This window comes from Thermopolyspora sp. NPDC052614 (assembly GCF_040678635.1).
Taxonomy (GTDB): domain Bacteria; phylum Actinomycetota; class Actinomycetes; order Streptosporangiales; family Streptosporangiaceae; genus Thermopolyspora.
In genome coordinates this window covers 214,564-272,234 of the sequence record NZ_JBFATZ010000005.1, presented here as the reverse complement: position 1 = coordinate 272,234, position 57,671 = coordinate 214,564, and the positions used below count along the sequence as shown (strand labels likewise).

46 protein-coding genes (1 of these 46 running past the window's edge) are annotated in these 57,671 nt (G+C 72.2%); 29 read left to right on the top strand and 17 right to left on the bottom strand.

What is annotated here, in order from left to right:
- The 19 genes in view from AB0K60_RS13315 to AB0K60_RS13225 are tightly spaced (at most 33 nt apart) and all read left to right on the top strand, a layout consistent with a single transcriptional unit that may run on beyond the window.
- Positions 1-693 carry the 3' portion of a phage tail sheath subtilisin-like domain-containing protein gene (locus tag AB0K60_RS13315; protein ID WP_364052769.1) on the top strand. 1,272 nt of this gene lie to the left of the window's left edge, so the window shows 693 of its 1,965 coding nt (coding positions 1,273-1,965); its start codon lies beyond the left edge, outside the window; it ends in the stop codon at positions 691-693.
- 1 nt (position 694) lies between these two features.
- Positions 695-1,147: a phage tail protein gene (locus AB0K60_RS13310; protein WP_364052766.1), complete on the top strand. Its 453-nt coding sequence runs from the start codon at positions 695-697 to the stop codon at positions 1,145-1,147.
- A gap of 7 nt (positions 1,148-1,154) precedes the next feature.
- On the top strand, positions 1,155-2,693 hold the full coding sequence (locus AB0K60_RS13305) for a hypothetical protein (RefSeq protein WP_364052763.1): 1,539 nt from the start codon (positions 1,155-1,157) through the stop codon (positions 2,691-2,693).
- A gap of 3 nt (positions 2,694-2,696) precedes the next feature.
- Positions 2,697-3,155: a phage tail protein gene (locus tag AB0K60_RS13300; RefSeq protein ID WP_364052760.1), complete on the top strand. Its 459-nt coding sequence runs from the start codon at positions 2,697-2,699 to the stop codon at positions 3,153-3,155.
- On the top strand, positions 3,148-3,867 hold the full coding sequence (locus tag AB0K60_RS13295) for a hypothetical protein (protein ID WP_364052757.1): 720 nt from the start codon (positions 3,148-3,150) through the stop codon (positions 3,865-3,867). Before AB0K60_RS13300 ends, AB0K60_RS13295 begins: the two co-directional genes overlap by 8 nt.
- Positions 3,864-4,034, top strand: a complete 171-nt coding sequence (locus AB0K60_RS13290) for a hypothetical protein (protein ID WP_364052754.1) — start codon at positions 3,864-3,866, stop codon at positions 4,032-4,034. The genes AB0K60_RS13295 and AB0K60_RS13290 overlap by 4 nt, the downstream gene beginning before the upstream one ends.
- Before the next feature lies 1 nt (position 4,035).
- On the top strand, positions 4,036-5,133 hold the full coding sequence (locus AB0K60_RS13285; protein ID WP_364052751.1) for a hypothetical protein: 1,098 nt from the start codon (positions 4,036-4,038) through the stop codon (positions 5,131-5,133).
- Positions 5,130-5,837: a phage baseplate assembly protein V gene (locus AB0K60_RS13280; RefSeq protein WP_364052748.1), complete on the top strand. Its 708-nt coding sequence runs from the start codon at positions 5,130-5,132 to the stop codon at positions 5,835-5,837. The genes AB0K60_RS13285 and AB0K60_RS13280 overlap by 4 nt, the downstream gene beginning before the upstream one ends.
- The gene (locus AB0K60_RS13275; protein WP_364052745.1) at positions 5,834-7,468 is read left to right on the top strand and encodes a hypothetical protein; all 1,635 of its coding nucleotides are present in this window, start codon (positions 5,834-5,836) and stop codon (positions 7,466-7,468) included. Before AB0K60_RS13280 ends, AB0K60_RS13275 begins: the two co-directional genes overlap by 4 nt.
- Positions 7,465-7,890 (top strand): GPW/gp25 family protein, encoded by a 426-nt coding sequence (locus AB0K60_RS13270; protein ID WP_364052742.1) that lies wholly within the window; start codon positions 7,465-7,467, stop codon positions 7,888-7,890. The genes AB0K60_RS13275 and AB0K60_RS13270 overlap by 4 nt, the downstream gene beginning before the upstream one ends.
- A gap of 3 nt (positions 7,891-7,893) precedes the next feature.
- The gene (locus tag AB0K60_RS13265) at positions 7,894-10,239 is read left to right on the top strand and encodes a baseplate J/gp47 family protein (protein ID WP_364052739.1); all 2,346 of its coding nucleotides are present in this window, start codon (positions 7,894-7,896) and stop codon (positions 10,237-10,239) included.
- A complete protein-coding gene (locus AB0K60_RS13260) occupies positions 10,239-12,590 on the top strand; it encodes a phage tail protein (RefSeq protein WP_364052736.1) in 2,352 nt (783 codons plus the stop codon). Before AB0K60_RS13265 ends, AB0K60_RS13260 begins: the two co-directional genes overlap by 1 nt.
- Entirely contained in the window at positions 12,587-13,600 is a 1,014-nt protein-coding gene (locus tag AB0K60_RS13255; protein WP_364052733.1) for a hypothetical protein, read from the top strand. Before AB0K60_RS13260 ends, AB0K60_RS13255 begins: the two co-directional genes overlap by 4 nt.
- On the top strand, positions 13,597-14,868 hold the full coding sequence (locus AB0K60_RS13250) for a hypothetical protein (protein WP_364052730.1): 1,272 nt from the start codon (positions 13,597-13,599) through the stop codon (positions 14,866-14,868). The genes AB0K60_RS13255 and AB0K60_RS13250 overlap by 4 nt, the downstream gene beginning before the upstream one ends.
- Before the next feature lie 21 nt (positions 14,869-14,889).
- Positions 14,890-16,032, top strand: a complete 1,143-nt coding sequence (locus tag AB0K60_RS13245) for an IPT/TIG domain-containing protein (protein ID WP_364052727.1) — start codon at positions 14,890-14,892, stop codon at positions 16,030-16,032.
- 33 nt (positions 16,033-16,065) lie between these two features.
- Positions 16,066-17,895 carry a hypothetical protein gene (locus tag AB0K60_RS13240; RefSeq protein WP_364052724.1) on the top strand — a complete coding sequence of 610 codons (1,830 nt, stop codon included), beginning with the start codon at positions 16,066-16,068 and terminating at the stop codon, positions 17,893-17,895.
- 11 nt (positions 17,896-17,906) lie between these two features.
- Entirely contained in the window at positions 17,907-19,838 is a 1,932-nt protein-coding gene (locus AB0K60_RS13235) for a hypothetical protein (protein ID WP_364052721.1), read from the top strand.
- An 11-nt stretch (positions 19,839-19,849) separates the two neighbouring features.
- On the top strand, positions 19,850-21,973 hold the full coding sequence (locus AB0K60_RS13230; RefSeq protein WP_364052718.1) for an ATP-binding protein: 2,124 nt from the start codon (positions 19,850-19,852) through the stop codon (positions 21,971-21,973).
- Positions 21,966-24,818, top strand: coding sequence for a DUF4157 domain-containing protein (locus AB0K60_RS13225; RefSeq protein ID WP_364052715.1), 2,853 nt, complete (start codon positions 21,966-21,968; stop codon positions 24,816-24,818). Before AB0K60_RS13230 ends, AB0K60_RS13225 begins: the two co-directional genes overlap by 8 nt.
- A 37-nt stretch (positions 24,819-24,855) precedes the next feature.
- Here AB0K60_RS13225 and AB0K60_RS13220 read toward each other — a convergent pair whose 3' ends face one another.
- The 5 genes from AB0K60_RS13220 to AB0K60_RS13200 form a co-directional block, all read right to left on the bottom strand.
- Positions 24,856-27,096, bottom strand: a complete 2,241-nt coding sequence (locus AB0K60_RS13220) for a DNA/RNA non-specific endonuclease (RefSeq protein ID WP_364052712.1) — start codon at positions 27,094-27,096, stop codon at positions 24,856-24,858.
- 181 nt (positions 27,097-27,277) lie between these two features.
- On the bottom strand, positions 27,278-27,532 hold the full coding sequence (locus AB0K60_RS13215) for a hypothetical protein (RefSeq protein WP_364052709.1): 255 nt from the start codon (positions 27,530-27,532) through the stop codon (positions 27,278-27,280).
- Positions 27,533-27,557: 25 nt separating this feature from the next.
- Entirely contained in the window at positions 27,558-28,883 is a 1,326-nt protein-coding gene (locus AB0K60_RS13210) for a S8 family serine peptidase (RefSeq protein WP_364052706.1), read from the bottom strand.
- A gap of 30 nt (positions 28,884-28,913) precedes the next feature.
- On the bottom strand, positions 28,914-29,309 hold the full coding sequence (locus AB0K60_RS13205; RefSeq protein WP_364052703.1) for a hypothetical protein: 396 nt from the start codon (positions 29,307-29,309) through the stop codon (positions 28,914-28,916).
- 269 nt (positions 29,310-29,578) lie between these two features.
- On the bottom strand, positions 29,579-31,240 hold the full coding sequence (locus tag AB0K60_RS13200; RefSeq protein WP_364052700.1) for a long-chain fatty acid--CoA ligase: 1,662 nt from the start codon (positions 31,238-31,240) through the stop codon (positions 29,579-29,581).
- Between the two features lie 600 nt (positions 31,241-31,840).
- Here AB0K60_RS13200 and AB0K60_RS13195 point away from each other — a divergent pair.
- A complete protein-coding gene (locus AB0K60_RS13195) occupies positions 31,841-33,751 on the top strand; it encodes a helix-turn-helix domain-containing protein (RefSeq protein WP_364052697.1) in 1,911 nt (636 codons plus the stop codon).
- A 96-nt stretch (positions 33,752-33,847) separates the two neighbouring features.
- Here the strand turns inward: AB0K60_RS13195 and AB0K60_RS13190 are convergent, their stop codons facing one another.
- The 5 genes from AB0K60_RS13190 to AB0K60_RS13170 are packed head-to-tail and all read right to left on the bottom strand — an operon-like array spanning position 33,848 to position 38,486.
- The gene (locus AB0K60_RS13190) at positions 33,848-34,855 is read right to left on the bottom strand and encodes a branched-chain amino acid ABC transporter permease (protein WP_364052694.1); all 1,008 of its coding nucleotides are present in this window, start codon (positions 34,853-34,855) and stop codon (positions 33,848-33,850) included.
- Positions 34,852-35,715 carry a branched-chain amino acid ABC transporter permease gene (locus tag AB0K60_RS13185; protein WP_364052691.1) on the bottom strand — a complete coding sequence of 288 codons (864 nt, stop codon included), beginning with the start codon at positions 35,713-35,715 and terminating at the stop codon, positions 34,852-34,854. Before AB0K60_RS13185 ends, AB0K60_RS13190 begins: the two co-directional genes overlap by 4 nt.
- A gap of 9 nt (positions 35,716-35,724) precedes the next feature.
- Entirely contained in the window at positions 35,725-36,963 is a 1,239-nt protein-coding gene (locus AB0K60_RS13180; protein ID WP_364052688.1) for an ABC transporter substrate-binding protein, read from the bottom strand.
- A 25-nt stretch (positions 36,964-36,988) separates the two neighbouring features.
- Positions 36,989-37,702, bottom strand: a complete 714-nt coding sequence (locus tag AB0K60_RS13175; RefSeq protein WP_364052685.1) for an ABC transporter ATP-binding protein — start codon at positions 37,700-37,702, stop codon at positions 36,989-36,991.
- A complete protein-coding gene (locus AB0K60_RS13170) occupies positions 37,689-38,486 on the bottom strand; it encodes an ABC transporter ATP-binding protein (protein ID WP_364052682.1) in 798 nt (265 codons plus the stop codon). Before AB0K60_RS13170 ends, AB0K60_RS13175 begins: the two co-directional genes overlap by 14 nt.
- 316 nt (positions 38,487-38,802) lie before the next feature.
- Here AB0K60_RS13170 and AB0K60_RS13165 point away from each other — a divergent pair, with 316 nt between their 5' ends.
- Complete coding sequence (locus AB0K60_RS13165; RefSeq protein WP_364052679.1) at positions 38,803-40,185, top strand: tannase/feruloyl esterase family alpha/beta hydrolase; 1,383 nt, start codon at positions 38,803-38,805, stop codon at positions 40,183-40,185.
- Between the two features lie 43 nt (positions 40,186-40,228).
- Here AB0K60_RS13165 and AB0K60_RS13160 read toward each other — a convergent pair whose 3' ends face one another.
- On the bottom strand, positions 40,229-40,942 hold the full coding sequence (locus AB0K60_RS13160) for a TetR/AcrR family transcriptional regulator (RefSeq protein ID WP_364052676.1): 714 nt from the start codon (positions 40,940-40,942) through the stop codon (positions 40,229-40,231).
- Between the two features lie 363 nt (positions 40,943-41,305).
- Between AB0K60_RS13160 and AB0K60_RS13155 the strand changes: the two genes are divergently transcribed.
- Positions 41,306-42,955 (top strand): protein kinase, encoded by a 1,650-nt coding sequence (locus tag AB0K60_RS13155; RefSeq protein ID WP_364052673.1) that lies wholly within the window; start codon positions 41,306-41,308, stop codon positions 42,953-42,955.
- Positions 42,956-43,045: 90 nt separating this feature from the next.
- Positions 43,046-44,578, top strand: coding sequence for an AMP-binding protein (locus AB0K60_RS13150; RefSeq protein WP_364052670.1), 1,533 nt, complete (start codon positions 43,046-43,048; stop codon positions 44,576-44,578).
- A gap of 34 nt (positions 44,579-44,612) precedes the next feature.
- Here AB0K60_RS13150 and AB0K60_RS13145 read toward each other — a convergent pair whose 3' ends face one another.
- The 3 genes from AB0K60_RS13145 to AB0K60_RS13135 all read right to left on the bottom strand — a co-directional run bounded on the left by AB0K60_RS13145 (position 44,613) and on the right by AB0K60_RS13135 (position 47,693).
- Complete coding sequence (locus tag AB0K60_RS13145) at positions 44,613-45,644, bottom strand: ABC transporter ATP-binding protein (protein WP_364052667.1); 1,032 nt, start codon at positions 45,642-45,644, stop codon at positions 44,613-44,615.
- Between the two features lie 55 nt (positions 45,645-45,699).
- Positions 45,700-46,461: an ABC transporter permease gene (locus AB0K60_RS13140; protein ID WP_364053475.1), complete on the bottom strand. Its 762-nt coding sequence runs from the start codon at positions 46,459-46,461 to the stop codon at positions 45,700-45,702.
- 464 nt (positions 46,462-46,925) lie between these two features.
- Positions 46,926-47,693 (bottom strand): hypothetical protein, encoded by a 768-nt coding sequence (locus AB0K60_RS13135; protein WP_364052664.1) that lies wholly within the window; start codon positions 47,691-47,693, stop codon positions 46,926-46,928.
- 265 nt (positions 47,694-47,958) lie between these two features.
- On the opposite strand from AB0K60_RS13135, the gene AB0K60_RS13130 reads away from it, so the two are divergent.
- The 6 genes from AB0K60_RS13130 to AB0K60_RS13105 all read left to right on the top strand — a co-directional run bounded on the left by AB0K60_RS13130 (position 47,959) and on the right by AB0K60_RS13105 (position 53,394).
- Positions 47,959-48,432: a lamin tail domain-containing protein gene (locus tag AB0K60_RS13130; RefSeq protein WP_364052661.1), complete on the top strand. Its 474-nt coding sequence runs from the start codon at positions 47,959-47,961 to the stop codon at positions 48,430-48,432.
- 196 nt (positions 48,433-48,628) lie between these two features.
- Positions 48,629-49,117 (top strand): hypothetical protein, encoded by a 489-nt coding sequence (locus tag AB0K60_RS13125; protein WP_364052658.1) that lies wholly within the window; start codon positions 48,629-48,631, stop codon positions 49,115-49,117.
- Positions 49,118-49,584: 467 nt separating this feature from the next.
- Positions 49,585-50,619: a hypothetical protein gene (locus AB0K60_RS13120; RefSeq protein ID WP_364052655.1), complete on the top strand. Its 1,035-nt coding sequence runs from the start codon at positions 49,585-49,587 to the stop codon at positions 50,617-50,619.
- A 75-nt stretch (positions 50,620-50,694) separates the two neighbouring features.
- Positions 50,695-50,922, top strand: coding sequence for a FeoA family protein (locus tag AB0K60_RS13115; protein WP_364052652.1), 228 nt, complete (start codon positions 50,695-50,697; stop codon positions 50,920-50,922).
- On the top strand, positions 50,915-53,083 hold the full coding sequence (gene feoB / locus AB0K60_RS13110; RefSeq protein ID WP_364052649.1) for a ferrous iron transport protein B: 2,169 nt from the start codon (positions 50,915-50,917) through the stop codon (positions 53,081-53,083). The genes AB0K60_RS13115 and feoB overlap by 8 nt, the downstream gene beginning before the upstream one ends.
- Positions 53,080-53,394 (top strand): FeoC-like transcriptional regulator, encoded by a 315-nt coding sequence (locus tag AB0K60_RS13105; RefSeq protein WP_364052646.1) that lies wholly within the window; start codon positions 53,080-53,082, stop codon positions 53,392-53,394. The genes feoB and AB0K60_RS13105 overlap by 4 nt, the downstream gene beginning before the upstream one ends.
- A gap of 128 nt (positions 53,395-53,522) precedes the next feature.
- On the opposite strand, the gene AB0K60_RS13100 is transcribed toward AB0K60_RS13105, so the two are convergent.
- The 3 genes from AB0K60_RS13100 to AB0K60_RS13090 all read right to left on the bottom strand — a co-directional run.
- The gene (locus AB0K60_RS13100; protein ID WP_364052643.1) at positions 53,523-55,316 is read right to left on the bottom strand and encodes a hypothetical protein; all 1,794 of its coding nucleotides are present in this window, start codon (positions 55,314-55,316) and stop codon (positions 53,523-53,525) included.
- A gap of 373 nt (positions 55,317-55,689) precedes the next feature.
- Positions 55,690-56,628: a hypothetical protein gene (locus tag AB0K60_RS13095; RefSeq protein WP_364052640.1), complete on the bottom strand. Its 939-nt coding sequence runs from the start codon at positions 56,626-56,628 to the stop codon at positions 55,690-55,692.
- Between the two features lie 423 nt (positions 56,629-57,051).
- Positions 57,052-57,671: hypothetical protein (locus AB0K60_RS13090; protein ID WP_364052637.1), on the bottom strand; the 620-nt coding region annotated here is incomplete at its 5' end.

Here is a 57,671-nt window from a genome sequence, read left to right as displayed (position 1 = left end):
GTGCTCGACTCCGGCGAGGACATGACGATCGCGCAGGTGCGGGAGATGCGCGCGGCCGTGGACTCCACCCGCGCGGCCTTCTACTACCCCTGGGTGACCGTGCTCGACCCGGTGACCCAGCAGGAGATCCAGTTGCCGCCCAGCGGGTTCGTCACCGGGATCTACGCACGCAACGACATCCAGCGCGCCGTCTACAAGGCTCCCGCGAACGAGGTCGTCACGCTCGCCATCGGGTTCGAGAAGACGCTGAACAAGGCGCAGCAGGACGTGCTGAACCCCGAGGGGATCAATTGCTTCCGCTCCTTCCCCGGCCGCGGCCACCGGCTGTGGGGCGCCAGGACCGCGAGCTCCGACCCCGAGTGGAAGTACGTCAACGTGCGCCGCTACTTCGCCTACCTGGAGCATTCGATCGACCGGGGCACCCAGTGGGCGGTGTTCGAGCCCAACGGGGAGGCGCTGTGGGTGAACGTCCGCCGCACCATCGAGGACTTCCTCTTCAACGAGTGGCAGATGGGCGCCCTGCTCGGTGACCGCCCGGAGAAGGCGTTCTTCGTCAGGTGCGACCGCACCACGATGACCCAGAACGACCTGGACAACGGCCGTCTGGTGTGCCTGATCGGCGTGGCGCCGCTGCGTCCCGCCGAGTACGTGATCTTCCGCATCGGTCAGTGGACCTCGGACCGCAGGAGCTGACATGGCCGTCCAGCGCGAACGCCCCTACGTGCAGTTCAACTTCGTCGTCAACCTGAACGACGGCAACGAGCGGGTTCCCGTCGGCGGCTTCCAGGAGGTCAGCAACGTCGGCATGGAGGTGACAGTCGCGGAGTACCGCAACGGCAACTCCAGGGAGAACAGCGTCCAGAAGATCACCGGGCTGAACAAGGCCACCGACGTCACCATGAAACGCGGCGTCATCGGCTCGCTCAACCTCTACGAGTGGCTGCACGCCATCCGCAACGGCGATCAGGCCGCGTACAAGGACGTGACCATCGAACTCTGGGACGAGAGCCACGGCCAGGCCGTGCAGACCTGGCGGCTCAAGCGGGCCAGAATCATCAAGCACGTCAGCGGCCCGTTCAACGCCAAGGGCACCGACGTGGCCATGGAGGAACTGACCCTGGCGTACGAACGCCTGGAGATGGAGTGACGCCGCCGTGGCCACCGTCCAGCGCCGACTGCCGGGGATCGTCTTCGAGCCGTGGTCCCCGCCGCCGGACGACGTCCTCCCTCGCATGGACATCGCCGGTTTCGTCGGCTTCGCCGAGACAGGGCCGATCGGTACGCCGGTGGCCGTGCCGGACCCGGCCCGGTTCACGGAGGTCTTCGGCGGCCCCGTGACGCTCTTCCGCGACGTGGCGTCGGGGGAGCGGGTGACGGGGTACCTGGCGGCGGCGGTCGAGACCTTCTTCCGCAACGGCGGGCGCCGCTGCTGGGTGGTCCGGGTCGCGGGAGCCGGGGAGCCCGCGCCCGCGAGCCCGCCCGGCCCGGAGCCGGTACGCGAGCGGCTCGCCGCGTTCGAGGCCGCCCTCTTCCTCGACCCGGACCTGGCCGACGTCGGAACCGCCACGCTGCTCGCCACCGCCGATCACCTGCGGGACCAGAGCGAACGCCCCCGGCCGCTGACCGGGGCGCACGCCCTGCTCGGGATCGACGAGGTCACCCTGGTCGCCGTGCCCGACGCCGCGCAGACCCCCTGGCGGCGGGCGCACCCGAAACCGCCGCCGCCTCCCGCTCCGCCGCCGTCCGCGCCCGAGCCCGAGCCGGACGACTGCGCCCACGACCGCGGGCCCGGCTTCCACGACCTCGCCCCGGCGCCGCGGCCCTCGCCCGCGATCCCGCCGGGGGCGCCTGCCTCCGGGGTGGCCGACGCCTCGCAGGCCGTACCGGATGAGGGCTGGACCCGTGACCCCGGCGCCACGGCCGATGCGTTGCTCGCGGTCCAGGCCGCGGTCGTGCGGATGTGCGCCGCCCGCGGCGACATGCTGGCCGTGCTCGCCGCCCCGTACGGCGCGGGCGCCGACGAGGCGGCCGCGCACGCCGCCCGGCTCCGGGCCGCGCTCGGCGACGAGCGAACCCTTGGCTTCGGCGCGCTGTACCACCCGTGGACCATGACCGGCGGCGGCGACACGGTCCCCCCGGACGGCGCGGCGGCCGGGGTCCTGGCGAACACCGCCGCGACCCGCGGCTGCTGGACGGCCCCGGCGAACAGTCCCCTGGCCGGCGTGGTGGCGCTGCGGCCCGCGCTCGACCCGCGGACGTACCTGAGACTCCAGGACGGCCGGGTGAACACCGTCCGGCGCGAGCCGCGCGGCTTCCTCTGGCTGTCGGCGGCCACGTTGTCGGCGGACCCGGACCTCGGCCGCCTGGGGACGCGCCGCCTGCTCTCCCTGCTGCGCAGGATCGCCCACCGGCACAGCACCTGGTCGTTCGCCTTCGAGCCGAACGACCAGGTGCTGTGCCGGGCCGTGCGGCGGCGATTCGAGGAGATCCTCGCCCGCCTCCTCGCCGGGGGAGCCTTCGCCGGCGCGACCCCGGACGAGGCGTACCAGGTCACGGTGGGCGGCGGCCCGGCCAGGCTGGGGGAGAACCGGCTGACCGTGGAACTCCGGGTGGCCCCGTCGGCGCCGCTGCGGTTCCTGACCGTGCGGCTCGTCAACGCGGGCGACGCCACCCTGGTCGCGGAGGTGGGGTGAGCCGTGGCCCTGCCGTTCATCGCGTTCAACTTCTCCGTCGAGATCACCCCGGACGGCGCGGCCGAGCCGCTGTGCGGCGCCTCCTTCTCCGAGTGCGACGGGCTGGAGATGACGCTTGACGTGAAGACCATCCGAGAGGGCGGCAACAACGGCGTCCAGATCCGGCTCGCCGGACCCGCCGGATACGGCCAGCTCAGCCTCAAACGCGGCATGACCTCGGGTTTCGACCTGTGGGAGTGGTTCGAGAGCGTGATACGCGACCCGGGGCTCCGCGCCACCGGCGAGGTCGTGATGCACGCCGCGGACGGCCAGGCCGAGCGGGCCAGGTTCGTCCTCACCCGATGCGTGCCGCTCAAGATCAAGGCGCCCGCGCTCAACGCCAGGGAGGGCCTGGTCGCGATCGAGGAGATGCAACTCGGCTACGAGTCGCTGCGGATACGCCCGGGAGGCGGCGGTGGGTGAGCAGGTGGGGCTGGCCAAGGCCCTGTTGATCGAACTGGACGCCGCGTTCAGGAACCCGGCCCCCGAGGGCGCCCGGGTCGAGGTCCAGTTCAACCCCGAGACGCTGAAGGTGTCCTATGCCAACAGGCAGGGCGATCAGAAGAGCGCGGGCGACCAGCGCGGGAACTCGCCGCGCCAGGTGATCGGCGCGGGGGCGAGCAAGCTGACGCTGAGCCTGTGGTTCGACGTCAACGCCCCGGGTGCGGGCGGCGCCAGGGACGTGCGGGAGCTCACCCAGCGGGTGGGCTATTTCATGCGGCCCAAGTCCCCCTCCGGCCGCGCGGGCAGGGGCGGGCGCGACCAGCCCAAACCGCCGGGGGTGCGGTTCTCCTGGGGAACCTTCACCTTCGACGGGCTGATGGACTCCCTTGAGGAGACCCTCGACTACTTCTCGCCCGACGGCAGGCCGCTGCGCTCGGTCCTCAGCCTGGGCCTGTCCGGCCAACTGGAGATCGTGCCCCCGTCGGGCGGCGGCGCCGTTCCGGAGGCGTCGGCCGGGCCCACCCCCGGCACCCGGCCCCTGGTCCAGGCCGCCGAGGGAGCCTCGCTGCAGAGCCTGGCCGCCGCCGCGGGCGGCGACTGGCAGGCCATCGCGGCGGCCAACGGCATCGAGAATCCGCGGCTGCTCACCGCGGGCCTGCTCATCGACCTCGACCCGGGGAGGACGTCGTGACGGTCGTCATCAACGAGATGGACATGGTGCCGGGTGAGCCCGGCCCGGAATTCGCGTCCGCCGCGGCGGCTCCGGCCGCCGAGCCGTCCCCGGCGAGGATCGAGCGGCTGGTGGAACGGCTGAACCGGGTCCGGCACGCCCGCGACGAGCGACTGCGGGCGTACTGACATGACCGTCGGCATGCCCGCGCGGATCGACACGCCGCCCCGTGTCGTCCCCGCCCGCCCGGCGTTCGCGGTGGGCGGACGCGACGACCCGTCGCTGGCGCAGGGCCTCATGGCGCTGCGCATTCAGGAGAACACCGACGGCCTGTACGCCTGCGAGGCGACCTTCGGCAACTGGGGCGCCAAGGACGGGGACACCACCTTCCTCTACTTCGACCGCCGGGTGTTCGACTTCGGCCGGGAGCTCACGATCCGGCTCTCCGACGAGACGATCTTCCGGGGCCGGATCAGCGGGCTGGAGGCGGGGTTCCCCGAGGGCGGCGGGCCGAGGCTGACCGTGCTGGCCGAGGACCGCTTCCAGGACCTGCGGATGACCCGGCGGAGCCGCACGTTCGCCGACGTCACCGACGCCGACGTGGTCACCCGGGTCGCCGCCGACCACGGCCTCACCCCCGACGTGCGGATCACCGGGCCGACCCATCGCGTGCTGGCCCAGGTGAACCAGAGCGACCTGGCCTTCCTGCGCGACCGCGCCCGGGCCGTCGACGCCGAGCTGTGGATGGACGGCTCCACGCTGACCGCCCGCTCCCGCACCGGCCGGGGCGGCGCCGGGCCGCTGCGCCTCGGGTACGGCAACGAACTGCGCGAATTCACCGTGCTCGCCGATCTCGCGGGGCAGCGCACCTCGGTCACGGTGAGCGGCTGGGACGTGGCCGCCAAGCGCGCCATCGCCGAAACCGCCGACGACGGCGCCCTGGGCGGCGAGCTCGGCGCGGGCCGGAGCGGGGCGAGCCTGCTCGCCGCCGCGTTCGGCGTGCGGCCCGAGCGGGTCGTGCACAGCGTCCCGTTCACCGGCCAGGAGGCGCGCAGCCGGGCCGAGACCCTGTACCGGCGGATCGCCCGCCGCTTCCTGACCGCCCACGGCGTCGCCCAGACCGTCCCCGGGCTGCGCGTCGGCGCCCGGATGCGCCTGGAACACCTGGGCGAGTTGTTCTCCGGCGACTACCACGTCACCGAGGTCATCCACCTGTTCGACGACGAGCAGGGCCTGCGTACCGAGTTCTTCGCCGAACGGGCGGGCCTGGGAGGTGCCGGCGGATGAATCCACACGAGTCAACGATGGAGCAGGCGTTCCTGGCCGAGCGGCTGGACCGCTGGTACGGCGTCTACCCGGCGCTCGTCGGCGACGTGCGCGACCCCGACGGCCAGGGCCGGGTCAAGGTGGGCCTGCCGTGGTCTCCCGACGCGGGCGGCTCCGCGTACGAGGCGTGGGCCCGGGTCGCCACGCTGATGGCCGGCGACGGGCGCGGCACCTGGTTCGTGCCCGAGGTCGGCGACGAGGTCCTGATCGCCTTCGAGGCCGGCGACCCGCGCCGCCCGTACGTCGTCGGCGCGCTCTGGAACGGAGCGGACCGCCCGCCGGAGCGCATGGACGGGGCAGGGCGCAACGACGTCCGCGTGATCAGGTCCCGCAGCGGCCACCAGATCCGGCTGGACGACACCGCGGGGGGCGAGACGCTGGTGATACGCACACCGGGCGGACAGGTGATCACCATGCGGGACTCGCCGCCGTCGGTGGAGGTCGCCGACGCCGCCGGCACCTCGGTCAAACTCGAAGCCTCCGGCGTGACCGTCACCACCTCGGCCAAGGTCGCCGTGGTGGCGAGCACCGCGGAGATCTCCGCCGGGACGCTCACCGTCAACGCGGCCATGTCCCGGTTCAGCGGGGTCGTCCAGGCCGACACCGTGATCACCAACTCGGTGGTCAGCTCGGCGTACACCCCCGGCGCGGGGAACATCTGGTGAGCGTCGCCGGGACCGGGCGCGCGGCCGTGCGGTGGGTGACCGGGAACCCGCTGTGGGCCGCCGCCACAGACGCCGCCGATGCCGCCACGGACGCCGACGCCGCGACCGCCGAGCTGCGCCGCCCGGCCCTGCTGAGATTCGACTCGGACACGTTCATGGACGACCTGGCCGCGCTGCTCGCCGCCGACCCGGCCGCCCTCGCCGCGCACCGCGCCGTGCCGGTCGGCTTCCGCGCCGCGCCGCCGGGCGCACCCGACGGCTACCGGCCCTCGCCCGGCCGGCTCAAGCTGTACCAGCCGTTCCACGGCGACTTCAACCTGGTCGCCGCGTCGCTGGTGTGCGGGCTCATCGGCCTCCCCGACCACACCGTACGGCCCGGCGAGGGCGAGCAGGTGGGGTTCGTGCTGCGCCGGGCGGACCGTACCGGCGAACTCGCGTGGGCGCACGACCCGACGGGACGGGGGCGTCGCTGGGCGCCGGTGCCGATGGGGATGGAATCGGCCGTCATCGACGGGGAGGAGATCTTCCCGATGTTCCCCGTCGGTTACCGGGACGCCGACACCGGGGCGCCGCGGAGGCTGCACGTGGGACTGGTCCCCACCTCCAGCAGGGAGACGTTCCGCGCGGCCGCACGCGCCGAGGCGTTCCCGCTGGAGGGAAGCCCGCCGCGGGGCGGCCGGGCCGACGACGATCCCCGCTGGAACGCCTTCGACCTCGGCGTCGTCGGGCCGCTCGCCGACCTGCGGTCGCTTCCGGCAAGGGTCCGTCAGCCGGGCCTGGAAGAAGACGCGTCGGCCCATCTGCTGCTGGACTTCGCCGACCTGCTCCGGCGGCACATCCCGCGGGTATGGGAGGCGCTGCGCACGGGCACCCCGCCGTCGCGCCGCGGCGAGGCCGCCCTGTACCGGGCACTGCTGTCCCCGGCCGAGCCGGGGACCGGGCAGAGCTGGCGGGAGGCGCTGCTGTCGGCGGCGGCGCAGTGGGCGGCGATCACGGGGGAGACGACGGAGCCGGTGGCGCTGCGGGTCAATCTCCGCCGGTCGACGATCACCGTGCGGATCGCCGAGGAGGGCGACCCGCCCGGGGCCCCCTCGCTTCAGGGGCTGATCCGCGGGGCGATCGCCGACCCCGTGCCGCCCGACGGCGTGCCGGACGGCGTGGACGTACCCAAGATCGAGCCGACCGGCGGGGCCGTCTACCGCATCCGCTGCGTTTACCGGCGGCCGAAGTGCGCGCCGTTCCCGACCGATGTGGTCAGCCTGCCGACCGAGGACTTCGCGATCGCCCCGGTGTTCGACCCGGACGCCCCCGCGCGGCAGATCAGGATCGCGATGCCGGTCGACACGGGAATCAGGGACCTGCGCAAGTTCCGGAAGAACGTCGGTTTCGTGCTCTCCAACCAGCTGCGCGGCCAGATGAACCGGATCACCGACCTGAAGAAGGCCCTCGACGGCGAACTCGGCGAGGAGGAGTCCTGGAATCTGGGCGTGATCTGCCAGTTCTCCATCCCCATCATCACGATCTGCGCGCTGATCGTATTGATGATCTTCCTGTCGCTGCTGAACATCGTCTTCTTCTGGCGGGCGTTCTTCCGGATCTGCCTGCCCGTCCCGGTGAGGTCACGGTCATGAGGGACGCCACCATGATGGGCGACACGGGCGCGGTGCTCGGCCGGGGCGTCGGCTTCCCCCCGCGGATCGGGCGCGACGGGAGGCTGGCCTGGTCCGTCGGCGAGCCGAACATCCGCGAGGCCATCCAGATCGTGCTGATGACCCGGCCGGGGGAACGGCCGGCGCTGCCCGGCTTCGGCGGGGGACTGGACGAGCTGCTGTTCGCGCCCAACACCGTGGCCACCCGGCACGAGATCGCCGGGCGCATCCGCACCGCGATCACCGACTGGGAGCCGAGGGTGACCGTGCACTCCGTACGCGTCGATCCGGACCCGGCCGACCCGGACGCGGCGGTGGCGACGGTGACCTATCAACTGGTCGCGACCGGCGACGTCTCGGCGCTGACCATGTCGATCGCGCTCGCCGGCACGGGACGGGGGTGACACATGCCGATCAAGGTTCCGGCCATCGACGAGCGCAGGTACGCCGACCTGCTCGCCGAGGCGATCGCGCGCATCCCGGTGCACAACCCGGAGTGGACCAACTTCAACCGCAGCGATCCCGGGATCACCATCATCGAGCTGTTCGCGTTCCTGACCGAGAGCATGCTCTATCGGGCCAACCGGATCCCGGAACGCAACCGGCGCAAGTTCCTGTCCCTGCTGGGCCTGCCGCTGCGGCCGGCGGCCTGCGCCAGAGGCGTGGTGACCGTCGATTACCGGCAGGGACCCCTGGCGACCCGGACGTTCGACGCCGGCCTGGAGGTCCTGGCCGGACAGGTGCCGTTCCGCACCGAGCTCGGCCTCGACGTGCTGCCGGTCGAGGGGCGGCTTTACGCCAAGCGGCCGGTCGAGCTCACCGACGAGCTGCGGACGGCGTACCGGAGGCTGTACGCCTCGTTCCTGCTCGCCGACGACACGCGGGGCGGGCCGCCCGCGCGGCTGCAGCCGTACGAGACGGTGCTGATCGACGGGACCGACCCTCGCGGGGTGGACCTCGCCGCCGACACCGCCGACGGGGCGCTCTGGCTGGCGCTGCTGGCGAGACGGACGGAGACGGCCGGGCTCGACGAGATACGCGAGGAACTGGCCGGGCGCACCCTCAACCTCGGCGTCGTCCCCGTCGTCACCGAGGCCGACGTGGTCCTCCCGCCCGCGGGGACGGGGAATACCGCGGGAACCGCCCACCTGCGGTACGCCTTCCCGGTCGTGCCGCCCGGCGGCGTGCTGCCCGCCGACCCCCGGCAGCGGGTCGCCAGGTACGCGGCCGTCACCGCACGCGCCGAGGTGAACGTGCTGCTGGAGCCCAGCGTGGTGCAGATCGCGTTGCCCGGCGCGGCCGGTCTCGCCACCTGGACCGGCCTCGACCCGCTGGAGGAGGGCGTCAACGGGTTCCCGCCCGCCCTCGACGACCCGGCGCTCGCCGCCCGGCTGGTGACCTGGCTGCGGATCGGGGCCACGTCGGCCGGGCAGGGCCGCCTGCTGTGGGCCGGGATCAACGCCACCACCGTCAGCCAGCGCTCCCGCGTCCGCGACGAGGTGCTGCCGGACGGGACCGGCCTCCCCGACCAGACCGTCCAACTGGCCAAGGCGCCGGTCATCCCCGGCTCGGTCCGGCTGACCGTGGTCACCGGGCAGGCCGGTGCGCCGCCCCGGGCCGAGGTGTGGCAGGAGACCGACGACCTGCTGGCCGCCGGGGCCGAGGTCCCCGTGCCCGACCTGCGGCTGCCCCCCGGCGCCCCGCAGCCGCCTGCGGCCCCCGACAAGGTGTACACGCTCGACGCCGAGGCGGGCGTGATCCGCTTCGGCGACGGGCTGCGCGGAAGACGACCGCCGGCGGGGGCCGAGCTGCGCGCCGACTACGACCACGGGGTGGGCCGCGCCGGCAACGTCGGGCCGCGCACGATCACCGGCGCCCCCGCGCTTCCCCCGGGATACGCGGTGACCAACCCCGTCCGCACCTGGGGCGGCGCGGACGCGGAGACCGTGGCGGAGGGCGAACGCCAGGTGGCCCGACACCTCCAGCACCGGGACCGGCTGGTGACCGCGGCCGACTTCGACACGATCGCCAGGCGCGCCCCCGGCGTCGATCTCGCCCGCGTCGACGTGCTCCCCGCGTACGATCCGCGGCTGAGCCCGGACGTCCCGGGCAACGCCCCCGGCGCGGTCACGCTGCTGATCGTCCCCCGGCACGACCTCGCCCAGCCGGACGCCCCGAGCCCCGACCGGTACACGCTCAACGCCGTCTGCCGCTACCTGGACGAGCGGCGGCTGGTGACGACCGAGCTGCTCCTTCGCGGGCCCGAGTACGTGCCGATCTGGATCTCGGTGGGCGTGGACGTGACGGCCGGGCAGAGCGTGGCCGTCGTCCAGGCCCGGGTGGCGGCCGAGCTGCGCCGCGTCCTGTCCCCGCTGCCCCTCGCCCACCAGCCCGGCGCCGCCGGACCCCCTGCCGCCTCTTTCACGGGAGCCCCCGACGCGTACGCACCCCCCGCGGCCCCGTACGCCCACGCGGGCGGCGGCTGGCCGCTGCGTACCCCGGTGTCGGCGGCGGAGCTGACCGCGTTCGCCACCCGGGTGGACGGCGTCCGCCTGGTCCGGTCGCTGCTGCTGGCCGCCGGGGGCGACGCCGCCACCGACTCCGTCGAGATGACCGGGCTGCGACTGCCACGCGTCGCCGGAATCGCCGTGACGCCCGGTGACCCGCTGCCCCTTGAGCAGTTGCGCGGCGCGGCCCCGCCGGAGGGCCCGGTGCCCGTGGTGCCGGTGCCGGTCGTGCCGGAGGGCTGCTGATGGACGTCAACGGGACAAGGTCTCACCTGCTGCTCGGCGAGGACGACTGGGGACGCTGCGACGGCTCCCTCGCCCCGCCGGAGGAGCCCGCGGCCGCGCCGCCCGCCGACGTCCTCGTGCCGCTGGCGGAGGCGTGGGCCGACGGGCGGGACGTCGAGGTCGTGTACGACCGGCGCGGCGCGGAGCTCACGCTGCGGCCCCGGCCGTTCATCTTCCCCTCACCGCCGGGCACGCCGCCTCTCGACCCGGCGGTACGCCGGGGTGCCGCACGCGACCGGTACGGCAACTGGTACTGGGTGGACACGGTGCCCACGCGGCTTCTGGTCCATTCGTCCGGCTCACGGGTCACCACCCAGTTCTGGCCGCCCGCCGGTCCGCCGCCCCGGACGCGTTCCGCCGCTGGAGGGTTCGTCCCGCGCGACCGGCCCGGCGTCGCCCCTACCAGGATCTTCGCCGGGGCCGCCGTCACCGAGGACCACTACCTCGTGATCGGGGTGACCGGGGTCGCAGGGGTCGCAGGGGCCGCCGGGGCCGGAAAGCCCGCCGAGACGGGGCTGCTGATCTTCGACCTCCAGGCCGGCGGGCCGCCCGACCCGCTGATGTGGCCGGACGGCGTCGGCTTCACCCCCTTCGACCTGGCCGCCCGGCCCGGCGGCGGCGTGTACGCCCTGGACCGCGACCGGCGGCGCTACTGGGAGCTGGACCGGCACTTCCTGGTGGTGACCGCCGCCCCGCCAAGCGGGCAACGGGCGTTCTTCCGCTCGGCGGGCGGTGCCGCGCCGCAGGCCGAACCCTGCCCGCCGCCTCGGCGCATCCGCGAGGACGACGCGGTGAGCGTGGGCGAGGGGGATCCGATCGCGATCGAGGCCGCGCCGGACGGGACGGTGCTGGTGCTGCTGCGCGATCCCGGCGGCGGCGCCTCGTCGCTGCGGACGTATCGCAACGGCGCCGCGCTGGGCCCCGCCGTGCCCGTCGCCGACCCTCGGGCCCGGCTGGCCGTCGCCGGGCACGACCTGGCCCTGATCCCGGCCGACCCCGAGCGGACGGACTCCACGGGACGGCTGCTCGTGGCCGGCCACCAGGGGGACCAGGTCTTCGAATTCGGCCTCTCCTGGTCCGGCGGGAACCTCACCCTGGTCGCGGCCGAGCGGTACCTGCCGCTGCGGCTGTTCGGAGGGAAGGCCATCGTCGCCGCCGCAGGCCGGGCCTGGTACGACTTCGGCGACCGCTGGCTGCCGGTCGCCGAGCAGTCCCGCCGGCGGTACGCGACCACCGGCACCGTGGTCACCGCCGTCCTCGACGGCGGGGAACCGGGCTGCGTGTGGCACCGGCTGCTGCTGGACGCGAGGATGCCGTCGGAGACCGGCGTGCGGGTGCGCAGCGCGGCGGCGGACGACCCGCAGGCGCTGGCCGTGCCCCGCTGGCAGGACGAGCCGGTGCCGTACGCCCGGGGCGACGGCCCCGAGTCGCCGTACCTGGCGACGGGCGGCTACCGGACGTTCGAACTGGCCTTCCAGCGCGCCCGCGGCCGATACCTGCGGGTCAAACTGACGCTGACCGGCAACGGGCGGTCCAGCCCGAGGCTGCGGGCGATGCGCATCCACTACCCGCGCTTCTCCTATCTGGAGCGCTACCTGCCCGCGGTCTACCGGGCCGACGAGGAGTCGGCCCACTTCCTGGACCGCTACCTGGCCAACATGGAGGGCATCGCCACGGCCGTCGAGGACCGCATCGCCGCGGCGCAGGCGCTGTTCGATCCGCGTACCGCCCCGGCCGAGGCGCTGGAATGGCTGGCCGGCTGGTTCGAGCTCGCCCTGGACCCGGCCTGGGACGAGGCCAAGCGGCGGCTGCTGATCGCGCACGCGGCGGACTTCTTCCGGTGGCGGGGGACGGTCCGGGGCCTGCGGACCGCGCTCGCCCTGGCCGTGGAGGAGCACGCCGACCCGGACCTGTTCGGCGACCGGCCCGGCGCGCGCCCGCCGCGGACGCGGATCGTGGAGATGTACCAGACCGACGCCGGGCGGGACCGGCGGACCGCGCACCGCTTCCGGGTGCTGCTGCCGGTGCCGATCCGGACCGAGGCGGGACGGGAGGCGGTGGCCGAGCGGGATCCCGCCGCCCTGGCGGAACTGGCCCGCCGCGTCGTCGAGCTGGAGAAGCCCGCGCACACGGTCTTCGACGTCAGGTTCTACTGGGAGGCCTTCCGCGTCGGGGAGGCCAGGCTCGGCCAGGACACCCTGGTCGACCTGGGCGGCCGGTCCCCGGCCCTGCTGCCGGACGCCGTACTGGGCCGCGCCCACCTCGGAGAAGGCGTGCTCGCCGACCCGATCCGCGACCGGAGGCGCATATGACCTTCACCCAGGCGATTCCGGATCGGCCTCTGCCGGACCCGACGAAGCACGTGAACTACGTCCACGGGATGGTGCTCGGTGTCGGCGACTTCACCCAGGAGTTCGCCTACCTGTCGGGACGGGACCGCTCGCTGGCCCGCGCGATCGGCGGCTACGGCACGGTTGAGGGGCTCCGGGTCGCGTACGAGGCGGCGAACGCCGGGCACGGGCCACGGGTCACGGTGGCGCCCGGCGCCGCGTTCACCCCCGCCGGTCGGCTCGTCCGGGTGCCCGTGGCACAGTGCGCCGACCTGGTGGAATGGCTGGCGGCACACCGCGACGACGTGGTCGCGGCACTCGGCGGCCCGCCGCCCGCCTCCGGCACGCTGCGGCTCGCCGTGGTCCTCGGCTACGCCGAATGCCTCACCGACCAGGTGCCGGTACCCGGCGAGCCGTGCCGCGGCGACGAGGACCTGACCGCGCCGTCCCGCCTGCGCGACGACTTCCGGCTCGAACTGCGTTTCGCGCCGCCCCCGCCCGGCCGGGACCTGCCGTCGCCGCCCGCCCACGATGAGGAGACGGCCATCCGCCGCTTCGCCGCCTGGCTGCGCCGCGTTCCCGTCGACGCCGGTGCCGGGGGCACGGTCGCGGACTTCCTCGACGCGATCCGCACCGCGGCCCACCAGCCCGCACCGGATTCCCCTCCAGCGCCGGGCTGCCCGCCCGCGGACACCTTCCTCTCCCAGCCACCCCCGCCGGAACTGCGCATCCCCGAGGACCGGGCCGCCGAGTTCCTGCGGGCCGCGTTCCGGCTCTGGGTGACCGAGTTGCTGCCCTGCTTCCGTACCGAGGATCCCGACGACGACGGCGTGCTGCTCGCCCGGCTCGACGTGGACGTGCTGCACGACCCGCTGGGCGAGCGGGAACTGCTGGTCGGCCCCGGCGGGGTGACCGTGGACGAACAGGAACGCCCGTTCCTGGTCCAGTCCCGGCTGGTCCAGGAGTGGCAGATCGCGAGGTACGCGCCATGACCGCCGAGCCGGGCGCGTACGCCGTCGGAGAGCCGATCACCGATGGCGTCCGCACCGTCAACTTCTTCAACGGGCGGCTGCTCACCGGCGACGACCTGAGCCGCGAACAGGCCGCCGGCAAGGCGCTGCGCGACCGCCTCGGCCTGGCCGTCGGAGAGGGCGTGGTGTCCGGGCTGCGGGTGAGCGTCCCGCCCGGCGCCGACCGGACCGTGCCACGGGTCGCGGTCACCGAAGGCGTGGCGGTGAACCGGCTCGGCGCCGCGCTGAGGCTGCCCCGCGACACGCTGGTGACGCTCGCGCGCCCCGCAGGGCCCGCATCGGCCCCCCCGACCCGCCGGGACGACTTCTCGGCCTGTTCGGGCCTGGCGGACAGCGCCCCGCTCACCGTCGCGGGCGTCTACCTGCTGACGGTCGCCCCCTCGGCGGCCCCGGTCGGCCGTGCGCCGGTCAGCGGCCTGGGCGACGAGACCGCCGCCTGCGCCACCGACCTGTCCGCCGAGGGCGTGGAGTTCCGCGTCATCCGCCTGGACCTCGACCCGGCGCTGCTCGCGGACACCGCGTACCTGCGCAACCGGCTCGCGCACCTGATGTTCGGCACGAACGACGCGCGGCGAGGCAGGCTGGAGCGTGACCCGTTCGGCACACCCGCCGGGCGATACGGCCTGCTCGACGACCTGCGGGCCACCCGGCTGCGCCCCGCCGAGGTGCCGCTGGCCTGCCTGCTGTGGACGCCGGGCACCGGCATCGGGTTCGTCGACATGTGGTCGGTCAGGCGTCGGACGACACGGTCCTGTGCCGATCCGGACTGGCCCGAGGTGACCGGCGAACGCCGTACGGCCGAGGGCGAGGCCATCTTCCTCCAGTTCCAGGAGCAGGTCGGCGACCTGCGGTCGGCGACGGCGCCCGAGACGATCGCGGCCACCGACCACTTCGTCTTCCTCCCGGCGGCCGGGCTGCTCCCACTGGCCTCCGGCGGACGCCGGGGCCACGACCTGCGGGTCTTCTTCCAGGGCATGCCCTGCCGGGGTCCGGCGGTCATCGAGGCCGCCCACGTGGCGGACCTGCTCAGGCGGTCCTTCGGCCATCCCCCGATGAGCCCGGCCGATGGGGAGGCCGTCTGGTTGTACCTGGTCCGCCCCAACCTGCTGCCGTCGACGCCGCAGCCCCAGGAGTACGCCATTTTCACCTCCGGACACCTCCCGTACCGCGGGGACGCACGGTTCGACCTCGCGTACTGGAACTACGCGAACTACGCGCGAGTGGGCTGACCACCGGCAAAGGAGACGACGATGACCGACGGCATCGCCCGGGTCAGGCCAGGTGACCTGATCCGGGCGGAGGACTTCAACCTCATTCTGGACCGGCTGGCCGATCTGGCGGAGCGGGTCACGAAGCTTGAGGGAACACCGGGGACGGGGGCGCCGAGGATCACCGGCATCACCCCGGCCGTTCCGCGGGTCGGCGACGAGATGCGGATCACCGGCAGCGACTTCGGGCTGGCGACCGGAGCGGCTCGGGTCTTCTTCGACACCGTGGTCCTCGGCACATTCGCCGCCGGATCATCGGACAACCTCCTTGTCTTTCAGGTTCCCGAGATCACCGGGCTGCCGGATGAGGGACGGCCCGTCGTGCTGCAGGTCTCCAACCGGGTGGCGACGGTGACACGGACGATCACGGTGCTTCCGCGCCTGGTCGCGCCGGGAGGCAGGGTCGATCTCATCTACGACCGTCCCCTCGCCCCCCGGCCCATTGGTGGTGAGGAGTTCGTCCTCGCCTTCCGTCTCCGATCGAGAACGGGCGTTCCACTGACGATGGACATCGTGGCCACCGTCTCGGATCCCCTGATGCAGCGGGGGACGCAGATACGCGACTCGGCCATGAAACCCGTTCGATCCGGGCAGGTGACCGTTGCGGCGAACCGGGAAGAGACCTTCTTCGTCGCGTTGCAGATTCCCGCGCGCACCCCGGCGGGAACGCGGTTCTCGGTGTCCGTGCGGGCCAAGGCGCCGGGACTGGAGTCGGCCGTGGGCCCTCTGGACTTCGAAGTCGAGGCGGCGGCACCGATCCCTGATCGCGACATTCAGCTCAACCTGGACGGCGCCGATCCCCCGCATGTGCTGGACGGCACGACGATCACGCTACCGCCCGGCGGATTCGCCGAGGTCGTGGTATCCGCGGTGTTCGAACGAGTCGGCACCTACATCATCGAGTTGTCGAAAGCGCCTGGCTGGGGGGTGGACCCGTCATTTCCGCCTGGCGGATTCGTCATCGAAACCACTGATCTCGGCCTGGACGGCCGTGCACGCCGGCCCTTCTCGATCTCTCTCGTGGCGCCGGGCGCAGGGGGCCCACCCGTCGGCCTACGGGTGACGGGACGGAAACAGGACGGTGCCGGGTCGCGGGAACTGACCCTGCAGCTCGCGACGGCCTGAGAAGGCAGGGGCCTGAAAAGGAAGGGGATCGCCATGGTCACGACGTGCGTTCCGTTCGCCGGAGGCGTGCCGGCCGCGCCGGGTCCGCCGCGGTGGTGGGACCTCGCGGACCCGTTCGGAAAGCGCATCGACGACCCTCGCTGGCGGGGCGCAACGGCCAAGAGCTACCCGACCGGCGGAGGAGGCGCGGGCGAACACGCGGTGTTCCGCGCTCTGTATCACACGGAGGGCCGCGCCACGAGCCTGTACCTCTCGTGGCACGTGAAGGTCGACGCCGGGCTCAGCACCGGTTTCGACCGGCTCTACGTGGGCTTCCAGCGGCAGGGCGGCACCGCGGTGGTCGTGCAGATCAATCCGATCAGCGCGGTTCCGCCCGCCGACACCCCGGTGGTCGCCGAACCGGTCGCCGGGATAGCGGTCTACGAGCGGCAGGGAAGTGGTTGGGCCGGGCTGAGCGACACGCCCGACTGGATTCCCGCCTACGCGCGGGCCTGGATCGCCTCCGCCCCGGCCAAGTGGAACATCAACCTCCGGGTGCCCTTGATCTCCGCCGGTCACATGGACGACACCGGAATCAACCTCGGCGACGTGTTCCGCATGTGGTACGAGCTTCGGGTGGAGATGCCGGGAGGTACCGGAGAGGTCCACAGGTGGCCGCGAACGGCCCCGGGGTTCAGCGGGATCGCGTTCCCCGATCCCGCGACGTGGGGGGACTTCCGGCTCGGAGCCGACCCCGCGGACTGCTCGAGCGGGGTCTCGCTGAATATGGCGGACGTCGGCACGACCAACACCCCGTCCTCGGCCATCCTCTATTCCCGTACCGCCTCGGTCGTGAACACCATCTACGCGCGCCCCTTGAACGCCACCGGCGCTCCGATCCCCGCCAACGGAATCAGCGCCCGGTTTCGCCTGGCGAACTGGGGGTCCGCGCCCGACTGGAACGACGTCGCCGATCCGAGCACCCTGTGGGTCGACATCCCCGGCGGCGACGATGTGCGGACCGGCGCGGTCATCCCCGCCGGGGCACAAGGAGAACTCAGCTTCACCTGGGATGTGAACAACGACACCCCGGCGGGGCACCCCCTGCACATCGACCGGTTCGCCCCTCCCGGCGGCGGCACTCCCGAACGCCGGTCCCACCAGTGCATGCTGGTCGAACTGTCGGGGGCCGGGCTCGACTTCCTCAACAACAGCGTCTACCGCAACATGGACGTCGTCCCGCTCGGCACGCAGGGAACCAGCCCCGGTTCGCGGGGGATCCGCTCCGCCGATGGCGGGGAGGACCGATCGAAACGCTTTGAGAGGTTCACCAGGGACGCCGAGATCAGCATCGCGGGGCTCCCGGACATCGGGAGACCCACCCGCGATGTCTACATCTACGTGGAAACCTCGAACATGCCCGCGTCCGAGCGGCAGGAGGGCGCCGGGCAAGGGTCCGGATCAGGTCCCGCAGTGATGGGCCCGCAGGCGGGCGAGGGGGGAGACGAAAGCAGCTCAAGCCCCCTTGACCGGGCGGCCGAGACGGTCCCGGCCTACCGCGTGCATGTGTTCCACGACACCGGGGAGACGATTCAGGAAGGGAGCCGGACCGTCCGGGTGCTGCGCCCGCAGGGCTCCTTCGGGTACCTCTTTCTCAGGTCCACGGCGTCCCACGGCTGGGATCACCGGCTTGACGCGGCGGGACTGGAGGAGGTCGCGCCGAACTTCTACCGGCTGGCGGTCACCGAAGGCGGCAAGGTCACCGTCTCCACCACCGTCTCCTCCTGGAACCAGCCGCGACCCTGGTGGTGGTGGCTGTGGGAGCTCCTGGTCGGCCTGTGGGAACGAATCAAGAAGTTCTTCAGCGGGTTGGCGGGCGGGTGACCCCGTCCACGTTGATCGGCACACTTCGTGTCCGGACGCGTCGGGCCGGGCACGCGGCGGCGGTCCTGCGCGCCGTCACGGGGGCCAGGTTGCGGCCGGACGGACTCGGCCCCGGAGCCGTTCTCGTGGTGCGCAGGCTGGCCGACCCCCTGCCCGGGGCGTTCGGGGCAGGCGCAGATCGTACGGGAGCCCGTCGCGGGGTCTCCGCCTGGGAACGGGCGGCGGCCGCGGTGCTGGAGCGGGCGATGCGGGAGGCGGCACGTCCCGTCACAGGCCCCGTCCCCGCCGGGGCCGAGGCGGTGCTCTTCGCCGACCGGTCGGAGCTGCTGGCCGCGCTGGCCCGGGACTGGCTGGCCGGGGTGCTCCACGACCGGTGGTGGTGGCGCCGGCTCCTGCCGCGCTGGGCGGGCGCCGGCGCGGACGGCGTCACCCGTGCCTGGCTGGAGGATCCCCGGTACGTGCCGGCGGCGCTGGAACTGCTCGCCGCCGAGGGGCGGGCCGTCCCGTTCTGCCGGGCGTTACCCGAATCGTCGGCCTTCGCGCTGGCCGCGGCGACGGCCGTGGCGTTCGGCGGACCCGACCTGCGCGCCGCCGCCCGCTCGCGTGGCTCCGGCCACTCCACGCGGGCGTCCGCCGGACCCCTTCCCGAACCTGTGCGGCCCTCCCGGCACGGTCACTCGGAGGTGAGACAGCGGGGACGCCGTGATCTGTCGGAGCAGGCCCCATCACCTCGCATGTCCGAACACGGCAGGCCCGAACAAGGCAGGCCCGAACAAGGCAGGCCCGAACAAGGCAGGTCCGGACAAGGCCCTTGCCCTCCCGCACCCGGGCAGGCTCCTCGGCGTCACGCGCCGCCCTGGGCCGAGGCGGTCCCCGAATCCGCCGTTTCCGGGCTCACCTCCACGCAGCGGCTCCTGCTCGGCACCGGCCTGGCCCTGCGCCGCTGCCGAGCCGTCGCCTCCGGCCAATCGTTCTGGCAGGGCGTACAGGACTGGCTTTCGGCCGGGAGCGCCGACCCGTCCGGTGAGCCCGTGGCCCGAGGCGTCCCGGCAGGTGACGGAGCCGCTGGGCGGGGTCTTGCCCGCAGGGAGCGTACGTCGCCTCGCCCGCGTCCGGCTCCGGATGCCTCGATCTCCGGCCCGAGCGACCCGCGGGCGGCGCGGCGCGACTCGCTTCGCGATCCGGACGGTCCCCAGGGCCGTACGGACGGGGACCGGAATGCTGGCGTCACCCTTCCCGATGAAGCGGGTGCTCCGGACGGCTCGCGGACGGAAACCGGCGCGGCGGGCCCAGATGATCTCCGGCTGGATGCCTTCGCCGACGAACCAGGTGGCGGTCGGCGGGCGCCCGGCGGTTCGGGAACGTCCCCGGATATCCCGCAGATCGTCGTCACCCGGTTGGGCGGCCTGTTCTACCTGCTCAACGTGGCGCTCCACCTCGGCCTGTACGGGGACTTCAGCGAGCCCGCGCGGCCCGGGATCGCCCTCGACCCCTGGGATTTCGTCACCCTCCTCGGCCGGGAACTCCTCGATCCACCCTCCCTGCGGAGCCCCGCAGGCCCCGCCGAGGAATCGACGCGTCCGCCCGACGGCTCCGCGGCCTTCCACGACGACCCGGTCTGGGGGCTTCTGGCCCGGCTCGCGGGCCGGTCGGAAGGGGAGGAGCCAGGACGGGGGTTCACCCCGCCAGGCGGGTTGCGGCGCTGGACCGCCGAGCAGGCCGCCTCGGTCCGGGCACGGGTGGGGCTCGCCCTCGACCGTGCCCCGGCGGACGTGGCGGCACTGCTGCTGGTCCACCGGGCGACGGTCTTCGCGACCCCTTCCCGGGTCGACGTGGCGCTCTCCCTGACGGAGCTGCCGATCGAGATCAGGATGTCGGGCCTGGACAGGGACCCCGGCTGGCTGCCCGCCGCCGGGCGGATCGTGGCGTTCCACTTCGACTAGAGGGGGTTGAGGTGACGAGCCCGTTCACGAGACGACCGCACAGCGCGTCGGAACACTTCCGCCTGCACTTCTACGGCGCGGTCCTGTACCTGCGTGAACGCCTGGCCGCCGTCGCCCCCGAGCAGGTGGCCCTGCTGGGGCCGTACCTGGACGAACTCGACGCGGCCGGATGCGGCGGCCGGGCCGAGTGGGCGGCCGGGCTCGCCGACTGGGAGGCGAAGTCGCCGGTACGGCTGCCGCTCGCCGCGCTGGGGGACACGGCGGGAATCGGCCGGGAGGCGCTCGTCCGGTTGTTCGTCATCGGCCTGCCGGAGGAGGACCCCAGGTTCGGCGCGCTGTTCGGGGCCGTCCAGGGCGGGCAGCCGTGGCCCGCCGCCGGCCTGATCGCCAACTGGGACGACGACCCGCGTACCCGGCTCGCGGCCCGCCGCGCGCTGGGCGACCTGCTCGCGCTCGGACTGGTCGAGGCGGTGGACCCCGGCCTGCCCGAGCACGCCCGGACGCTGCGCCCCCAGCCGCTGATCTGGGACGCCGTGCGGGGCGATGTACCGCACCGGCTCGCCGAGTGGGCCCGCTACGAACCCGCCGACGCCCTGCCGCACCTGGCCGACCTTGTCCTCCCGGAAGACGTCCGGCGCCGGGCCGCGACCGTCGCGGGGATGCTGGCGGGATCGTCGGCCGGGGCGCCGCGGGGAACATCGGCCGAGGCGCCGCCGGGAACGGCGTCGGCGGCGGGCGTAGTGGCATACGTGGTCGTGCGGGGGCCGCGGACCGGGGGCAGGCGGACGCTGCTGCGGGCGCTCGCCGCCGAACTGGGGCGCGGCGCCCTGGACCTGTCCGCCCTCACCGGCGAGGCCGGCTCCCGGTGGCGGATCGCGGGCCCGCTGGCCACCCTCCTGCACGCCTTGCCGATCATCACGCTCGACCCGGCGCCGGGAGAGACGACGCCTGTTCCGCACCTGGGGGCGTACTCGGGACCGGTCGGGCTGCGGATGCCGATCCACGGCGGCACCGCGGCGGCCGGGGCCGCGACGCTGATGCTGGGCATGCCGGGCGAGGCGGAGCGGCGGCGGCACTGGGAGGCGGGGCTGGCCGGGTACGCGGCGGCGGACATCCCCGCGCTGGCCGCCGCCCACCGGATGCCCGGCGGCACCATCCGCCGGGTCGCCCGCGCGGCCGCGGCCGAGGCGTCCGCCGACGGCCGCGCCGAGGTCGTCGCCGCCGACGTGGCACGGGCGGGCCGCGCCGTGCGCGCCGAACTGCTCGACACCCTCGCCACCCGGGTGCCGGCGCACGGCACCTGGGACGACGTGGTCACCTCCGAGGACACCCGGGCCGACCTGCTGCTGCTGGAACGCCGCTGCCGCAACCGGGAACGGCTGCCGGGGACGCTGCCGCCCGCCTTCGGCGCCGGCTTCGGCGCGGGGGTGCGCGCGATGTTCACCGGCCCGAGCGGCACCGGGAAGACGCTGTCCGCACGCGTCCTCGCCGCGGTCCTCGGCAAGGACCTCTACCGGCTGGACCTGTCGACTGTGGTCAACAAGTACCTGGGCGAGACTGAGAAGAACCTCGACCGGGTCCTCGGCCACGCCGAGGCGCTGGACGTCGTCTTGCTGGTCGACGAGGGCGACGCGCTGCTGACCCGGCGGACGGGCGTGCAGACCGCCAACGACCGGTACGCCAACCTGGAGACCGACTACCTTCTGCAGCGACTGGAGTCCTTCGAGGGCATCGTCGTCCTCACCACCAACGCCGAGCAGCACATCGACGCCGCCTTCGAACGGCGGCTGGACGCGATCGTCGACTTCCCCGCCCCGGGCCCGGCCGAGCGCTGGGCGATCTGGCGGCGCCACCTGCCCGCCGGAGCCGCGGTGGACGACGTTTTCCTGGCCGAGGCGGCGGCCCGCTGCGCGCTGACCGGCGGCAAGATCCGCGGTGCCGTACTGCATGCCTCCCTGCTCGCCCTGGACGACTCCGGAGCGATCACCACCGCGCACCTGGCCGAGGCCATCCGCCGCGAGTACCGCAAGATGGGCGCCGTCTGCCCCCTGCGCGGAACGGCGGCCCATGGATCGACGGCCCATGGAACGGGGGCCCACGGAACGGTGGCCCACGGAACGGGGGCCTATGCCTAGGTCGCCCGCCCCGATCCGTACCGCCGCCCGGGAGCACACCGCGGAACCGGCGCCCGAGCGCCCGCCTCGCCCGGCCGCGCCGCCCGCCGCGCCGTCCCCGCTGCCGTCGGTGGTAACCGCGCGTGCCCTGGCCTCGCGACCCGCGATCAGGCTGTCCCCGCCGAGCGGTCTGCCTCCGGAGAGCCTGCCCGCGCCGGTCCGGGCCGCGGTGACCTCCCCGGGAGCCGGGAACCCGCTGCCTGCGCAGGTGGCCGTCCCGCTCGCCGCGTCCTTCAACGCCGACGTCGGCTCGATCCGCGTGCACACCGACCGCAAGGCGCAGGAGGCCGCGGAACTGCTCGGCGTCCGGGCCTTCACCTGGGGCGTCAACGTCTACCTCGCCGAGGGCGAGCAGCCGACCGACCTGCCGTTGATCGCCCACGAGCTCGCGCACGCCATCCAGCAGGGCGGCGAACCCGCGGTCCAGTTGTTCGGCGGCGTCCACGATCCCCTGGAGCACGAGGCCGCCCGCGCGTCGGCCGCGGCGGCCCGCGGCGCCCCGGCCGTCGTACGCGGCCGTACCTCCGGGCCCGCCGTACAGGGCCTCCTGGGCTGGGTGCGCCGCAAGCTGGCTGCCCTCAAGAACCGGGTGCTGGGGTGGCTCAGGGACCACGCCCGCTCCGTGCCCGGGTACGACCTGCTCGCCTTCGCGCTCGGCAGGGATCCGATCTCCCAGGACAAGGTCGACCGGAACGCCGTCAACCTCATCAAGGGCGTCGTCGGCCTCATCCCGGGCGGCGCGGCCATCTTCGACAACCTCCAGCGCGCCAGAGTGATCCAGCGCGCCTACGCGTGGTTCTCCGCCGAGATCGGCAAGCTCAACCTCACCTGGTCCTCCATCCGAGGCCTGTTCGCCCGGGCATGGGACGCCCTCTCCATCGGCGACCTGCGCAGCCCCGGCCGGGCCTGGGAGAAGATCAAGGCCATCTTCGGCCCTCCGCTGGCCCGGATCCGCGACTTCGCCGTCGCCGCCGGGAGAAAGGCGCTGGAGTTCGTCTTCGAGGGCGCACTCGCCCTGGCCGGCGGCGCCGCCGGGCGGGTCCTCGCCGTCTTCCGCCGGATCGGCGGCGTCTTCGGGCTGATCGTCTCCAGCCCGGTCCGCTTCCTGTCCCACCTGGTGGGCGCGGTCAAGGGCGGCATCACGCTGTTCCAGTCCAAGATCGGGGCCCATCTCCGCACCGGGATCTTCGAATGGCTCGTCGGCGCCATGAGGGGCACCGTCCAGTTGCCGTCGGTCTGGGACTACGCGGGCATCCTTTCCCTGATCCTCCAGATTCTCGGCCTCACGTACGCGGCGCTGCGCGAGATCCTGGTGAAGACGCTCGGCGCCCCCGCGGTCGAGTACATCGAGACGGCCTTCGACTGGCTGCGGCTGATCGTGACCAAGGGCCTCGTCGCGGCCTGGGAGAAGATCAAGGAGTACGCGACCGGCCTGGCGGATACCCTGATCCAGTCCATCCGGGGGTGGGCCGCCCGCTCCGTCGTGGGCGCCGCCGTCGCCAGGCTCGTCATGCTGTTCAACCCGGTGGGCGCGATCATCCAGGCGATCATCGCCGTCTACAACACGGTGATGTTCTTCATCGAGCGCGCCCAGCAGATCGCCCGCCTGGTGAACGCGGTCCTCGACTCGGTCGAGAACATCGCCCGGGGCAACCTCGGCGCGGCGATCGCGTACATCGAGAAGACCATGGCCGCCGCCCTGCCGGTCATCCTCGGCTTCCTGGCCCGCTTCGCCGGCCTGGGCAACGTCAGCGGGCACGTCCTCGGCTTCACCAAGCGGGTCCGCACCGCCATCCTCTCCGCCCTGGAACGGGTCGCCCGCTGGATCGCCGACCGCGTCAAGGGCCTCCTCGCCGCCCGCGCGGGAGGCGCCAGACCCTCCCCGGGCACGGCCCAGGAGGCGCCGCGGGCCACCGCGGTGAAGGCGGCCGCGCTCGGCGACGCGCGCCGGGCGCTGACCGCGAATCCGCTCGATTCGGTGTCCCGGCTTCGGCACGTGCTGGGCGTCGTATCCGGGCGTCACAAGCGGCATGGGCTCAAGAGGCTGACGGCGCGTTCGTCCGGGCAGGAACCCCTGTCGCTTGAGATCTCAGCCGCCGCGAGTGAGCCCACGGACTTCGTTCTGCCATGGGCGCAGGCATTCCGCGCTCATCGCCCGAGGGCGAAGGACATAGCGTTGCTGAGAACCGCCTTCGCGAAACAGGGGTACGAGACGACGGCCGCCATCACGGTCGACGGTGCTCATGTCGTCACCGCCACCAGCAACGGCCTGCACGCCGAGGAGAGGCTCATCAAGGAGGGCGGCTGGGACCTGGCTCTGCAGCGTGTGGCGCAGGTCGTGGCCGTGAGAGGCTCGGCGGAGCTCATCCTTCTGATCAACCGGTCACCCTGCCACACCAGGTGTACGCCCGAACTGGCCAGGGTCGTGAAAGAAGCCAGGAGCAAGTACCCGACGGTCACCTTCGTGCTCGCGCCGACCGGCGTCTACGAGCCGTCGGTCGAAGTGCCGGAGGCGGAGATCCAGGCAGAGGCCGAGAGGTTCGCGGCCGAGCTGAAGGTGCCGCTCGAGGAAGGATGGAAGCTGGCGTTGAAACGCGGTTTCCTCCGTGAGAGCCGAGATACCCCCGAGAACGAGCGCAAGGGCGGTCTCACGACCGGCAGCGATATCCGAGAACTGCTGTCGGCCGGCTGGCGGCTTGCCGTCCTGCAGGCCAGGCCCACATTGACATGGGCAGGGAAGATCTGGCAGCAGGGCATTCGGTTCGCCGTGGCGGAGCAGGTCACCGAGGAGAACACGACCGTCTAGGCCGATCGCCTCGCGCCCGGCCGGGGCGTCGTGCTGGTCAGAGCACCAGGTCTTCGGGGCGGGAGACCTCGCGGGGCCGTGGCGCGAACTCGACCCGCTCAAGCGGATCGGCCGCGATGTGCGGGTCGAGGCGCAGGCCGGTGAGGGCCGCGATGCTCCGCACGGGGACCTGGAAGGTCCGGTAGGCGCCGTAGGAGAAGCCCTCCCGGGTGGGCAGCTCGGCGATGAGGGCGGCCTGGCTGAGCAGGTAGCCGGTCACCGACAGGACGCCGGAGTCCTTCACCATCGCGATGACCTTCCAGAACTGGCGCGGCAGCGCGACGCCGCGGTAGGCGTCGTCGTCGGCCGCGAGGACGGGTCCGGTGAACACGCTGACGGCCAGGTCGTGGTTGTCGGCGTTGTTCAGCACGTAGTCCTCAAGGCCGAGCCAGAGCGTGTCGCCGGCGTTGAAGGCGTGGTGCTGCGGCGAGCAGTTGGTGAAGTGGAAGGTGTCGTCGTTGGCCGCCAAGGCCTGGACGGGGGTGGTGCCCCAGGCCGGGTCGAGGCGGCGCACCAGGTGGCCGCGGTCCAGATCGTTGTCGGCGTACACGGCCGGGCCGGTCTGCTCCTCGGCCGGCAGCCGGGGGTCGAAGATCCAGCGGTCGTTTCCGCGCCGCGGACGCTGGGAGCGTTTGCCGTCGATGTTGCAGGCGGTGAACATCGCCAGCCGCCGGCGGCGGTGCATGACGATGCTGAAGTGGTGATATCGCAGCTCGGGGGAGGCGAGCGCGGTCAGCTTGGGGGAGGGGACGGGCATCGGCAGCGGGTGGGCCAGGAACGCGGGGTCGTAGCCGCCGCGGCCGCCGTAGTCGGGGTCGATCGCCGTCGCCTCGCCCAGCGCCGTCGGCGCGGGGCCCGCCGCGACGGCCGCGCCTGTTTCCGCGAGCCGGACCGTGATCTGCAGCGGGATCGAGATCGTGACCTCGCCGCCGCCCGCCGGTGAAGGGGCCGCCGTGGTGGGAGGCGCCGCTGCGGGAGCAGCGCCGATGGTGGGAGCGGGCGGGGCGGGCATGCCGTCGTGAGCCGTCGGCGGGGCGCCGAGCACGGTGGCGGCCACGTTCGGTACGGCGGCCACATTAGGTACGGCCACATTAGGTACGGCCACATTAGGTACGGCCACATTAGGTACGGCCACATTAGGTACGGCCACATTAGGTACGGCCACGTTCGGGACGGTCGCCATGTTCGGTACGGTGGCCGCGCTCGGCGGTACGGCGGGCACGTTCGGTACGGCGGGCGTGCCGTCGGCGGCCACGGGCGGGACGAGCGTCGCCTTTTCGGTGGCGAAGAGCTGGTCGGCGAGCGCACGCTGGGGCGGTGGCAGGGACGCCTGGCGTACGAACTGGCATATCCGGCTGATCCGGATCCCCTCGTTGACGAATTTGCCGAAGCTGGTCTCGCCGCCGTTCATCGGCACGCTCGCGTGATGCAGCGCGACGACCTCCCACTGGTCGTTGAAGACCGGAGAGCCGGATGATCCCGGTTCGGTGTCGGCCACGTAGTGCAGGAAACGCTCGGGGATGTCGACGACCCGGTTCTCGCGGAGCGCCACCTGCTTCTTCTCGCCGCGCGGGTGCTGCACGATCGTGACGAACTCCCCGACGATCACCTTTCCCTCGTCCTCGATCAGCCGGTTGAAGCCGAACGGCGCCAGCTCGGCGGCCGGGGCGCGGACCGCCACCAGCGCGAAGTCCAGCTCGGCGTCGGAGAGGAAGAACCGGTCCGGGTCGAGCGGGAAGGGGATGGGCGGCAGCGGGCTGCCGTCGAGTCCGTCCTGGAAGTTGAATTCGATCAGGCTGTGGCGGGCCGTCTCGGCGTCGGGCAGCACGTGGCGGTTGGTGAGCAGCAGCACGGGCGACACCAGCGATCCGGTGCCGTAGCCGAGCAACCGCCCGCGCTCGGCGCGGATGTTCACGCGCCCCACGCCGCGCGCCGCGGCGACCCCCGCGTCCAGATAGCGGACGCCCACGAAGTCCGCGGTACCGATGATCTTCTCCAGGTCCGCGTCCGTACGCGGTGCGCCGCGATCCAGCAGGGTGCCGTCGCCGTAGAACCGGCGGAGGCGGTCGACGCGCCTGTCGATGTGCTCAGGAGAGTTGGCCTGGACCATGCCGCCGGGCGCGGCGAGCACGGACTCGTGATCGTGTCGCTCGGCGGAGCGCTGCGTCACCCGCTGGGAGGCCGCCTCGTGCTGCTGCCTCTGCTGCCGTCTGATGGGCTCCATTACGTCGATGTCCATTTTGGTTTCCTTCTCGTGGTCGTCTTTCTCGTCGTCGTCTTTCTCGGCGTCATATCGAAACGCCGCCGGCTCCCTGGGACTCCCAGAGAGCCGGCGGCGTTCTGGTGAACGGTGGACGGGCGGGTCGCCTCGGCCCTGATCCGAACAGAGCGATCCAGTGGGCCCGATCCAGTGGACGTGGTCATTGGATCTCTGATTCCGGCGGAGGCAGGCGGATCGTCCGTTCCGGCTCCACGGCCACCACCCCGTCGATCGCGCTGATCGCGGCGATGGCGGCGTCGGTGTCGTCGCCGGTGATCCGGCCGCTGACGACGCCGATGGCCGGGGAGCGGTCGTCCACGGTGACACCCGCCTGGCGGACCGCCTGGACGACGCTGTCGAAGCGGCCGGTGTCCACCACGATGTTGACCCGGACCTCCGGTGTCTTCTCGTTCATCGTCCTGCTCGCGGGCACGCCGCGCTCACGGCGCCTGAACCAGGCCCGCGCCCACCTCGGTGGCCGCGAGCGGCAGCCGCTGGGCCTGGGTGAACAGCAGAACCTTCAGCTCCGCGGGCGTCGCGTTCGGGTGTGCCTCGGCCAGCAGCGCGAGCACCCCGCTCACATGCGGCGTGGCCATGCTCGTCCCCGACAGCCGCCGGTATCCGGTCGGCTCGGGATAGGACGAGAGCACGTTCACGCCGGGACCGGCGATGTCCACCTGCCCGCCGTCCGGATTGAGTCCCGAACAGGAGAACGGGGCCACGGTGAGGTTCGGGGTGAGCGCCCCGACCGCCATGATCGACGGGCAGTTGGCCGGGTGTGAGACCGGCACCGTGCCCGGCGCCTGGCGGTGGTTGCCCGCGGCCGCCACGATGAGCGTGCCGGCGGCCAGGGCCCGCTGGGCCACGGCCTCGTACACCCGCGAGTAGGTGTCGCCGACCCGCGAGGGCGAGCCCAGGGACATCGAGATGACCCGGCACCCCTCGGAGATGGCCCAGGCGATGCCGGCCAGGATGCTGCGGTCGCCGCCGCTGCCGGCGTTGGACAGCACCTTGCCCACGTGCACGTGCGCCTCCGTGGCGACGCCGTAGCGCGGCAGCGTGTGCGGGCTCTTGGGCCCGCACGCGGTGCCGATGCAGTGGGTGCCGTGCCCGTTGCCGTCCTCCACGCTCTCGCCCGGGATGAACGACGCCATCTTCATCGGGCGCCCGACGAAGTCGCGGTGCGTTGCGTTCATGCCGGTGTCGAGCACCGCCACGCGCACGCCACGGCCGGTGTACGCGGACTCGGTCGCCCGCGTCGCCTGCAGTCCCCAGGCGGCGCGTGTCTCCTCGAAGGTACGGGCCAGGGTGGCGGTCCGAGCGGCGCCGCCGGACCCCTTGGCGAGGGCCTCTTCGACGGCGGTGTTGACGCCGTCGCGGAAGCCGTACACGTAGTCCAGCGACGGGCCCTCGGTGAAGGCGTACAGGACGCGTTCCGGTTCCACCGCGTACACCTGAGGCGCGTCCGCGGCGGCCTGCATCATCGCCTCCTGCTGGTCGGGGTCCACGGTCACGATCGCGACCCCGAGCTCATCGAGGATCACGGCCCCGCTCTCGGCGAGGATCTCGGATATGTGCTCGCGCTCCTGCGGATGGATGTGCGTCGCCTCGGCCACCCCCGCACGTGACGTGAGCGCGGACATGCCCGCTCCGGCGTCGCGCGGGTCGAGAAGCACCAGATGCGCGCCGGTGTACTGCGCGGGCTGCGCGTTCACGCCGGCGTCGGCCCGCATCACTCCGCCGTTGCCACTGGGATCCATCGTCATGTGCTGCTCCTCTCACATGTCCGATGGGCGTCACGGGTTGACGATGAAGTAGTCGATGACGCACCCGATAGGCGTCTGCCAGTCGATGAAGATGCGGACGTCGACGTGTCCGGCCACTGGCGCGATGTTGTAGACCAGGTAACGCGCGTTGCCGAGGAACTTCCCCCCGTCCGAGGTCGGGCCTTCGGCCGCCGAGGCGAAGACGCGCGTGTTGGGCCCGACGGCGGTGGTGTTGAGCCTGAGGTCCCACCATCCCCTGCGCATGCCCCAGTTGTGCCGGTAGGTGAATCCGGTGCCGCGCAGGTCCTGCACGTTGAGGCTCGCGGGTTTCTGCGCGCCCATGAACTGGGTGGCCGAGGGATCGAGGTCCGCCTGGAGGTGATCAACCTCGACCAGGGTGGTGGGCCTGTCAGCAGTCGTGGTCATGGGAAACTCCCGTGTCTGAGATCTGTCTGTCACTTGCACGCTCCGCCCGCACCCGCGGGACGACCGCGCCGGACGCGCTGACGAGAAAGGAATGTGAAGCGTGACCGCGGCGGGTGATATCGAGCCCGCCGATGGCGGACGGGTCATGCTCCTCGTGGCGTACCACGCACCACCTTGAACAATCGGGATGAAAGGGGTGTTTGGTGCCTTTTGGGTTAAAAAAGAAGAGAGTTCCCTGTGTATGATCCACAGCAAAGAGTGACGGACGCCTATCCCCGCCGGTTCTGGGAGGGGCCGGTCCCCTCGGGTCCCCGGCGGGCCGCGAACCGCTCTCTGAGGGCCACCTTGGAGACCTTTCCGGTCGCGGTCCTGGGGATCTCGGACAGGATCTCGACGCGCTCCGGGATCCACCAGGAGGCGACGCGGCCGGTCAGATGGGCGCGCAGGGCCGCCTCGTCGAGGTCGCGGCCGGGCGCGAGGACGAGGCAGGCGAGCGGGCGCTCGCCCCACCGGTCGTCGTCGACGGCGATGACCGCCGCCTCCACGACGTCGGGATGGGCCATGATCGCGTTTTCCAGCTCGACCGAGGAGATCCATTCGCCGCCGGACTTCACCAGGTCCTTGGTGCGATCGACGATGCGGACGTATCCGTACCGGTCGATGGTCGCGACGTCGCCGGTGCGCAGCCAGCCGTCCTCGGTGAACTTCTCCGTGCCGGGGTCGGCGCCGAAGTAGCCCGCCGCGACGGTGGGCCCGGCCACCTGAAGCTCGCCGGGCGTCTCGCCGTCGTGCTCGACCGGGTCGCCGGCGTCGTCCATCAGCCTCAGCTCGGTGAGCGGGATCGGTGGGCCGGGCGTGCCGAGCACCGCGGCCTGGGCGTCGGGGTGGAGCCCGTCGTGTACGGTCGCCAGCCGGGAGCAGGCGACCAGCGGGCTGGTCTCGGTCATGCCCCAGGAACTCGTCAGCCGTACGCCCGTGCCCTCGTACCAGGCCCGCGCCAGCGCGTCCGGCAGCGGGCTGCCGCCGCACACGACCATGCGCAGCGACGACAGATCGACCTCGCCGAGCAGCGGGAGGAGGCTGCGCCAGATCGCCGGAACCCCGGCCGTGAAGGTCACCCGGTGCCGGGCCATGCGGTGGGCGAGCGCGGCCGGGCTCATCGCCGGGCCGGGCAGGACCAGGTCGGAACCGGCGAGCATCGCGGCGTACGGCAGGCCCCACGCGTTGACGTGGAACATCGGCACGATCGGCATCACGACGTCGCGCTCGCTGATGGCGAAGTTGTCCGTGCCGAGCAGCAGCAGCGCGTGCAGCACGATCGAGCGGTGGCTGTAGAGCACGCCCTTGGGCCGGCCGGTCGTGCCCGAGGTGTAGCACAGGCTCGCGGCGTCGTTCTCCTCGACCGCGACCGGCTGCGCCTCGCCGCCGGCCTGGGCGAGCAGGGCCTCGTAGTCGACGACGCGCGGGTCGTCGGGCACCTTCTCCGCGCCGCCGTCGTCCATCGCGATCACGTGGCGCACCGTGGGGGTTCGGCCCGCCGCCGGGTCCAGCAGCGGCCACACGACCGGGAGCAGGGAGCGGTCGACGAACACCACGTCGTCGGCGGCGTCGCCGATGATGTAGGCGAGGTCGTCGGGGAAGAGGCGGTGGTTGAGGGTGTGCAGGACCCGGCCGCTCACCGGCACCGCCAGGTACAGCTCAACGTGTCGCTGGGAGTTCCAGCCGAACGTGCCCACCCGGGCGTGACGCGGCACGTCGAGCAGGTCGAGCGCGGCGGCGAGCCGGCGGGCGCGTACGACGACGTCCCGCCAGGTCGCGGTGACCTCGCCGTTCGCCGTGGCGGTGACGACCCGCTTGTGGGCGAACAACCGCTCGGCCCGGCGCATGAGGATCGAGACGTCGAGGGGCCGGTCCTGCATCAGGCCGCGCATGAGACCTCCAGCACTGCGACAGGTACGTGGTCAGGTATGTGGAGTGGGGTACGGGGACGGCACGTGGCGGGAGTGGACGGGCGGGTGGGCGAAACGGCCTCGCGTCCGTCCGACGGCGTCGGCGTCGTTGCCGCCCGCTCCCCAGCGGGACGTCGTGATGCGTCCGGGGCGGGGCCACGAGGTTTCGGCTCCGGCGTCCCATTCGCTGATTATGCGCTTATTCAGTCGGCGTCGTCACCGGGGAATGATCGCCGGATTTTGTGATCGCCGGGCCGCGGGCGACACACGCACCGACACGCACCGCCCCGGACGCCGTCGCCGCGGCCGCCGGGGCGGGTGAGACCGCGGGCCGTGCCCGGACGCCTCCTCCTCGGTTCGGCTAGACGGTTGACAAGTGATCGTTCACATCTGACTATGCGCTTAGTAAGATCGTCGGACTCGACGGACCCCTGCACGCTGAGCGGCTGGAGGCTCCATTGCACGCCCTGACGCAGGATCTGACCCCGTGATGACGCGACGCTCACGCGCCCTGCAGCGCCTTCCTCGCCTTCCTCGCCCTCCACGTCCCCGGCGCGGGGCGGCCGTACCGGGACGGCGCCGATGACCATGCCATCGACCCGCGTGTCGTGCGCCGTCTTCCTCGACCTGCTGGCCCGAGAGGCCGCGCCCGTCGAGTTCGAGGAGCCGGTGATGTCGGCCCGCGCGGCGGGCGCGCCCCCCGAGGAGCTGGCGGAGCTGGAGCGGGCGAAGCGGGCGGCGCTGCGCGTGCACGCCGACCTGCGGCGGCAGGCCCGCCGCGAGGCCGAGCTGACCGCGCTGCTCGACCTCGCCGGCGACCTGGCCGGGCTCCGCGACCTCGACCCGATCCTGGAGGCGATCGTGCGCCGCGCCCGGCGGCTGCTCAACGCCGACGTCGCGTACGTGACGCTGAACGACGACGAGCACGGCGAGACCCGGATGCGGATGACCGACGGGTCGATCTCGGCGGCCTTCCGGCGGCTGCGGATCCCGCTGGGCGACGGGCTGGGCGGCCTGGTGGCGCAGACGGGGATGCCGTACAGCAGCGACCGCTATCTGACCGACCCGCAGTTCCGGCACCGTGCCCGCATCGACGAGGCGGTGGCCGAAGAGGCGCTGGTGGCGATCCTGGGCGTGCCGATGCGGGTGGGCACCCGGGTGATCGGCGTGCTGTACGCGGCCAACCGCACCGAGCGGGCGTTCTCCCCGGAGCAGGCGGTGCTGCTCGGCTCGCTGGCGGCGCACGCGGCCCTGGCCGTCGACAACGCGCGCCGGCTGGCGCGGACGCGTACGGCGCTGGCGGAGCTCAACGCCGCCAACGAGCGGGTCCGGGCGCAGAACGCGGCCATCCTGCGTGCCGCCCAGGCGCACGACCGGATGACCGCCCTGGTCGTGCGGGGCGGCGGCGCCGAGGACGTGGCCGCCGTGGTCACCGAGGTGCTCGGCGGAACGCTCCACGTGCTGGACGCGGGCGGCCGCTGCCTGGCCGCGTCCGGCGAGGCGGTGCCGCTCGCGGAGGACGAGATCTCCGGGGTCCTGGAGATCGCGGGCGCCATCGACTCGCGGGGCGGCACGCTCCGCCGCGGCGACCTGTGGATCACGTCGGTCTCGACCCCCGACGAGGTGCTCGGCGCGCTGGTGCTGCGCGGCGAGGCCGAGCTCGGCGACCTCGACCGGCGCATCCTGGAGCGCGCCGCGCTCGTCACCGCGCTGCTGATGCTGCTGCGCTCCAGCGCGGTCGAGGCCGAGGCGCGGTTCCGCGGCGAGCTGCTGGACGACCTGCTGGACGGCCGGGCGGACGGGTCCGCGTCGCTGCAGGCCCGGATCGGCCGGGTGGGCCTGGAGGCGGACGTCCCGTACGTCGTGCTGTCGGCGCACTGCGTCTCGCCCAGGCATCGCGGGCGGGCCGGGTTCTGGGCGGCCTCGTACGCGGCGGCGGCGCACGGCCTGGCGGCGGTTCGCGATTCGGAGGTCGTCCTGCTGCTGCCGGGGGACCGGCCCGGCGAGACCGCGCGCCAGGTGGCCAAGGAGATGGGCGGGTCGCTGGGGGCGCCCGTGACCGTCGGCGGCGCCGGGCCGGTCCGCGATCTCGCCGGGGTGCCCGCCGCGTACCGGGAGGCCCGGTCCTGCGCGGACGCGCTGCTCGCCCTCGACCGGCTGGACGACGGCGCCGACGCACGCGAGCTCGGCTTCGTCGGCCTGCTGATCGGCACGAACCGCGACGCCCGCGGGTTCCTGGAGTCGACGCTGGGCCCGGTGCTCGACTACGACGCCAAGCGGGGCACGTCCCTGGTCAGGACGCTGGACACCTACTTCAGCACCGGATGCGGGCTGGCCAAGACGGCCGAGCGCATGCACATCCACCTCAACACCGTCCACCAGCGGCTGCACCGCGTGGAGCGCCTGCTGGGGGAGGACTGGCAGGAGCCCGAGCGCGCCCTGGAGATCCAGCTCGCCCTTCGCCTGCACCGGCTGCGCGCCCCGCAGCGGTGAGCGCGGGCCCGCGCCGATGCCCGCCCGGCGGCGGGCGGGCGGGCCACGGGTAGGTCGCGGGCTGGCTGTGGGCAGGTCGTAGGTAGGTCGCGGTCGTCAGGTCGGGGTGTCGACGCGGCTTCTCGGCTCCGGGCGCTCCGCCGCCGGGCGGACGGCCGCGCGCCGGGCGACCGCCAGGTGGCGGGCCGTGCCCCAGATGCCGCGGCGGAACAGCAGCACGATCACGATGAAGAGCGTGCCCGTGACGATCCCGATCCCCTCGAACCCGGCGGTCGCCAGGAAGTCCTGGAGCTGGACGACCAGGGCGGCGCCGACGGCCCCGCCCCACAACGTGCCGATGCCGCCGAGGACGACCATCATCACGACCTGACCCGAGGTGGTCCAGTAGAGCCCGTCGAGCGAGGCGAAGCCGTGCCCGATGGCGAAGACGCCCCCGGCCGTCCCCGACAGCGCGGCCGACAGGACGAAGGCGAGCAGCCGGTAGCGCTCGACGGGGTAGCCGAGCGCACGCGCCCGGGCCGGATTGTCCCGGATGGACACCAGCACCTGCCCGAACGGCGAGTGCACGATCCGCCAGGCGGCCAGCAGCCCGGCCAGCACGAACGGCAGGCCCGCGTAGTAGAAGAAGAACGGATCCGACAAATCGAGGCCGAACAGTTCGCGGGGGATGCCCTGCAGGCCGTTCTCCCCGCCCGTGACCTCCCGCCACTGGTTGGCCACGAAGTACACCATCTGGGCGAAGGCCAGGGTGACCATGGCGAAGTAGATGCCGGTCAGCCGTACCGAAAGGAAGCCGATCGGCAGCGCCAGCAGGGCCGCGAAGGCCGTACCGCCGAGGACCGCGACCGGGAACGGCAGCCCGGCGTGCACCGCGAGCAGGCCGGTGCAGTACGCCGAGCCGCCCCAGAACGCGGCGTGCCCGAACGACAGCAGCCCGGTGAAGCCGAGCAGCAGGTCGAGCGCCGCGGCGAACAACGCCCAGCAGGCGATGTCCAGCGCCACCGGCGGGTAGATCAGCCAGGGCAGCACGAGGGCGGCGACGAGCCCGGCCGCCAGAAGCACGACCCCGCCCCGGCCCGAACGCCCCAGCCTGGACACAATCACCGGAACGCCTCCTCACGTCCGAACAGCCCGGCCGGACGCCACAGCAGCACGGCGGCCATCAGGATGAACACCAGGGTCTGGGAGAGCGCGGGCAGGTACAGGTTGCCCAGCGCCGACACCAGCCCGACGGCGAACCCGGCGGCGACCGAGCCGAACACCGAGCCGAGCCCCCCGATCACCACCACGGCGAAGACCGTGATGATCAGATCGGCGCCCATCAGCGGGTTGACCGCGCGCATCGGCGCGGCCAGCACCCCGGCGAACGCGGCCAGCGCGATCCCGAACCCGAACACCGGGGTCACCCAGCGGCCGACGTCGATGCCGAGCGCCCGGGTCAGCTCGGGCCGCTCGGTCGCGGCCCGGACGATCATCCCCACCCGGGTACGGGTGAGGACCAGCCACACCGCGCCGCACATCAGCGCCGACACCGCCAGCACGAACACCTGGTACGCCGGGTAGGTGAACAACCCCAGGTCCACGGTGCCGGCCAGCTCCGGCGGCCGGGGGTACGGCTGCGAGTTCACCCCGTACCGGAGTTTCATCACATCCTGCAGGATCAGCGCCACCCCGAAGGTGAACAGGAAGTTGTAGAGCGGGTCGAGCGGGGCCAGCCGCCGGATGAACAGCCGCTCCAGTACGGCCCCGGCCACGCCGAGCAGCGGCGGGACCAGCGCCAGGGCCACCCAGAAGTTCAGGCCGAACGAGTCCAGCGCGATGAACGCCCCGAACGCGCCGAGCATGTAGAACGCGCCGTGCGCGAGGTTGACCACGCCGAGCATGCCGAAGATGACCGCCAGGCCGAGGGCGAGCAGGGCGTAGAACGCCCCGCTCACCAGCCCGTTGAACGCCTGCTGGAGCACGCCCGCCGCCTACGGCCTGCACGCCGGGTCGGGCTGCGGCTGGAACGCCTGCGCGGCCGGGATGGTCTTGACGACCTCCTCGTAGTCCCACGGCTCCTTGACCTCGCCGGACGGCTTGACCCGCGCCAGGTAGGCGTCGTGCAGCAGCAGATGGTCCTGGGCGCGGATGGTGCCGTTGCGTACGAACATGTCCTCGACCGTGCGCCCCTCCAGCTGCTTGACCACCTGGTCGGCGTCGTCGGTGCCGGCGCGCTGCACGGCCTCCAGGTACTGCAGGGCGGCCGAGTAGTTGGCGGCCATGTTGGACGTGGGACGCTTGCCCAGCTTGGCCTGCATGCGGTCGGCCCAGGCCCGGGTCTTGTCGTCGAAGGTCCAGACCCACATCGTCGTGTAGCGGGTCCCGGCCAGGGCGTCCGAGCCGAGCGAGTGGATGTCGCTGAGCGCGAGCAGCCCGAGCGCGAGATCGATGCCCTTGTCGCGCAGCTTGTACTCGTTGTACTGCTTCACCAGGTTGACGAGGTCACCGCCGGCGTGCATGGTGCCGAGCACCTGCGGCTTGGGATCGAGGGTGGGCGCCTTGAGCAGGAACGTGGAGAAGTTGTCGTTGGGGAACGGCGTCGGGTCGGACGCGACCACGGTGCCGCCCGCGCCCTTGATCGCCGCGCTGAACGTCCTGGTCATGTCCTGCCCGAACGCGTAGTCCGGGTAGACGATGTACCAGCTCTTCGCGCCGGCCGCGGTCACCTCGCTGCCGGTGCCGTTGGCGAGCATGTAGCTGTTGTAGCCGTAGTGGAAGGTGTACTTGTTGCACGCCTTGCCCTCCAGCTCGGTGGTCGCGGCGCCGACGTCGATGAACACCTTCTTCTTGTTCTTGGCGACGGTGGCGACGGCGAGCGCGGCCGACGAGGTGGGCACGTCCAGGATCACGTCGGCGTGCTGGCGGTCGTAGAGCTCCTGCGCCTTGGAGCTGGCGATCTCCGGCTTGTTCTGGTGGTCGGCGGACACCACCTCGATCTTCTTGGCGACCGCCTTGTCCCCATATTTGGCCCGATAGTCGTCCACCGCCAGTTTGACGGCGTCGACCGTGCTGCGGCCCGAGGTGTCGGCGTAGATGCCCGACTGGTCGTTCAGCACGGCGAGCGTCACCCCGCCGTCGCTGATCCGCCCGCCGCCGCCCGGCCCGCCGCCGCACGCGGCCAGCAGCAGCGCCGTGACGAGCAGCCCGCCGCTCCGGCTCGTGATTCTCATTCCGGCGTCTCCTCTGTGGTGGATGTCAGATGCCGAGGTATTCGAGGAGCTGATGCTCGCGTTCGCGTACCTGGTCCCGGCTGAGCGATTCGACGATCCGCCCCTCGGCGAGCAGGTAGTGGCGGTCGGCGACGGCGGCGGCGAAGTGCACGTTCTGCTCCACCAGCAGCACCGTCGTCCCGGCCGCCCGCACCTCGCGCAGGATCTCGCCGATGCGCCGGACGAACAGCGGCGACAGGCCCTCGGTGGGCTCGTCGCACAGCAGCAGCCTGGCGCCCATGCGCAGCACCCGGGCGAGCACGAGCATCTGCTGCTCCCCGCCCGACAACGTCGACCCGGGCGCGCGGCGCCGCTCCGCCAGGTGCGGGAACGTCTCGTACACCCGCTCGAGCGGCCACGGCTCGAGGCCGTCCGCCGACCTCAGCACCGGCGCGAGCGTGAGGTTCTCCTCCACCGAGAGGGTGGCGAAGATGCCGCGGTCGTCAGGGACGTATCCGAGGCCGCGGCGGGCCCTTGCGTGCGGGGGCAGGCGGGTGATGTCCTCGCCGAACAGCTCGATCGTGCCCTCGGTCCCGCCGTACGCGGCATGCAGGCCCATCAGGCAGCGCTGCAGCGTGGTCTTGCCCGCGCCGTTGCGGCCGACGAGTGTGACGATCTCGCCCGGCTCGACGCGCATCGACACCTCGCGCAGCGCCTGCGCCTCGCCGTACCAGGCCGACAGCCCGTCAATGCGCAGCATCGGGGTCCCCGAGGTAGGCGGTGATGACGCGGGGGTCGTGGCGGATCTCCGCGTACGGGCCCTCGACCAGCACCTTGCCGTGCTGCAGCACGGTCACCCGGTCGGCGAGGCTGGCGACCACGTTCATGTTGTGCTCGACCATGACCACGGTACGGCCCGCGCGGATCTCGCCGATCAGCTCGATGACGCGGTCCACGTCCTCGGCGCCCATCCCGGCGGTCGGCTCGTCGAGCAGCAGCACCTTGGGGTCGAGGGCCAGGGCGAGCGCCAGCTCCAGCGCCCGCTTGCGCCCGTACGACAGCGAGCCCGCCGGGACGTCGCCGTGATCGGCCAGCCCGACCCGGGCGAGCAGGTCCGCGGCGGGCCCGGCGAAACGCCTCAGCGTGCGGTCCGACCGCCAGAACCGCCAGCCGAGGCCGGTGGGGCTCGCCAGCGCCAGCTCCACGTGCCGGCGCGGCGTCAGCTCGGCGAACAGGCTGGTGATCTGGAACGAGCGCGCAACGCCCAGGCGGCTGATCGTCTCGGGGCTGCGCCCGGCCAGCTCCCGGCGGCCCTGCAGCAGCACGCTGCCGGCGGTCGGCCGTACGAAGCCGGTCAGCAGGTTGAACAGGGTGGTCTTGCCGGCGCCGTTGGGCCCGACCAGGGCGTGCACGCTGCCCTCGGCCACGTCCAGATCGACGCCGTCCACGGCGCGGAATCCGCGGAACTCCCTGGTCAGGCCCCGCGCCATCAGCACGGGGACGGGTCCGGCGTCGCGCGGGCCGCCGATGGGATCTTCTCCCATGCACCCACCCTCCTCACGCGTCATCACCGCGATCGCGTCGATGTTGTGAACGCTAAGTGACGGCCGGACAACGGGCCAGGTGACGTGTGCACACATTCCGGCCGTCCGATATGCAGCAGCGCACACCGCCTCCGCGCCCGGACGCCCCGCGCCGCCGCCGCCCCGGGCCGCTGCGGCCCGCCGGCCCGGCGGCGGTGGATGCGGCGACCACTTGGCGCGGTTCAACAGTGGTGGCCGCGTACGTCGCCGGGCCCGTCGCAGTGGATCACGATGGCGTCCACCGCCCGACCGACGAGATCACCGCACGGGAGTCGTCATGTCCCTCGTTCGAAGATCCACCCTCTTACCGGCACTGCTGGCGTCGTTCCTGGCGGCCTCGCTGCTGCCCCCGGCGCAGCCCGCGCAGGCGGATCCCCGCTGCCCCGGCATGGACAGGGTCGCCGTCCCCGGGGCGCTGCACCAGGTCGCCGCCTGCCTCGACGATCTGACCACCGCCGGTACGGTCGCGTCGGGGCACACCGACGCCGCCGACTGGGCGGGACTGCACTCGGCGGCCACCCGCAACCCGAGCGGAGTGCCGGGGATCCAGATCGACGGCTACTTCCCGGACGATTCGACGTCCAACCCCACGCACGGCTGGAACCACGACTCCCAGTTCGTGATCCGGCTGCCGAGGCGGTGGAACGGCGGGCTGGTCGTCGCGGGGGCGCCGGGCAACCGCTTCCAGTACGCCAACGACTTCACGATCTCCGACTTCGTGCTGGCCAAGGGCTACGCGTACGCCTCCACCGACAAGGGCAACGGCGGCCTGGACTTCTACAAGGACGGCAGGCGGCCCGGCGACGCCATCGTCGAGTGGTACCACCGGATGACCCAGATCACCGTCGCCGCCAAGGCGACCGTGGCCCGCCACTACGGCAGGCCCGCCCGCAGGACGTACGCGGCGGGCATCTCCAACGGCGGCCAGCTCGTGCGCTGGGCGCTGGAGAACCACCCCGAGCTCTACGACGGCGGCGTCGACTCCGAAGGCACGTTCTGGCCGCCGGACAACCGGCCGAACGCGCTGGTCTACCTGCCGGTGGCGCTGCGTGAATACCCCAAGTACGCGGCGACCGGCGACCCCGAGGCGCACGCCGCGATGCTGCGGGCCGGCTTCGCCCCGGGCTCGGAGTTCCTGTGGGACTTCAACTACCGGGTGCTCTGGGACGGCACGCAGCGGCGATACCGCGAGGAGATCGACCCGGACTTCGACGGCGACCTGGACGCGGGCGTCCCGTTCTGCCAGAGCGGCACGCCGAACTGCGACGCCGACTACGACTACTACGCCCGCCCGAGGAGCGTGCACGAGGCGGTGCGGCGGGCGTCGCACTCCGGACGCATCGGCAAACCCCTGATCACCGTGCAGGGGACGCTCGACACCCTGCTGCCGATCAGGATCCACGGTGACGCGTACGCCGCGCTGGTGCGTTCGCGGGGAATGGGCCGGCTGCACCGCTACTACCGGATCGAGGGCGCCTCCCACCTCGACATCGAGTACGACGCGTTCCCGGACCGGATGCGTCCGCTGCTGCCCTGCATGCGGACGGCGTTCGAGGTCCTCGAAAGCTGGACGGCCCCCGGCGGCCGGCAGCCGCCGCCCAGCGGCACGGTTCCCCGCCAGACCTCCGGCGACGTGGCCAACACCTGCTCCCTCGGCTGACCGCCCCCGGCTCCCTCGGCCGGCCGCCCCGGCTCCCTTCCGGCTACTCGGCGTGCGCCGCCTCGCCGCCGGGCGGCGGGGTGGCGGGGCGGGCGGGCGCGCGGCCGACCATCTTCAGCGCGAGGTCGGCGTTGAACTCGCCGAGCTGCTCGGGGGAGTCGGGGCCGTCGAGGCGGTACCAGCGCACCAGGTCGATGCAGAGCGACAGCATCGCCCGGGTGACCCGCTCGACGTCCACCGGGGCGAACGAGCCGTCGGCGACGCCGCGGGCGACGGCGTCGCGGAAGAACGCGTTGGTCCGGTGGCGCAGCTCGAGCACCTGGTCGTAGTGCTCGGCGGTGAGGCCCGCCAGGGACATCTGGCACACCCGCGCGGCCACGTGGTGGCGGGCGTGCCAGGCGGTGTACCGGTAGATGATGGAGCGCAGCCGCTCCGCCGAGTCGTCCAGGGCCAGGACGGACGGATCCTGCACGTGATCGAGGACGTGTTCGTGCCCGCGCCGGATGATCTCGAAGAGGACCAACTCCTTCGACGGGAAATGGACGTAGAGCGCCGCCGGGCTGAGGCCCACGCCCTCGGCGATGTCGCGCGTGGTGGTGGCGTGGTAGCCGTTGGAGGCGAAGCAGCGCACGGCCGAGGTCAGCAGGGCCCGCGGCACCGGCCCGAGGTCCTCCCGCCACAGCTCCGGGGAGTCGTCCCGCAGCCGGGGGTCGTCGGCTAGGTCCTGTGCGGTGAACCGCGCCTGGCGTCTGGCCATGTGCCGCTCCCGCCTCCTTCGAGGTTCTCCGGCGTCTCGCCGTCGGACGGCGCCGCTCGCCGGCCGCCTCCCACGGTGCCGCCCCGGGGGTGAGCGACGAGGATCGCCTCCCGCATCCTACGCGGTGACTATGCGCTTATTCACCTCACGTAGATTCCCATGGGCTCCGGTATCCTTCAAGGAATCACCATGACGGCACTCGCCGCCCGTACGACGACACTCTGGGACACTCCGGACTATTACGGGATATTCCGGACTATTCCAGGACACTCTGGCGGGAGCGGACCGCGGGCGGCGTTCTCGTGGGGCAATTTTAATTTTGTGGGCACTTCGTGCCAATTGTTATCGTTACTATCGTCGTTCGTGACGTCCCATGGACTTTACGCCGACCCGGCGCTGGACAGGTCCGATCCCGTATGGCTCGGCCCCTACCGCGTCGCGGGCAGGCTGGGCCAAGGCGGCATGGGAACGGTCTACCTGGCCGACGGACCCCTGGGCGCGGTCGCGATTAAAGTGATCAATCGCCATCTCGCCAGTGATCCGGAATTCCGAGTGCGGTTTCGGCGCGAGGTGGAGGCGGCCCGGCGGGTGCGGCGGTTCTGCACCGCGCCGGTGCTCGACGCGCAACTGGACGGCGATCCGCTGTGGGTCGTCACCGAGTACGTCGCCGGACCCGACCTCGGCCGCATGCTGCGCGAGAACGGCCCGCTCACCGGCTCCAACGTCGAGGCGCTCGCGGTGGGCGTGGCGACCGCGCTCACCGCCATCCACGGCGCCGGGCTGGTGCACCGCGACCTCAAGCCGGGCAACGTGCTGCTGTCCCCGCTCGGCCCCCGTGTGATCGACTTCGGCATCGCCCGCGCGCTGGACGGCGGCGAGGGGCAGACCGCCACCGGCCAGGTCATGGGCACCCCCGAGTACATGGCGCCCGAACTGCTGCAGGGCGAGCAGGTGGGCCCGCCCGCGGACATCTTCGCCTGGGGCTGCGTGGTGGTCGCGGCCAGCCTGGGCGCATCGCCGTTCGCGGCGAGAAGCGCGCCGCACGCGATGTACCGGGTCGTCCACGAGGATCCCGATCTGAGCCGGCTCGACCCCGGCCTGCGGCCGATCGTCGAGGCGGCGCTGAACAAGGACCCGGCCCAGCGCCCGACCGCGCAGCAACTGCTGGCCGCGCTGGTACGGCGCCCGGACGCCGACTCCGCCCAGATCGCCGACAGCGTACGGCTCGACCTGAGCCCGCTGCGCCGCTCGGGACCCGCCCACGCCCGCCCGGGGACGCACCGCGCGGCCGTACCGGACCGGCGGCACCGGCTGCGCGACGTGTCGCTCGGAGCCGGGGTGGCCCTGGTGGTGAGCGGGCTGGTCGCGACCGCCGTGGTGATCTGGCGGGCGCAGTCGGAGCCGGAGACGCCGCCCCGCGGCGAACTGGTGTATCGCGAGACGTTCGCCGCCGACACCTCGGGGTGGAGCAACACGGGCACGAGGGCGGACACCGACCAGGGGTACACCGGCGACGGGCGATACACGATCAAGGTGGAGCGCGGCGAGGGCTACCGGTGGGCCGCGGCGCCGGTGCGGAAAGGGCTCCCCGACCACGCGCTGGTGTCGGTGAAGATGAACCTCTCCTCGGCCGGGCCCACGAGCTGGAACGGCGTCTACTGCGAATACTCCAAGGACGACCACCAGGCCGGCAGGTTCCTGTACGCCCTGCAGATCCGCAGCGACGGCTACGCGCAGATCGCCAAGGTCACCGGCGGCACCTGGCGCGACCTGACCAGCGACATCCCGCTGTCCGAGGCGGGCGCGGAGAACGCCCTGCTCCGCGTCGAATGCGTGCGCGACGCCGGCGAGATACGCCTGGCCCTGTGGGCCGGCGATCAGCTCGTCACCCGCCTGGTGGACCCCGACGTCGGCAAGGCCGTCGGCCCGCCCCGCTTCGGGCTCGTCGTCGAGAGCGGCGGCACCGAGGCCCGGACCCATTTCGACGACTTCTTCATCGCCCGGCTCCCCTGACGCCGCCCCGACACACCCTTCCGGGGGTACTGCGCCGGGGGGATCGGCGAGCATACTCGGCAGCAGAGACGAGCCTGCCGAGGTGAGGCCATGCAGATCCCACTGACCGTCCGCGACTTCCTGGACCGCGCCGCGACCGTCTACCCCGACCGGATCGCCGTCGTGGACGAGCCGGCGCAGCCCGCCGCCTCGTGGGGCGAGGTGACCTACGCCGGGCTCGACCGGCTCGCCCGCAGCCAGGCCGCGACGCTGGACGAGCTGGGCGTCCCGGTCGGCGGCAGGGTCGCGATCATGTCCCAGAACGCCGCCCGCCTCCTGACGAGCTTCTACGGGGTCTCCGGCTGGGGCAGGGTGCTGGTGCCGATCAACTTCAGGCTCGCGACGGCCGAGGTCGAGTACATCGTGCGGCACTCCGGCGCGGAGGTGCTGCTGCTCGACCCCGCCCTCGCGCACATCGCCGACGCGACCGACGTCAAGCACACCTTCATCCTCGGCGAGGACGACGACCAGATCTGGCGGAGCGACGCCGAGCCCCGCGAGTGGCCGGGCGACGAGGGCGACGAGAACGACACCGCCACGATCAACTACACCAGCGGCACGACGGCCCGGCCCAAGGGCGTCGAGCTCACCCACCGCAACCTGTGGATCAACGCGACCACCTTCGGCTGGCAGGCCGGCGTCAACGACCGCGACGTCTACCTGCACACGCTGCCGATGTTCCACTGCAACGGCTGGGGCATGGTGTACGGCGTGACCGGCATGGGCGGCAGGCACGTCGTCCTGCGCCAGGTCGACGGCGCGGAGATCCTGCGCCGCGTCGCCGAGCACGGCGTCACCCTCCTGTGCTGCGCGCCCGCCGTCGTCTCGATGGTCCTGGACGCGCTGCGGGACTGGGAGGGCGAGGTGCCCGGACGCGACCGGGTCCGCGTGATCGTGGCGGGCGCGCCGCCGCCGACCCGCACGATCCAGCGCGTCCGGGAGGAGCTCGGCTGGGAGTTCATCCAGATCTACGGCCTCACCGAGACCGCGCCCCTGCTCACCATGAACCGGTTCCGCGCCGAGTGGGAGGGCCTTCCCGCCGAGGAGCAGGCGCGGCTGCTCGGCCGCGCCGGGGCTCCCGCGCTCGGCGTACGCCTCAAGGTCGACGACGAGGGCGAGATCCTCGCGAGGTCCAACGTCGTGCTCAAGTCGTACTGGCAGAACTCCGAGGCCACCGCCGAGGCGCTGGAGGGCGGCTGGTTCCACACCGGGGACGGCGGCGCGTACCAGGACGGCTACGTCACGATCGCCGACCGCAAGAAGGATGTGATCATCAGCGGCGGGGAGAACGTCTCCTCCATCGAGGTCGAGGACGCGCTCGCCTCCCACCCGGCGGTACGGGAGGTCGCGGTCATCGGCATCCCCGACGAGAAATGGGGCGAACTGGTCACCGCGCTGGTGGTCAAGGCGGCCGAGGTCACGCCCGAGGAGCTCATCGCGCACTGCCGTACCAGGCTCGCGGGCTACAAGTGCCCCAAGCGGATCGAGTTCCGTGACGTGCTCGCGCGCACGGCCACCGGAAAGCTGCAGAAGTTCAAGCTGCGCGAGGAGTTTTGGGCGGGACGCGACCGCCAGGTCAACTGACCGGTCCGGCCCCGGCCCCGCCGGGGGTGTTCGCTCAGGCCGGGTAGGCGTGGGTCTCGGTGGCCTTGACCGACGCCCACACCCGCTCGCCGGGCGTCAGGTCGAGGTCGGTGGCGGCGGCGGGGGTGATGTCGGCGTGCGCGGCGATGGGTCCGTCGAGGTGGACGCGGACGCTGTCGCCGTGCCGTTCGATGCCGTCGATGACGGCGTGCCACAGGTTGCGCGGGCTGCCGTCGGGGCGGCTGCGGTAGAGGGCGACGGCGGTGGGCGGGAAGGCGACGAACGCCGGCCCGTCGACCCGCTCGCCGGCGTGCAACACCAGCTCGCCGACCTTGACGCGGGCGCCGTCGGCCACGCCGCGATACAGGTTGAGCCCGACCAGCCTGGCCACGTAGTCGGTGCGGGGACGGCGGGCGACCTCGGCCGGGGCGCCCTGCTGGACGATCGAGCCGTTCTCGATGACGACCAGCCGGTCGGCCAGCGCCATCGCGTCCAGCGGGTCGTGGGTGACCAGGACGGTCGCGCCGTCGAAACCGGCCAGGTGGCGGCGGAGCTGGGAGCGGATCTCCATGCGTGTGTGGGCGTCGAGGGCGGCCAGCGGCTCGTCAAGCAGCAGCAGCTCGGGCCGTACGGCGAGCGCGCGGGCGAGCGCGACCCGCTGGGCCTGCCCGCCGGACAACTGCCGTGGCCTGGCGGCGGCCCGGTCGGCCAGGCCGACCCGCTCAAGCAGCTCGGCGGCGATGCGGCGGGCCTCGGCCTTGGACGCGCCCTGGCAGCGCGGCCCGAACGCGACGTTGTCGAGCGTGGTCAGGTGCGGGAAGAGCAGGTAGTCCTGGAAGACCATGCCGATCGGGCGGTCCTCGGCCGGCAACGTGTGCAGCGGGCGGCCGCCGAGAACGATCTCGCCCTGGGACAGCGCGGTCAGCCCGGCCAGGGCGCGCAGGGCGGTGGTCTTGCCCGCGCCGTTCGGCCCGAGCAGCGCCACCACCTCGCCCGCGGCGACCCGCAGGGCGATGTCCAGGGTGAAGGCGGGCCGGGTGACGACCAGCCGGGCGTCCAGGGTCATGGCGTTAACGGTCCCAACATTCGGGGTCCAACGTTCGGGGTCATAACGTTCAGGGTCACGGCGTGCTCACCCAGCGGTCGCGCAGGCTCGCCAGGATGATCACCGAGACGGCGAGCAGCACCAGGCTGAGCACGATGGCCGCCTCCGGCTCGGTCTCCAGCGCCAGGTAGACCGCGAGCGGCATGGTGCGAGTGGTGCCGGGGAAGTTCCCCGCGAACGTGATCGTCGCGCCGAACTCGCCGAGCGCCCGCGACCAGCACAGCACCGCCCCGGCCACCACACCCGGCATGACCATCGGCAGGGTCACCCGCCGGAACACGGTCCACCGCGAGGCCCCGAGCGTCGCCGCCGCCTCCTCGAAACGCCGGTCCGCGCCGCGCAGCGCGCCCTCCACGCTGATCACCAGGAACGGCATCGCCACGAACGCCTCCGCGATGATCACACCCGTCGTGGTGAACGGCAGCGTGATCCCGAAGGAGGCGTCCAGCCACTGCCCGATCAGCCCGCGCCGCCCCAGCACCAGCAGCAGCGCGACGCCGCCGACCACCGGCGGCAGCACCAGCGGCACGGTGACCAGCGCCCGCACCAGCCGCCGCCCCGGAAACGACACCCGGGCCAGCAGCCAGGCCAGCGGCACCCCGAGCAGCAGGCACACGGCGGTGGCGACGGTGGCGCACACCAGCGACAGTCGCAGCGCCTCAAGCACCTGCGGCTCGACCAGCCGCCCCGCCATCGTGGACCAGGGGGCGCGGATCAGCAGCCCCGCCAGCGGCAGCACGAGGAAGGCCAGACCCGCCGCAGCGGGCAGCATCAGCATCCACGGCAGCCGCCCGGTGACCTCGCGGCCCGCGGCGGGCCCGCGCGGCGAGACCGGCGGGCCGACCTGCTCAGAAGAAGAAAGGCCCATGATCGATCAGGTCGTCTCGCAACCGGCCGCGGTGAGCGCGTCCTCGCCCTGCGGCGACGGCACCCACGGCACCCACGGCATCTCTGGCATCCCCGGCATCCCCGGCATGACGACTGATCGGCGCCCCATCAGGAGAGGCCCCGCACGGCCCCGCGGCCTCGCTGATCCGAAACGTCGTCACAGGCACTCACCATACATTCCGCAGATACCAACATGAACACCTATGTCCAGTCGCAGCAGCGACCAGTTCCCCGGCGATCTCATGGCATACACGAAACCATGGCGCGACTCGGCAGGTCTCGGCGCGGGGCCGTACCGGCGGGTCCGTTCGATTCCGGCGCCGACGCGCACCGGCCCGACGGCGGACGGCGGGCCTACTTGACGGCGACCTCCCATGCCTCCGTGAGGTCCCCGCGCAGGGCGTCGTAGTAGACCTTGACCCGCACCGGCTTCCCCGCGGTCTTCAACGCTCTGGTGAAGGACGCCTGGTCACAGGTCTTGGTGCCGAGCCCGGCGCGGGAGACGTTCACCCGGTTGGCCAGCCACCGGTCGCCGCATCGCCGCGTCACCCGGTGGAAGCTCAGGAACGTGTAGCCGAGCTTGACGCTCTTGCCGCCCGTGCGGAACTCGACCGTGCCGTCGTTCACGCGCTTGACGGTGCCCAGCGTCGTCCGCTGCTTGTGCGTCGGCGCCAGGAACTCCTGCACGAGCACCTTCGGGCCCATCGAGATGCGCACCGGCGCGGGGCCCAGGCCCAGGACGAAGGCCAGGTCGGAGTCCTTGCAGCGGGTGCGTCCCAGCCCCTTGCCGTCCAGTTTGACGACGCCTTCGGTCTCCTTCAGATCACACGCGCTGGTGACGCGGCGGAAGTCGGCCCCCGAGTAGTCGATCCGCTGCTCCTTCGCCCCCTTGATGGGGCTGAGCCGGTACGTCAGGACGCCGCCGGCCTTGACGAGTCGCGGCTTGAGCGGCGTGATCCGCAGGGTGTGCGGGCCGTCGGCCCAGGCGAAGCCGTACACGACCTTGGCGGCGGTGCTGGTGGCGGCGGCCGTGGTGGTGGCGGCGGTGTCGGCGACGGCGGGCGAGGCGATGGACGCCGCCCCCGCGAGAACGGCCAGCCCGATGACGATCGAACGCGACATAGCAGTATCCCCCGTTCTGGTCTATGGAGGACAAATCTAGCTAAAGCCCGGCATCGTGATCACTCGTTTACCGGTCAAAGGACGGCGAACCATCCCGTTCCGTGGGGGAGGGGAGTCCCCTTCCGCACGGGTGCGGTGGCCGCCTCCCCGCTCAACCATCGGCCGCGAATCGGATATCAAATCTATACATAAATTCCTAATAGGCATTTAATGCCGTGAATACGATCAATCGGGACCTCTTCTTCCCCCATGTAGGAGTACCGCTGTGCGTATCCGAGCTTTGTCGACGGCCGCCGCGCTGGCCGCCGGCATGGTCATCGTCTCCCCGTCCGCCCACGCGGCGGCGCCGGCCGTACAAATCATCAAGATCTACTACGACTCGCCCGGCTCACCGGACAACGGGAACAACAAGAGCCTGAACGGCGAGTACGTACAGATCAAGAACATGACGAAGAAGGCCGTCAGCCTCAGAAACTGGACCATCCGCGACGACACCAAGCAGGCGGACCACGTCTACACCTTCGGCGCGTTCACCCTCAGAGCCGGGAAGACGGTGACGCTGCGGACCGGCAAGGGCAGGGACACCGCCACCACCCTCTACTGGGGCAGGAGCGGAGGCGGAACCTTCGCCTACATCTGGAACCAGACCAGGGACACCGCCTACCTCCGCAACGCGTCCGGCAGGTTGGTGGACTCCTGCTCGTACAACTCGTCGCGGGCCGACTACAAGATCTGCTGACCTTCGCACCCGATTCCGCCCGGCGTCGTCATCGACCGAGCTTGCGTCGCGAAGGACGACGCCGGGCGGGGCGACGGCGGCCCTCCGACGTCAAGATCGTTACTGTCTTCGCACGTCGGCGGGGCGGCGAGGAGTCCGGCGCAATTTTCTGATCGCAACGCTGAACTTTGAGCGGTGCTTCGTCATCGAAGCAGTCATGAAGACGATGATCGGAACCTCGCTCCTTGCCGCCTCGTTGCTCGTCGGTGGCGCCACCGCGGCGTCCGCCCAGGTGAAGCCGACGTTGGGCCCGTACGGGTACGGTGCCGTCAAGCTCGGCATGACCGTCAAACAGGCCAAGGCGACCGGTGCCCTCGTCAAGAAGGTGTCCGGCAACGGCGGTTGCTCCGGCTGGGATCTGAAGAAGTTCCCGACCCCCAAGGGCTCGGTGGGCGTGTACATCTCGCCAAAGTTCGGGCTGGCGGCCATCTTCGCCGCGAAAGGCATGAAGACCCCGGAGGGCATCAGGGTCGGGTCCACTCTCAAGCAGTTGAAGGCGGCCTATCCGCGTATCAAGAAGGACTTCCACGACTTCTACACGGTCAAGGTCCCGCACAACACGAAGGCCTCCTACAGCTTCACCGTGGAGAAGGGCAAGGTCACCGGCTACGGCATCGCGCTCAACAAGCAGGACTGCTTCAACTAGCGCCCTGACCGCGTCGCCTCGCGGGGTCCGGCCTTCCGGGCGCCGCGACGGCGCGCGCCGGTGTACGGCGTCAACCGGCACCGGCGGACGGTGCCCGGCGGAACGTCCGCGTTAATCGCCCGAGCGCGTACTCCCACCGGGACTCTGGTCGCACACCGCGACAGGTCCGCGTCGCGGAGGACTACGCCACGGTCGACGTCCTCTCCGGTGGCCGCTGCGAGGTCGTCGTGGGATGCGTGCATACCGCCCACAAGCGGCCATCACGTGATCAGTCAGGGCCCGCGCGGACACCTGATGATCGCGTGATGGCCCACACCCGAGGCCGTGTGGGCCCCGGCCTCCGAAAACCCTTTCACCCCCGATCGATGAGACCGACTTGATGACCCATCCCCCCGATCCCACGCCACGTCGTATCCACTTCGTCGGGAGCCTGCCTCCCGAGTTATCCGCCTTCTCCCCGCCAGGCGATGCGGTGGGTCGCCGACCGCGTTCCCGCCCACCGGCTCACCTCCCCGCCGTACGACCTGGACGCGAACTGGATCGTCTCCTACATGCGTGATCTCGCGCACCGCGACGTGTTCGAGATCGCCCGTCCCGGCGAGTACACCGGTTACGACGACCTGCGTACCTACCGCGTACGGCCCGGCACCCGCCTCCTGCCCGAGCACGTCTCGATGCGGCGGCACGACCGGCTGCGCGAGATCCTGAAGGAGTTCCGCACGCTGCGAGACCAGCGCCCGGAACTGGCCGGAATCCGGCTGCAGATCAGTTTGCCCAGTCCACTGGACGTGGCGATCTTCGTGTTCTCGTCCCGGCCGTGGTCGACGCTGCGCCACCTGCCGGTGTTCACGGCGGCGGCGGTGGAGGAGGTGGCCGCCTTCTCGGCCGCTGCCGGCCAGGACGTCGCATGGCGGCTGGAGATGCCCTCCGCCCTGGTCGGCATGGCCATGGCCGGTCGGCTGCCGGTCGGGCAGGCACTCGCCGCCCGGTTCCATACCGCGCGGATCGCCGACCTGCTCGCCCGAATGCCGCGCGACACCGAGATGACACTGCACCTGTGCTACGGCGACCTCGGCAACAAGGCGATGGCCCCGCCACGCGACCTCACCCCCGCCGTGCGGTACCTGAACCTGCTGGCGGCACGCCTCCACGACCGTGGGCTCTCGCTGCCTCCGGTCCACATCCCGGTCGCGCACGGCGCCGACCCCGCGCCCACGGCCGAGCCGTTCTACCGGCCGCTGCGCGAACTCCACCCGCGATGGCGCGTCATCGCCGGGATCGCCGCCGCCGTGGACCCCGCGTCCGGCGCGCGAGCCCTCGCCCTGTTCGAGGCGGCGGCCGGACGCCCCGCGTACGCGGTCGCCACGGCCTGCGGCCTCGGCCGGCACACGCCCGAGGCGGCGGACAAGGCGGTCGAGGCGATGATCGCCGCCGCGGACGCCGTCACCGGGGAGGCCGCCGAGTGGGACCCTCCGGATCCGCGCCCCCGGCGGACGATGTGACATACGACTCAACTCGTGGACGTACCCGCATTCATTAGGTAAGCCTCCCCTAAAGGAAGATTCGCGGGAGACGCCATGACAGCAGGTGAGTCCGCCAGGGGCGCGTTGGTACGGCTGCGCCGAGTGACCGGCGACCGGCGGCACCGACGGCGGCTGGCCGAACTCGGGTTCGTGCCCGGCGCGATGATGTCGGTGCTGGGCCGGGGCGTGTACGGCGGGCTCGTCCTGGCGCTCGGCGACGGCCGGGTGGCGGTCGACGCCCGGACCGCGGCGACGCTCGTGGTGGAGCCGGCCGATGGATGAACGGACGCCCGGCCGGGCGCTGCTCACCAAACCCTGCTGCGACCCCGACCCGCCCGGCCGCGTCGACGCGGGCAACCCCCGCGTCGCCCTCGTCGGCAACCCGAACGTCGGCAAATCGACCCTGTTCAACACGCTCACCGGCGCGCGTCAGCGGGTCGGCAACTGGCCCGGCAAGACCGTCGACGTGGCCCAGGGCACCTGGCGCCTGCCCGGCGGCGACGTCACGCTCATCGACCTGCCCGGCGCGTACAGCCTGGTGCCCACCTCGCCCGACGAGGCGCTGACCAGGGACCTGCTCGTCGACCGGGGCATGGCGGGCCGCCCCGACCTCGTCGTGATCACCCTCGACGCCGCGAACCTCGCGCGGAACCTGTATCTGCTCGCCCAGGTGATGGAGACGGGCGTGCCGCTCGTCATCGCGCTCACCATGGTCGACATCGCCGCGAGCCGGGGCATCCGCGTCGACGCCGGGAGGCTGGCCGAGCTGGTCGGCGCGCCCGTGGTGCCCGTCGTGCCCCGCCGCGGCGAAGGCATGGCCGAGCTCGGCCGCGCGGTCACGACGGCGCTGGCCGCCGCCCGCAGGCCCGCCGTACCCGCCCTGGGCGACGACCTGGAGGCGGCGCTGGCGGCGGTCACGGCGGCGACGCCCGCGGAGGCCGCCGCCCGCCACCCGGCCCGCTGGCTGTCGATCGCGCTGCTCACCGGCGAGACCGTGCCCGGCGTCCCGGCCGATGCCGCCGCCGCGGCGCGCGACGCCGCAGCCGCGCTGATCGGGGCCGGCGACCAGGAGAACGGCCTTGGCGGCGAGGACGTCGGCCTCGACGACGCGGAGATCCTGGTCGCCGAGCGGCGCTACGCGTGGGTTCACCAGGTGATCGCGCACGTCGTGACCCGTGCGGGCGCCGGACGCCTCACCTGGTCCGACCGGGTGGACCGGGTGCTCACGTCCCGATGGTTCGGCCCGCCGATCTTCCTGGGGGTCATGTGGTCGGTGTTCATGCTGACCACGGAGGCCGCCGCGCCGCTCATGACCGCCTTTCAGGAGCTCGTGGACGGCCCGGTCGCCGCCGCGGCCGCGTGGTCGCTGGACGTGCTCGGGGCGGGCGAGGCGGTCCGCGGCCTGGTGATGCACGGCCTGATCGCCGGCGTCGGCCAGGTGCTCTCGTTCGTCCCGCTGATGGCCGTCATGTTCGTGCTGCTGTCGGTGCTGGAGGACTCCGGCTACCTGGCCAGGGCGGCGTTCGTCGTCGACCGGCTGATGCGGCTGATCGGGCTGCCCGGCCGCGCCTTCCTGCCGCTGATCGTCGGGTTCGGCTGCAACGTGCCCGCCCTGGCCGGCACCCGCGTCCTGGCCGACCGGCGGCACCGGCTGCTGGTCGGGCTGCTCATCCCGTTCGTGACCTGCAGCGCACGGCTCACCGTGTACGTGCTGGTGGCGACCGCCTTCTTCGGCGACGCGGCCGGAACGGTCGTGTTCGCGATGTACGTGCTGTCCATCGCGCTGGTGATCGGCGTGGGCCTGCTGCTGCGCGGCACCCTGTTCCGCGGCATGGCCGACGAGGCGCTCGTGCTCGACCTGCCGCCGTACCGGCTGCCCGCCGTACGGGTGATCGGGGCGCAGACGTGGGTGAGGCTGCGGGCCTTCCTGAAGACGGCGAGCGGGATCATCGTGGCGACGGTCACGGTCGTGTGGCTGCTGTCGTCGATCCCGTACGGCGGGCCGGGCACGTTCGGCCACACGCCGATCGAGCGAAGCGTCTTCGGCGCCGCCTCCCAGGCCGTCGCGCCCGCCTTCGCCCCGGCCGGGTTCGGCGACTGGCACATGTCGGCCGCCCTGATCACCGGTTTCGCCGCCAAGGAGGCCGTGGTCGCCACGACGGCGCAGACGTACAGCATGAGCGAACCGGACGACGAGCACGAGCCCGGCGACCTCGGCGTGGCCCTGCGGTCCACCCTGGAGCGAACCTCGCGCGGCCACCCCCTCCCGGCGGCGCTCGCGTTCCTGGTGTTCCTGCTCGCCTACACGCCGTGCATGACGACCGTGGCCGCGCAACGCGTCGAGATCGGCGGCCGGTTGACCCTCTTCGGCATCGGCATGCAGATCGTCCTGGCCTGGCTGCTGGCGGTCGCGGTCTTCCAGGTGGGGAGCCTCCTCCTATGAGCGCGCTGCGCGAGGTCCTGGCGGAGATCACCGCGGCGCGCGGCGTCACGAGCCTGGACGCGATCGCCCGCCGCCTGAATCTCGGCCGCGACGAGGTCGACGCCATGGTCGGCTACTGGATCCGCAAGGGCCGCCTGTCGGCCGACGACCTCGCCGCCGCCTGCCCCACCGGCGGCTGCGGCACCTGCGCCCTCGGCCGCGACGGCGCCCCCGGCTGCGGCCCCGTACGCGGCGGCCCCACCCTGCTGGCCATCACCCCACGCCGCCCCAACGCCCCCGGCCCGGCGGAACGCGGAAACGGCCGACGGTGACGCGGCCGAGACCCGATTCCGGCGCGGCCACGTGCTTGGCGTACTAGGGCTTGGCGTACTCGGCGTGCCGCACCCACGCCGCCCGCTGCACGCGCACGCCCGTGGGAAGGAGGAGATCGCGCACCCCGTCATCGCTCACGGCTTAGCTTGAGCTTCTTCCTCGACGTGCCGGGGAACACGACGACCAGGTGCTGTTCCGCTCCCGCCTCGTCGACGCGCACATGGACGCGGAGCCGGTAGCGGCCCTCTCCTCTGATCGCCAGGTTCGGCATCGGGGCGCCCGCCCCCACCTCGCCCCCGTCCATCTCCGGCACGGTGAGCCGGCCGCTGCGGCTGATGACCGGCACCTCGGTGACCCGATCCCACCCGGCCGTCCGCCGCGGCGGCGGGGCGCGGAAGGCCTTCACGGTGAGGCACAGGTCGATGACATCCGCGACATGCCCGACGAGCACCGCGCTTTCGGACACCCCGATCTGAATGTCGTCGTCAAACCTGTCTATCACCCGCTCAGCCTCCCCGTCGGCCGTCTCATCGTCGGGATCGTGGACCAGATATCCGTAATCACCATCGGCGAACAGGAAGTATTTGGTCGTGGCCTGGACGACGCCCTTGGTCCGGGGCCACGGGTCGCGGCACTTGGCGTTCTCCTCGGCGATGTAGGCGGCGTCCGCCGCCTCCCTCTCCGCGCTCGATTGCAGCAACTCGGGATGGGCCGCGCCGACGACCTCCGGGCAGACGTAGACGAGGTCATATGGGTCCAGGCCGCTGTCGGGCCGCTCGCTCCCGGCCCGCGTCAGAATCGCCTTCTGCTCATCGAGGTCCTTCGCCCGGCACAGCTCCCGCCCGTACGCGAGGATCTCCTGGTCCGACAGGCGGTCGGGGAACAGCGGCGGGATCCCGTAGTCCGTGCTGCGCGCCCGGCACAGGAACGCGGCCTCGCGCTCGGAGGGTTTCAGATCCCCGAAAGCAGGCCGGTCCCTGCAACTCGTGAACACGTCGGTGTAGCTGGTGTAGGTGAGGTGCGGTGCCTGCTCCGGACGGATCAGCACGATGAGCGGCAGCACGGCCACGGCCGCCACCACGACAGGGGGCAGGCGCCGCTGCGCGGGCGGAACGCCCTCCGGCCGGCCATCAGCGGGCATTTCACGGGCGGTCGCCGCGAGCCACACGGCGCTGACAAGCCCCGCCACGTCCATCATGATCAGTGTCGCCGTTCCGCCGAAGAGCCATTCGGAGGAGTTGATCGGAATCACCAGCGCGTAGTATCCCGCCGACAACCAGTCGGCGGTCAGCGTGCCCCGGCTCCACCGGCCGTCGCGCCGCTGCCCGAGAACGGTGACGACGGCCCCCGCCACACCGGCCACCAGGAGGCCCAGCCCCAAGACCAGTGCGGCGATCTCGCTCGATCCAGGCCCCAGCAGGTCGAGCTCGTAGAACAGGTCACCGGCCGACCCGGCCAGCGTGACCGCGAACACCGCGCCGGCCACGGTGCGCAACACGCGGGACCGCCAGCGGATGACGAGCAGGTACAGCACGTCGATCGCGATCCACAGCGCGAGGGTGAACGCGTCGTCGACCACGTCGGGCAGCATCCCGATCGGGATCCACAGCACGAGGGTGTGCGCCACCGCCAGGTACAGCAGCCACCGCAGCGCCTTCTCCCGGCGGTTCAGCGGTCCCCGCTTGGGAGCGCGCAGGATCAGCCACAGCATCTCGGCTTTCACCAGGGCGGCCCCGAGCAGCGTCACGGTCGTCGGTGCGTCGAATCCGTCGGACTCGTACATCCCCGCATAAATCGGCGGCGACCATTCGACGGCCACCCAGAGCCAAGCGTTGCCAAGCACCAGACCTGCGGCCACCGCCGCAAGGACCAGACCAACTACTCCGATCCTGACGATCCGCCATAAACCATCCGGAAGCATAAAACGCGATCATAGTGTGGCGCCGCGGTACAAGCGGAAATGGCAAAACGAGCGATTGCGCCCCTAGAGCGGGGCCTACAACGTGGCAACCGGGACGTAGGACTCGGCGGTTCCGAAGAGCACTGGGATACGGGGATATCTGAAGATGCCCTGATCCCCGGGTTGCCGCCGGGCACATTCTTCACGCCTGTGAGGTCGGGGGAACATCCGCCCGGCGCTCATGGCTTTGGCTTGAATCGTTTCCTCGACGTGTGAGGGTCGGCACGCGTGAAAGAGGCCATCACGTTCACGCGATGGCCTCTTTCCACGATGGCTGGCAGGACCGTCGCAGTCCTCATGCGACCAGTCGGTCGGCCCCTTCGCGCCGGGAGCGCTAATCGCCGAAGATGTCCTCGGCGCGGGTCACGGTGGCGGCTTTGCGAGCCCATGCCAGGAGCAGGTCGGGGTCGGTGCACCGGTGGATGCGGCCGCGGACGTGGTCGGGGACGACAATGCCCCGTGCCTCAAGGAAGGTCAGCACCGCCTTGGCCTCGCCCTCGACCTCGCCCTCGGCCTTTCCCTCGATTTTGCCCTCGATTTTGCCCTCGACCTTGCCCTTGGCCTCGCCCTCGGCTCTGCCCTGTTCCAGTCCTCTGCCGTAGTGCTCTTTGGCGAAGGGGCTGGAGACGACCCAGGTGCTGGATGTTGCCATCATCTCCTCCAACAGATGTTTGATGGAGCGCGGAGCGATTGCGTGTGCGTATTCATAATACTGCTCTGCGTGACCGTCAGGCAGGTTGTTGATTGCGTTGACGAACGCCTCGGTGACGGAGCGCTGCTCGCCGTGGGCGCGGACCGACAGGGTGGCGAGGGCGAGGCGGGCGGCGGCGTCGCCGGGGTCGGTGATGACGGGGGTCTCGTCGGGGCCCATGACGGTGGGCGTGTAGATGTAGCCGGGCAGGGTGGTGGGGATGGGCTCGCGGAAGGCCGCGGCGGTCTTGCGATCGGGGCAGAAGACCAGGACGGTGACCGGGCAGTCCAGGCGCAGCCACAGGGCGGCGGCGTAGCGGGGCAGGGCGAGGCGCTTTTCCGGGGTGAACTCCTGCTGGATCTCCAGGGCGATGGCGTGGCGGGGCTCGCGCCGGGGGCCGAGGGTGAAGACGGTGTCGGGGTGCATGTCGCGGGAGGGGCGGTCGTTGAGGTCGCCGGGGGCGATCTGGACGGGCAGGTCCGCGGGCAGGTCGACGCCGAGGTGGTCGTGCAGGAGTTCGACGGCCAGGTGCGGGTTCTCCCGGAATATGAGGTTGATGGTGTCGTGCAGTTCGGATGGCATGTCACCGAAGGCTACAGCGCGAACACTTCTCGTGATTGCCGTTTGTTGACTCGTCGTTGTGATCCTGATTACACAACGTCGTCGATCGGGTCGCGATGCGACATCCCCTAAACCGCCCTGAATCGGCGCGAAGCGCGAGTTCGGGGAAACCCGCCGTCCACCCGTGACGGGCTCGGCGGCGGGCGTTTTGCGAGGCCACGGCCGATGCTCCTGTGGGCTCGGCGTCCGACACCGGAACTGAGGTCAGGTCGGGGCGTCGACGCGGCCGCGCGGCTTCGGCTCCGCCGCCTCCGGGGGAGCGGCCGTACGCCTGGCGGCGTCTTCGTCGTGATCATTCGGAGTTCGTGAAGACATCTGAAGATCGCGTGATGGCCGTTGGCCGGGTGCGGGACCGGACGGCGGTTGTCCGGTCCCGCCGTGTAGTCAGCCGATTTCGATTCTGATCCAGGCTCGGGTGGAGCCGGTCTGGGCATCGACGTCGAGGTAGTCGGCCCGGTCGTCGCCGTTGATGTCGGCGAACTGGATCCGGGCGCCGTCGACGCCGACGCCGCTGGCGATGGTGCCCTGCGGGACCCAGTACCAGTCGCCGCCGCTGGGCTTGGGGCCGCCGTTCTGCCAAACCTGAACGGAGCTGTCGTACTTCACGCCTCCCTCGCGGGGGTCGCTGGTACCTCCCTCGCGGGGGTCGCCGGAATCGGCGCCGCCCATGAGGATGTAGTCGGCGGAGGTCCCGTAGAGCGGGGCGAAGCGGATACGGCTGCCATGCGCGCCGACGCCGCCGGCGATGGTGCCCTGCGGGACCCAGTACCAGTCGCCGCCGCTGGGCTTGGGGCCGCCGTTCAGCCAGGCCTGGACGGAGCTGTCGTCGTTGACCTTCACGTAGTCGGCCTTGCCGTCGCCGTTGAGGTCGGCGAAGCGGATGTTGCCGCCGGGCGTGCCGACGCCGCTGGCGATGGTGCCCTGCGGGACCCAGTACCAGTCGCCGCCGCTGGGCTTGGGGCCGCCGTTCAGCCAGGCCTGGACGGAGCTGTCGTCGTTGACCT

What these genes read in the sequence shown, in the direction of transcription:
- AB0K60_RS13310 (WP_364052766.1), top strand. Translation starts at nt 695, where the DNA reads ATGGCCGTCCAGCGCGAACGCCCCTACGTGCAGTTCAACTTCGTCGTC.
- AB0K60_RS13285 (WP_364052751.1), top strand. Translation starts at nt 4,036, where the DNA reads ATGACCGTCGGCATGCCCGCGCGGATCGACACGCCGCCCCGTGTCGTC.
- AB0K60_RS13280 (WP_364052748.1), top strand. Translation starts at nt 5,130, where the DNA reads ATGAATCCACACGAGTCAACGATGGAGCAGGCGTTCCTGGCCGAGCGG.
- AB0K60_RS13270 (WP_364052742.1), top strand. Translation starts at nt 7,465, where the DNA reads ATGAGGGACGCCACCATGATGGGCGACACGGGCGCGGTGCTCGGCCGG.
- AB0K60_RS13265 (WP_364052739.1), top strand. Translation starts at nt 7,894, where the DNA reads ATGCCGATCAAGGTTCCGGCCATCGACGAGCGCAGGTACGCCGACCTG.
- AB0K60_RS13260 (WP_364052736.1), top strand. Translation starts at nt 10,239, where the DNA reads ATGGACGTCAACGGGACAAGGTCTCACCTGCTGCTCGGCGAGGACGAC.
- AB0K60_RS13255 (WP_364052733.1), top strand. Translation starts at nt 12,587, where the DNA reads ATGACCTTCACCCAGGCGATTCCGGATCGGCCTCTGCCGGACCCGACG.
- AB0K60_RS13250 (WP_364052730.1), top strand. Translation starts at nt 13,597, where the DNA reads ATGACCGCCGAGCCGGGCGCGTACGCCGTCGGAGAGCCGATCACCGAT.
- AB0K60_RS13245 (WP_364052727.1), top strand. Translation starts at nt 14,890, where the DNA reads ATGACCGACGGCATCGCCCGGGTCAGGCCAGGTGACCTGATCCGGGCG.
- AB0K60_RS13240 (WP_364052724.1), top strand. Translation starts at nt 16,066, where the DNA reads ATGGTCACGACGTGCGTTCCGTTCGCCGGAGGCGTGCCGGCCGCGCCG.
- AB0K60_RS13225 (WP_364052715.1), top strand. Translation starts at nt 21,966, where the DNA reads ATGCCTAGGTCGCCCGCCCCGATCCGTACCGCCGCCCGGGAGCACACC.
- AB0K60_RS13220 (WP_364052712.1), bottom strand. Translation starts at nt 27,096, where the DNA reads ATGGACATCGACGTAATGGAGCCCATCAGACGGCAGCAGAGGCAGCAG.
- AB0K60_RS13215 (WP_364052709.1), bottom strand. Translation starts at nt 27,532, where the DNA reads ATGAACGAGAAGACACCGGAGGTCCGGGTCAACATCGTGGTGGACACC.
- AB0K60_RS13210 (WP_364052706.1), bottom strand. Translation starts at nt 28,883, where the DNA reads ATGACGATGGATCCCAGTGGCAACGGCGGAGTGATGCGGGCCGACGCC.
- AB0K60_RS13205 (WP_364052703.1), bottom strand. Translation starts at nt 29,309, where the DNA reads ATGACCACGACTGCTGACAGGCCCACCACCCTGGTCGAGGTTGATCAC.
- AB0K60_RS13200 (WP_364052700.1), bottom strand. Translation starts at nt 31,240, where the DNA reads ATGCGCGGCCTGATGCAGGACCGGCCCCTCGACGTCTCGATCCTCATG.
- AB0K60_RS13195 (WP_364052697.1), top strand. Translation starts at nt 31,841, where the DNA reads ATGACCATGCCATCGACCCGCGTGTCGTGCGCCGTCTTCCTCGACCTG.
- AB0K60_RS13180 (WP_364052688.1), bottom strand. Translation starts at nt 36,963, where the DNA reads ATGAGAATCACGAGCCGGAGCGGCGGGCTGCTCGTCACGGCGCTGCTG.
- AB0K60_RS13175 (WP_364052685.1), bottom strand. Translation starts at nt 37,702, where the DNA reads ATGCTGCGCATTGACGGGCTGTCGGCCTGGTACGGCGAGGCGCAGGCG.
- AB0K60_RS13170 (WP_364052682.1), bottom strand. Translation starts at nt 38,486, where the DNA reads ATGGGAGAAGATCCCATCGGCGGCCCGCGCGACGCCGGACCCGTCCCC.
- AB0K60_RS13165 (WP_364052679.1), top strand. Translation starts at nt 38,803, where the DNA reads ATGTCCCTCGTTCGAAGATCCACCCTCTTACCGGCACTGCTGGCGTCG.
- AB0K60_RS13160 (WP_364052676.1), bottom strand. Translation starts at nt 40,942, where the DNA reads ATGGCCAGACGCCAGGCGCGGTTCACCGCACAGGACCTAGCCGACGAC.
- AB0K60_RS13150 (WP_364052670.1), top strand. Translation starts at nt 43,046, where the DNA reads ATGCAGATCCCACTGACCGTCCGCGACTTCCTGGACCGCGCCGCGACC.
- AB0K60_RS13145 (WP_364052667.1), bottom strand. Translation starts at nt 45,644, where the DNA reads ATGACCCTGGACGCCCGGCTGGTCGTCACCCGGCCCGCCTTCACCCTG.
- AB0K60_RS13140 (WP_364053475.1), bottom strand. Translation starts at nt 46,461, where the DNA reads ATGCTGATGCTGCCCGCTGCGGCGGGTCTGGCCTTCCTCGTGCTGCCG.
- AB0K60_RS13135 (WP_364052664.1), bottom strand. Translation starts at nt 47,693, where the DNA reads ATGTCGCGTTCGATCGTCATCGGGCTGGCCGTTCTCGCGGGGGCGGCG.
- AB0K60_RS13125 (WP_364052658.1), top strand. Translation starts at nt 48,629, where the DNA reads ATGAAGACGATGATCGGAACCTCGCTCCTTGCCGCCTCGTTGCTCGTC.
- AB0K60_RS13120 (WP_364052655.1), top strand. Translation starts at nt 49,585, where the DNA reads ATGCGGTGGGTCGCCGACCGCGTTCCCGCCCACCGGCTCACCTCCCCG.
- AB0K60_RS13115 (WP_364052652.1), top strand. Translation starts at nt 50,695, where the DNA reads ATGACAGCAGGTGAGTCCGCCAGGGGCGCGTTGGTACGGCTGCGCCGA.
- feoB (WP_364052649.1), top strand. Translation starts at nt 50,915, where the DNA reads ATGGATGAACGGACGCCCGGCCGGGCGCTGCTCACCAAACCCTGCTGC.
- AB0K60_RS13105 (WP_364052646.1), top strand. Translation starts at nt 53,080, where the DNA reads ATGAGCGCGCTGCGCGAGGTCCTGGCGGAGATCACCGCGGCGCGCGGC.
- AB0K60_RS13100 (WP_364052643.1), bottom strand. Translation starts at nt 55,316, where the DNA reads ATGCTTCCGGATGGTTTATGGCGGATCGTCAGGATCGGAGTAGTTGGT.
- AB0K60_RS13095 (WP_364052640.1), bottom strand. Translation starts at nt 56,628, where the DNA reads ATGCCATCCGAACTGCACGACACCATCAACCTCATATTCCGGGAGAAC.